Genomic DNA, 57,671 nt, shown 5'->3' with positions numbered 1-57,671 from the left:
CCAGTGTGCGGGCCCTGCTCTCGGATCTCCCCCCCGGCGGTGAGCCGCCGCACGCCCCCATCGCCCAGGAAGCCAGGTGAACCATGTGGACTTCTTCTCTCGTACTCGGATTGCTGCTGACCGCTTCGGCGAGCTCCCCCTTCACCCCGGCGGTCTCGGGCTCCGCGACCGTTCCCCTCGAGGAGCTGCTCCCGCTGTATGCGAAGCGCCCGGAGCAGGCGCCGCCCGCTCCGCCCACGGACGCGTTGGTGGTGAAGAGCCAGCTCAAGGGACGCCTCACCGCGGACGCCCTGCTGGTGGACGCCCACTTCGAGGTGGAGGTGCTCGCCAGCGAGCGCTGGACACAGGTGCGGCTGCTGCGGCTCGACGCGGACACGTACCTGACGTCGCTCCCCACGCTGGAGAACGCCACGGTGGGCGCGCTGGAGGACCAGCTCACCCTGGTGACGCGCGAGCCCGGCCGCTACAGCTTCGACGTCAGCCTCGCGTTGCGGCCCTCGAGCAGCGCTCCCGAGCGCCAGGTGCAGCTGCGCTTCGGCCCCCACGTCACCCCGGTGCCGCTGCGGCTGGAGGCGGATGCCACGGCCTTCACCGTGACCGAGCCTCCCGCCTCCGGAGGTGAGGACTCCGAGGTGTACCCGCGGCAGGGCGTGCTGCGGATCGGCTGGCGCACGGCCGTGGCGCCGAAGGTGGCCCGCCAGGTGGTGCGGCCGCCGCTGGAGCCGAGCATCCCCGAGGCCCACGCCTCCTGGGTGTCCACGTTGGAGGGCAAGGCATCGGTGCGCGTGCGCTACGCGCTGCGGTTGGATCGCGAGCAGGAGCTCGAGCTGGAGCTCCCCGAGGGCCACCGCCTCGAGCGGGTACTGCTCGATTCAGTGCCGCTGGTGCCCGCCGGGAAGGACGGCAAGCTGACACTGAAGGTGGCCCCGGCGCGGTTCGGGGAGACGGAGGCCTCGCTGGAGGTGGTGCTGGCGAGGGACCTGGGCGTCTTCCACCTGTCCGGCAGGCTGAAGCTGGCGCTGCCCCGGGTGTCCTGGCCGGTGGCCACGGTCCAGGCGCGGGCCCACTTCCCGGCCGTCTTCAACTACCGGCGCGAGGGCGGCAGCATGGAGCAGTACGAGGAGACGGAAGCGGGCGGCGGACTGGAGACGCAGACGCCACTGCCCGGCAAGGTGATCCACTTCCGCCAGTACCTGGTGGCGGCCTCCGCACCCACGCTGGAGCTGGGCTACTCGGTGGACATCTCCCAGAGCTACTTCCGGTGAGCTGCCGGCCCGCGAGCCTCCCGGGCGCGCGATTCACCAACTGGTCCAACAGTCGGACCAGTTGCTCGACCTCGCGCCCGGAGGGCTCCCTCCTGACGCTCAGCGCCGCGAGAAACGCACGAGGAGTCCGTCACGCGGGAGCGGGATCGGGAAGGGAATGAGGCTCAGGTCCTGCCCGGGAACGAGCTCCCACTGATAGCCGCGCAGCAGCAGTGCGGCGACCACGGCCATCTCCACCATGGCGAAGTGCTGCCCGACGCACACCCGCGGGCCACCGCCGAAGGGAATGTAGGCCCCCTGTGACTTCTGCTCGTTGCGCTCGGAGCCCATGCGATCCGGATCGAACCGCTCGGGGGACGTCCACGGGGCGCCCCGGTGCGTGCCGCGGATGCTCAGGGATATCTGCCATCCCTTGGGGATGCGATAGCCCCCGTAGGCCACGTCCTGCGTCGTCACCCGGAAGGCTCCCGCGACAGGGGGGATGACACGCATCACCTCCTGGATGACCTGGTGCAGGTAGGGCATGGCCCGGAGCGACTCCAGCGTCAGCGGCCCCTTCTCCGCCAGCTGCTGCTCCTGGCGGCACCGCTCCAGCACCTCCGGGTGGCGGGCCAGCATCATCATCAGGTTGGAGGTGGCCGTCACCGTGGTGTCATGGCCCGCGAAGAGCAGGAGCTCGAGCTCGTCGAGGACGGTGTCTCGAGGCAGCGGCTGGCCCTGCTCATCCCGGGCGGACAGGAGTGAGCCGAGGGTGTCGGGGGGCTGCTCGGCCAGCTTCTCGCGCTCGGCCACGAGCGGGGTGAGGTACTCGCGCATCTCCTTCTCGGCGGCGACTCCCCTGCCAAAGGTGGTGAAGGGGATGTCCACCGGCACGGCGGAGAAGAGGCCCGCCACCCATCGCTTGAACAGGCGGCTCATGTAGGCCGCGTCCACCCGGCTCTCGCCCACCAGGAGGACGATGGCCACCTCGAACACGAGCGCGCGCACGGCGTCCACGGCCTTGAACGGCTGCTTCGCCGAGAGCCACTGCTCGAGGTGCTGATGGACGAGAGCCTCGATGCGCGGCACGAAGTGGCGCATGGAGGCGTAGGTGAAGTGGGGGGCGAGCAGGCGGCGGCGCTCCAGGTGGGCGCTGCCATTGATCATCGCGACGGACTGCTTGCCCAGCAGCTTCCGGGCGCTCAGGTGCCAGCGATTGCGCAGGTACTTGTTCTCGCCGGCGAAGATCCACCGGTTGGCCTCGGGACCGACCAGGAAGACGATGGGCTCGCCCAGCACGTGGGAGCGGAAGACATCCCCATGGAGCCGGCGGCGCTCCTCGAGGAACTTCCCGCTGTCGCGGATGAAGGCGAGCGTCTCGCCCAGCAGCGGGAGACCCGAGCTGCCGGGCGGTAGCGGCAGTCGGGAGACATCCACTGAGGAGCCAGGCGGGTTCTCGGGAGAGGCCGGTATTTCCATGGTCTGGTCGTATGCCATGGGCGCCGCGCCGTGTTAAAGTCCCGACGCTTCCGGAGCCCTGACATCCACCCACACTCTCCCAGGGGAGAGGCGGCTCCACAGGGGGGTAGACATGACCGAGACGTACGATGCCCTGGTCATTGGCACCGGCTTTGGGGGTGCGGTGGCGGCCTGCCGGCTGGCGCAGGCGGGCCTGTCGGTGCGTGTACTGGAGCGTGGCCGACGCTATCCCAAGGGTGGCTTCCCGCGTGACTGGGACAATCCGCTCAACGGCTGGCTGTGGAGGCACAACCAGGGCCTGCTCGACGTGAAGCTGCTGTCGGGCATGAGCGTGGTGCAGTCGGCCGGCTATGGCGGTGGCTCGCTCATCTACGCCAACGTGCACCTGCGCCCGCCCGAGGAGACCTTCGCCAACGGCTGGCCCGCGGGCTACGGCCGGGCGATGTTGGATCCGTACTACGATCTGGTCGCGTACATGCTGGACGTGCAGCCCATCACCACGTCCGCGCGGGGGCTGCCCACCAAGACGAAGCGCATGCGCGAGGTGGCGCAGAAGCTCGGGCGCGAGGCGCAGTTCTTCCACCCGGACCTGGCCGTGCGCTTCACCCCCGCCGGCGAGTCCATGCCCAACAAGTTCGGCGTGGCGCAGGAGGGCTGCAACTACTGCGGCGAGTGCGACATCGGCTGCAACGTCCGGGCGAAGAACACGCTGGATCTCAACTACCTGGCCGTCGCCGAGCAGCGCGGTGCACAGGTGACCACCCAGGCCGAGGCCATCGACATCGAGCCGCTCTCGCCGGGATACCGCGTCACCTACAAGGACCACTCCGCGGACGGGGTGGAGCGCACGGTGGACGCGCGGCGCGTCTTCCTGTGCGCGGGCGCGGTGAACACCACGGAGCTGCTGCTGCGCTGCCGGGACGACTCGGGCACGTTGCACGAGCTCAGTGACACGCTGGGCTACCGCTACTCGGCCAATGGGGATCTGCTCGCCTTCGCCTTCGACACACGCGAGCCGTGGGATCCGGCGGTGGGGCCCACCATCACCACCAGCATCGTGGTGGACGAGGGCCAGGGGCCGAACAAGCAGTGGTTCCTCTTCCAGGAGGGTGGACACCCGGTGCAGGTCGCGGGGGCCCTCCAGATGCTCAACCCGGCGCAGGGCCTCGCGCGGATCCCCACGGACCTGATGCAACGGGAGCTGGTGAAGGTGTTCCGCCAGCGCGCGAAGGAGATGTCGTCCATCGACGGCGAGCGTGGGCGCTTCCAGTCGGTGTTCCTGGCCATGGGCCGGGACAAGTCGAACGGGAAGCTGGAGCTGGTGCCCCTCACGCGCGAGCTGCAGGCGAAGTGGGACGTGCCCTCCAACCTGCCGCTGTACCGCACGCAGGAGCAGCTCTGTCAGGACATCGCGAAGGCCCTCGGGGCGCGGATGGCCTACAACCCGCTGTGGGAGCGGCTCCACGTCCCCGTGTCCGTGCACAACCTGGGCGGCTGCGTCATGGCCGAGGACGAGGCCTACGGCGTCACGGACCCGAACGGTGAGGTGCACGGCTACCCCGGGCTGTACGTGCTGGACGGCGCCGCCCTGCCCTCCAGCACCGGCGTCAACCCCGCGTCCACCATCGCCGCCGTGGCCGAGCGCAACGTGGAGAAGGCCATCCGCGTCATCCTCGACCACCCGGACTGGAAGGCGCCGGAGCGGGCCCTCGCCACGCCCCGCGAGGATCTGATCGGCAAGGTGACCATCCCGGTGGGCGGCACGGTGGCTTCCACCAGCCCGGTGGTGGGCATGCGCTTCACCGAGCGGATGAGGGGCTTCCATTCACCGGGCCACACGCCCGCCGGGGACTACACGGGCGCGGAGAAGGCGGGACAGAGCGCCCACCGCGTGGCGGAGTTCACCGTCACCATCACCCTGGCCAACCTGGATCGCTTCCTGGCCGAGCCGGCCCACGGTGGCATCGCCCAGGGCGTCGTCCACGTCTCCGGCCTCACCCCGCCCGAGGGCGCCAGGGTGGAGAATGGTGTCTTCAACCTCTTCGTGGACACCGACAGCTTCTACGAGCGGCGGATGATCTACCTGCTGCCCTTCATCGGCCAGGACGGCCAGCCCTACCTGCTCGACGGGTACAAGGTCGTGAAGGACCAGGGCGACTTCGACGTGTGGGGGGCGACCGCTACGCTCTACACGGTGATCCGCCAGGGCAAGGACAAGGACGGGCCGGCGGTGTCCAGCGGCATCATCCGCCTCGACAAGAAGGACTTCGCCGAGCAACTCACCACCTTCGAGGTGCTCGGAACCACCTCGACGCAGGCGAAGGCGGAGGCGTACTGGCGCTTCGGCTCGATGTTCCTGGGCACGCTGTGGGACGTCTTCGTCCGCCCACGACTGGAAGATTAGGAGAGACACATGGCTGCGATGGCGAACCGGTATGACGTGGTGGTGGTGGGCTCCGGCTTTGGAGGCTCCATCTCCGCCTTGAGGCTGGCGCAGGCCGGCAAGTCGGTGGCGGTGCTCGAGCGCGGCCGGCGCTACAGCCCCGGGCAGTTCCCCCGGGACGTGACGCGCACGAACGAGCTGCTCTGGCGCCACGCCTCCCGCGAGAAGGCCCAGGGCCTCTATGATCTGCGTTTCCTCTCCGGCATTGGCACGGCGGCGGCCAGTGGCGTGGGCGGCGGGTCGCTCATCTACGCCAACATCCACGTGCGGCCGGACCCCGTCGTCTTCGAGGATCCACGCTGGCCCAGGAGCTATACCCGCGCCTCGCTGGAGCCCTACTACGACAAGGTGGCCAGCGAGCTGAAGCTGGCGCCGGTGCCCGAGTCCATCTCCCTGCGCAAGCGCAACGTGCTGCGGAGCGCGGCCCAGCGCATGGGCCGGGAGGTGTTCGATCCGCCCGAGGCCGTGGCATGGACGGAGTCGCCCGGTCCCGGCCGCAAGGCGTGTCAGCTCTGCGCGGAGTGCGAGTTCGGCTGCCAGTTCGGCTCCAAGCAGACGATGGATCAGACGTACCTGGCCCGGGCCGAGGCGCTCGGGGCCACGGTGTGGCCGCGCATGCAGGTGTCCCACGTGGAGCCCGCACCGGGCGGCGGCTACCGGGTGCACTTCCAGGACCTGGTCTCCGGGCAGAAGCGCTTCGTGGAGGGGGCCCGCGTGGTGCTGTCCGCCGGGACGCTGGGCACGGTGGAGATCCTCCTGCGCAGCCGCGACAAGGCGCGCACCCTGCCCAGGCTGAGCGCGCGGTTGGGCCATGGCTACTCGGGCAACGGTGACTTCCTGGCCTCGGTGTTCAACAGCCGCGAGGACCTGGAGCCCTGGGTGGGGCCGGACGTCTCCACGGTGATGCGTTTCTTCGACGCCGAGCCCTCCTTCACCATGGCGGCCCCCACCTTCAACAAGCCCGTCATGGAGGTGCTTGCGGGCCTCGGGCAGCCGAACATCATCCCGCTCCTCCAGGGCCTGGGCGCGCCGCTGTGGCCGCTGCTGGGGCCGGCGCTCGACCTGGCCTTCGCCAAGGGGCTGCTCAGCAAGCCGGCCCGCAACGCGGCGGATCCGGCGCGCATGACGAACCTCTTCGGCATCGGCCGGGACAACGCCAACGGGCGCATGGTCATGAAGGGCAACCGGCTGGACATCGAGTGGGACTACGCCGGGGAGAACAAGGCGCTCGTCGATCGGATGGAGAAGTCCATGCGGGAGTTGGCCGCCCAGTACGGCGGCACCTACGCGCCGCTCGTCACCTGGCAGCTCTTCAAGAAGCCCCTCACGGTGCACTCGCTGGGCGGGGCGCACCTGGCCGAGTCCCCCGAGCGCGGCGTGGTGTCCACCGAGGGCGAGGTGTTCCAGTACCCCGGCCTCTACGTGGCGGACGGCTCGGTCATTCCCAGCTCCATCGGCTTCCACCCGGTGATGACCATCAGCGCGGTGTCCGAGCGCATCGCCGAGGCCGCGGCGCGCGGCTTCTGACAACCCGGGCGGCCCGAGACAGGGCCGTCCCCGTGAACGAGGAGAGGGCCATGAGGCTCATGGACACGCTACCGGCCGCCGAGCGGCACGAGGTGCAAGCGGGAGACGGCGTCCCGCTGCGGCTCACCCGCTACCAGGGCGGCACGAAGGGCCCGGTGTTGCTGGTGCACGGGGCCGGGGTGTGGAGCGGCATGTTCAAGCTGCCCACCATCTCGGAGAACTTCGTGCAGTACCTGGCGCGCCATGGCTACGACACGTGGCTGCTGGACTGGCGCGCCAGCACGCAACTGCCGCTGCGCCAGTTCTCCCTGGACGAGGCGGCCGAGCACGACATGCCCGCCGCCGTGCGCAAGGTGCGCGAGGTGACGAAGGCGGACAGCGTGCAGGCGGTGGTGCACTGCGCCGGCTCGGTGACGTTCTTCATGTCGCTGGCGGCGGGGTACCTGCCGGACGTGCGCAACGTGGTGGCCTCGCAGGTGGCGCTGCACCACCGCGTGCCGCGCTCCACGTTGCTCAAGTCCCGGATGCGGCTGCCGGACATCCTGGACGTGGCGGTGAACTACATGTCCCCGGACGAGGGCACCCAGAACCCGAGGCTCCAGGCGGCCTTCGGCAAGATGGTGGACCTGGTGTACCGGGAGTGCGACAGCACGGTGTGCCACCGGCTCTCCTTCCTGTACGGGCGCCTGTACCGGCACGCACGGCTGAACACCCAGACGCACGAGCGGCTGCACGAGCAATTCGGCCGCTGCAACATGCAGACGTTCCGCCACCTGGCGCAGATGGCCCGGGCGGGACACGCGGTGCGCTACGACTACGGCAAGGAGGAGAACCTCCGGCGCTATGGCACCGTGAAGCCGCCCGACTACCTGGATCCCAAGCACCTCGAGCTCCCCATCACCTTCGTGGTGGGCGAGCACAACCAGACGTACCTGCCCACCGCCTCGGAGCTGACGTACGAGTGGCTGCGGGAGGCCCACGGGGCCGCGCTCTACGAGCGCAAGATGCTCCCGGGGTACGGGCACCTGGACACGTTCATGGGAAGCACCGCCTCGCGCGACACCTACCCGGTGATCCTCCAGGCGCTGGACGCCCGGGCCTGACTCAACCGGTGAGGGTGATGCGGCGTCGGCCCAGCACTCCGCCGTCCATCTCCACCACGTCCCCGGCCTTCAGGATGCGGGGGTTGGTGGCGTGGGTGCGCAGCGCGGCGGACAGCCTCGCGGTGGGGCCCGGCAGCAGCGCCGCCAGCTTGCGTTTCCACGCGGGCACCGTGAAGGCCACGCCCGAGGGCGTCCCGGTGAGCACGGCGTCGCCCTTCTCCAACAGCCCCGAGGGCACCGCGCGCGCGGCCAGCCGCAGCAGCTCGCGCGGCGAGGCGATGAGCTCCATCGTCCGGCCCCGCTGCCGTACCTCCCCATTCACCGTGAGGGTGAGCGTCACGTCCAGGCACGCCTCCGCCTGGGGCGCTTCCGGCACCCACAGGACGGGCCCGGGCACGAAGAAGCCCGGGAAGCTCTTGGCGGCGCCCCAGAAGGCCATCCGGTCCGGCCGGCCCTCGCCGAGCACCTGCACCGTGCGCGCCGTCACGTCATTGGCGAGGAAGTAGCCCACCGGCGGCGCGAAGTCCGGGCGCTCCAGCGCGTCCGCGCGCACGTCCTCCAGCAGCACCAGGCCCAGCTCCACCTCGTAGTCCAGCAGGGGCGGCAGCTCCGGGAAGCGCGAGGCCACCCGCGAGGACAGCTCCGCGTCCAGCCTCGCCACCGCCGCCAGCATCGCGTCGCGCGAGGGGCTCGTCACCGAGTCCCCCCGCACCAGCAACGACGCGGCGTCCTTGGCGAAGACGGCCGGGCCGCCCGCGTCGCTGCCCGTCTCGTTGATGTGGGCCGCGTAGGTGAGGCCGAGCGCATGCACCCGCTTGGGCGACAGCACCAGGGGCCGCGTGCGTCCGGCCGTACGGTCCGGGTCCAGCGCCGCCATCGAGGCCGGGACGGCGCGCGACGCCAGCGTCAGCATTACGTGCCCTCCGCCGCCTTGAGGGGCACCTCCTGGTCCGGCAGCACGGTGCCGTCCCACTCGATGTAGCGCACCCCGCCGATCCGCTCGTGCCCATGGAACTCCAGGGCACCCACGGCCGAGGTGAGCTTCCTCCCGTCCGGCTTCCAGTCCGCGTACGGGTGGGAGCGGGTGAAGAACTCCAGCTCGCAGTTGGCCACGTCGCTCTGGGCCACGTGCACGTCCCAACCCTCCGGATCCCTGTATGCGTAGCCCACCAGCGTCCGGGGATCGCACCACGCGCGCCCCTTCACGGACACGGTGGCCGAAGCCGCCTGGAAGAGCAGCTCACCGGGACGCGGCGCCTCCATCTTGGTGAACAGCAGACCGGGCACCTCATGGAAGGTGTGCTGCTCCTTCGAGGTACGCAGGTAGATGGGCGTGAGGCGCGGGCCCCGATCGCGCCGTTGACGGACCGTGAGGGCCTCCAGCCGGGCCTCCGGATCCTCGCGGAAGATCGGGCAGTACAGCCACGTCAGCTCCTCGATGCGCCGGTGGCCCCACAGGTGCTTCTGCATCCCCGGAGCTCCGCGCACCTCGAACTGCTTGCCGTCCACGGTGACGGTTCCGCTGAAGGTGAGGTCGTCCTGGGCGTGGTTGACGTGCGTGACCAGCGGCAGCATCCCCACGCCCCGCGGCGTACGCCGGACGGCCTCGCCGGACTCGGGGGTGTAGCGCAGATCCCACGCGATGGAGTGCCCGCCCGAGGCGACACTGCCATGGCACTTGCCCGGCGCCAGCTCCGCGTCCCCGATGCGGATGCCGAAGCGGCCCGGCGTCCCCGGATCGAAGGCGGAGAGGGGATGGATGGCCTTCACCGCCACCGCGGGCTCGTTGGGCGATCCACAGTCGAAGGCCGCGGCCCACAGCGTGGCCCGAGGCTCACCCGGAGCGCCCGGCGCCGGCGTGAACAGGGTGTAGCGCAACCACCAGGCGCGCTCGCCACCCGGATCGAGCACACACAGGAACCAGATCTCGAAGAACCCCGCCTGCTTCTTCCAGCGCGGCAGGTTGGCTTGCTCGCTCGTCGGCATACCGTCACCCCCCTATACGCGAACCTTCGCAGAGCCGACGTGACCCGGCAAGAAGCGCACGGGTTGCAGCACCGTCAGCGCTTCTCCTCCGGCCAGGAGATGCGGAAGGTTACGCCCTCATCATCAAAATGGCGCAGCACTGCGGTCGTCTCGAGGTCCCCCGCGCAGCGCCCCGTGCCCAGGACGATGCCGTGCTTGAAGTGGCGCAGCATGCCGCGCTCGTTCAACCACATGTCCACCTCGGTGGGCCCCACGTCGGTGATGATGACTTCCTGGTAGTTGTTGCCCGCGCGGAAGTTCTGCCGCACGCGCGCCAGCCGCTTCTTGCGGTTGAGCAGCCGGAGCACCCCGAAGAGGGCCCGGCCCAGCATCGTCTCGCTGAACCCCTCGATGTGCCGCTCGCCCAGCAGCCGCATGGCGTCCGCTTCCGGCTTGCCCGGGTGCAACGACCTCGCCGCCAGGCACAGGCACTGCTCCCACACCTCGACCGGGTAGGCCGGCAACAGCTTCTTGTCCAGGTCCAACCCCGCCTGCTTCAGCTGCTGCTTGAGGGAGGGCGTGATCTTCGGACCGATGGCCCGGACGAAAAGCCCCTCGACGGTCTGATCGAAAACGAGTCTCTCGTTCTTGAACATGGTGTTGCTTCCTTGCTGTGCCCAGACCCTTGGGTCAGGCCCCCTTGGCACGCAGGCACCCCACTTCTGGCGTCATGACCACAGCCTACCATGGGACCACCTCGGGCGGTGTGGGTCTAGCCCGAGGCAGGGCCCGTCCACAAGCGGGGAGCCGCCTCCACCACCGCGAAAGCCACCCCTCGTTGCTGTTGTAGCCCCGATGGCAACAGCTCCAGGCTGGCCCCGAAGGCCCGCAGCATCGACTGGGCGATCGTCAGGCCGAGCCCCGTGCCTCCCCGCTCGCGCGCCGTGGTGAAGAAGGCGTCGAAGACGCGGGCCCGGTTGGACTCGGAGATGCCCCCACCATCGTCGCGCACCACCACCCGTCCCCTCCCCTCCCCCGCCACGTCCGCCTCCAGCCGCACGTGCACCCCCTCGCCCCCATGCTGGGAGGCGTTGGTGATGAGCTGCCAGAGGATGTCCTCCAGCACCTCGGCGGGCAGGCCCAGGACGAGCCCCGCGGGTACCGCCCCCACCTCCACGGCCAGCCCCCGAGCCCGGCCCCGCTCCGCCAGGGCCTCCAGCAGCGGGCCCACCTCCGTCCGCGAGGGACGGGCCACCAGCGAGTCCGCCCGGGCCAGCTCCAACAACCGCTGCACCAGCCGGGTGAGCCGCCGGGCATCCGCGTCGATGTTGGCGAGGAAGCGCTCGCGCTGCTCGGGGGACATGGCGTCGGCGCTGTCGCGCAGCAGCTCCACCGCCCCCTGGATGGAGGCCAGCGGCGTCTTGAACTCGTGCGACACGTTGGCCGCGAAGGAGCGGATGTACTGGTTGCGATCCCTCAACGCCGTGGCCATGCCGGCCAGGGACTCGGAGAGCTCGGCGAGCTCCTCCACCACCGGGCGGGCCACCGGCTCGAAGCCCTCGGGCGCGCTGGCGGCGATGGCGCGCGTCTGCCGCACCAGGGCCCTCACCGGGCGGACCACCAGCGCCGCCGCGGCCAGCGACATCAACGCCACCACGCCCAGCAGCACCAGCCCGGTGGCCGTGAGGTTCCACCGGTCCGCGTAGAGGGCCTTGGCGAACGTCATGGGCGTACGGGAGAGCAGCACCGCGCCCCATACCCGCTCGCCCTCGAGCACCGGCAGCACCACCGTGACGCGCACCCCGGTGTCCCGGCTCAGGGAGGCGAGCGGTGCGTCCTCGGGATCGGCGAGCCGCTGGCGCAGGACGCTCCGGGGCTCGCCGCGGAGGGCCTGCTGGACTTCCTGACGCGCCAGCAGCGTGGTCCCCAGCCCCATGGAGCTGCTGGCCACCACCACGCCCTGGGCGTCCACCACGCGGATGCCGGCCAGCGTGGAGCGCCGCACCTGGGCGAGCAGCGGAGAGAGCTGCTCGCCCGCCTCGCGTGCGCGGGGCTCCGCGGGGATGGCGGAGACGGGGGGCTCCTCCACCGCGGGCAGTGCCTCGTCCGAGGCCCTGAGCGAGGGAAGGATGGGTCGCAGGTTCGAGTCCGCGGGCGAGGCGAAGGGCCAGGGAGAGAGCCGGGTCAGGCCATATGCCTCCGCCCCGATCTTCTCGCGCAGCAACTCGCCATACAGCGAGGAGACCACGACGCCCTGGGCGATGAGCTCGCTCTCCGTCTGACGGATGAGCTGGTTGTCGTAGACGCGGACGAACGCCAGGCCGAGCAGCGCGATGATCAGGGCCCCCAGCCCCACCGCGGCGAAGACCATCCACAGGCGCGGGCGGGCGCGCTGGCGGTCAGGGGAGCGCGAGCCGGTAGCCAAGGCCATGCACCGTCTGGATGACTTCGCCCCCGGCCGAGGCGAACTTCTGCCGGATGTGCCGCACGTGGCTGTCGATGGTGCGGTCACTCACCACCACGTCCTCGTAGACGCGCGTCATCAGCTCGTCGCGGGTGAAGGCCTTGCCGGGCGCGCGCAGGAGCGCGGCGAGCAGGTGGAACTCGGTGACGGTGAGCACCACCTCCTGGCCGTTCCAGTACGCGCGCCACAGGTCCAGGTCCATGCGCAGGGGCCCGCGCTGCAGCACCTGGGCGGGCGAGGGAGCGGGCGCGGAGGGCGTGGGGCTCGCGTTGGCACGGGCCCGCCGCAGCACGGCCTTGATGCGCGCCACCAGCTCGCGCGGGCTGAAGGGCTTGGCGAGGTAGTCATCCCCGCCCAGCTCCAATCCGAGGATCCGGTCCACCTCGTCGTCGCGCGAGGAGAGGAACACGATGGGGACCTCGTGGGTGCGGCGGACCTCGCGGCACATCTCCAGCCCATCCATCTCGGGCATCATGATGTCCAGGACGATGAGCGCGGGCACGGAGCGGCGCACCTGCTCCAGGCCGACGCGTCCATTGGAGGCCTGCTCGACGTGGAAGCCCGCCTGCGAGAGGGCGAAACCCACCACCTCGCGCAGGTGCGGATCATCATCGACCACCAGGATGGAAGGACGTTCGCTCACGGCACCCTGGAACCTATCACGGGCCGTGCCCCCCTCCATTCCCGGCAACAGTCTGATTAGATGCGCGCGAGACTTCCGGGTACGGCGTGCCGATGGCCGGCGCCCCTCCGGAGCAAGGGGGCATGTCGATGAACCACGAGCCGGTGAGGAACGAGTACCTGGATCAGGTCCGCGAGCAGCAGCAACGCCTCGAGGTGGACCTGAAGGCACGCAAGGCCGTGATGCCCATGGCCCAGGCCCAGATGGCCCCCAGGGCCGCCCGGGCCCTCGCCGCGCCCCCTCGCGAGATTCCGGGCAACGCCGTGGACGTGCGCATCACCGGCTTCTGGAGGTGGAAGACGGTCGTGGTTCCACCCAACGCCTACGTCGTGCACACCCGCCGGGGCCACGCCCAGCCCCTGCACATCGGCCTGGGCGTCTCCTTCCGCTTCAACCCGGGAACGGACTCGTTCCTCGTCGTACCGGGGGCCATGCAGACCATCCTCATCAACGCGCACAGCATCTGCCGCGAGCTGCAGGGGCTGCTGGTCCAGGGCTACGTGCAGTGGATCATCGAGGACTTCGCCACCGCGTACAAGAAGCTCGACTTCACGGACGCCGAGGACCCGATGCGGGTGGTGAACGTGCAGCTGCGCGAGCAGGCCGAGGCGGCCATCAAGGACAAGGTGGCCACCATGAGCATCGACGCGGTGCTCTCGGACAAGCAGCCGATCATCGAGGAGCTCACGGCGCGCCTGCGCCACGTGGCCGAGGGCGGCGGCGGTGGCGACAAGGGTCTGGGGCTGCGCATCGTCACGGTGCAGATCAAGGAGGCGGTGGTGAGCTCGGCGAGGCTCTGGGAGAGCCTGCAGAAGCCCTTCCGGGCCGAGCGCGAGCGCGTGGCGCGGCTGGCCACGCTGGAAACGGAGGAGGCCATCAACCACCGGGAACTGGAGGTGGAGCAGCAGCGCGAGCGGACGCGGCTGGAGACCGACGGCGAGCTGGCGATCCTTCGCGCACACAAGGAGGCGGAGGCATACGACCGCGATCAGACCGAGCGGCTGCGGCGCCAGCAGCGCGAGGAGGAGGACGCCCGGAAGCTGGCGGTCGAGCGGCAGCAATCCGCGCTCCAGACGGCCGAGCTGGAGAAGGCGCGCCTGGCGGTGGAGGCGGATCTGACGAAGCAGAAGCAGGAGGCCGAGGCCGCCCAGCGCAAGCGCGAGGCATTGGCGGCCATCGAGCTGCTCGACACGCAGCGGGCCGCGGCCAACCGGCAGAAGCGGGTGGAGCTGGAGCTGCTGGAGAACCGCCAGCGCATCCTCAACGGGCTCAGTTCGGCCAACCTCCAGGCGAGGATGGTGGAGCTGCTGCCGGCCATCGCCGAGAAGATGCCCAGGCCCCAGGAGCTGCGCTCCGTCACCATCGGAGGAGGCGCGGGAGCCCAGGAGGGCCAGGCACTGACCACCCTGGTGGCGCAGATGATGGCGCTGGTGGGAGCCATGCGACCCGAGGGCGAACCGGCTGCCCCCGAGCAGACAGAGCACCGGAAGAGCTGAGCCTCATGAGGTAGCTCCACGAAGGAGCACTCCTAAAAACCGTGCTGACACCGCGTCAATCTCCCCTCGCCCTCCGGGAGAGGGACGGGGTGAGGGTATCGGGAGAACCCGGGTTGAATCCCCTGCCCACGCAGTGGGCTACGGGTTGGAGGATTGGCCATGACAGGTCAAACCGAGCTGTTCCTCTGGCGCCGGACCGATTGGAAGGGCCGGCGCTGGGTGGAGGACATCTTCATCAACGCCTCCCCGTCCGGGTACGCGGCCATCATCAAGAGCCTGCGCCGGATGCGAGAGCATGGCCGGGAGGGGACGTGCCGCTTCGCCTCGAGGCCCGCCACCCGTGAGGACGTGGCCCGGATCTCCCACGAGACGGATCACCGGACCCTGAAGTCCACCAAGAAGAAGCCCTTCGCCGGTTTCGACGTCGCGGAGCGGCTCCGTGAGGCGGGAGCCCGCATGGAGTGGCTCGGGCCGCTCGTCATCCAGTGGAGCGCCGATGGGCTCGAGGACACCCTGCGCCTGAGCGGCCGGGAGGTGCAGCTCACCCTGGGCTCCGAGGGCCTCGAGGCGTTCATCAGCGAGTGCGAGGCCCAGAGCGCCGGATGGGGAAACGAGGGCTGCTTCGGCGCACGGCTGTCCTATGGTCTGGCTTTCGCCCCGGACTGGCTCGGCATCGAGTAGGCGTCACCGCGTCGCGTGCGCGAACACCTGCCGGGAGAGGTCCGCGATGAGCGAGCGGGCCACCTTCTCGTCGGGGATGCCGCTGGTGAGCACCACGAGGACATAGGGAGTCTTGCCAGACGGATAGACGATGGCGGCGTCGTGGAGGACGCCGGAGATCTGCCCCGTCTTGTGCGCCACGGGCGTACCCGGCGGCAGGCCCGCGGGGATCTCCAGGTTCAGCTCCTGGGCCAGGAGGATGGAGCGCATGGCCTGCGTGGAGGCAGGTGACGCCGCCTTCCCCTGCTCTATGGCGGTCATCAGCGTGGCGAGGTCCCGCGCCGTCGCGGTGTTGTTGAGGCCCTTCTGGTACGCCTTGCCATCCTCCACGCCGCGCAACACGGTCATCTGGCGGGCCCCGAGCGAGCGCAACATCTTCGTGACGCGCTTGGCGTCCACCAGGGCGATGACGGTGTTGGTGGCCAGGTTGCTCGAGCGGGTGATCATCCGCTCGACGAGCTCACGCGCTGGCACCGGCTTGCCGAGCCGCTCATAAAGGGAGGCATCCTCGTCGTCCTTGGCATCCAGGGCATACGGCGAGCCATCCACGATGGAGGCGAACTGGTTGGCGAGGGTCAGCTCCTGGCTCACGGAGAGCTTGTCGGCATCCACCTGGCGGAAGAACTCGATCATCACCGGCACCTTCATGGTGCTGGCCGCATGGAAGGAGCGATCGGCCTCCAGGTAGAGCGACTCCTTGGAGTTGCCGAGGTGTCGATAGGCGACGGCCACCGTGGCGCCCTTCACCTGGGCGATGCGCTCCTGGAGGGAGGCGCGGAGGGGGTCGGTGCCGGAGGGGGTCGCGGCGAGGAGGACGATGAGCGCGGTGGAAAGCATGGGTTCAGTTCGCCTCTCCATCAGGACTGGCGAGAACGACGACATAGCCGTCCAGGTCCTCGATCCAGATCTCCCGATGTTGCGGAGCGGGGTTGAGGCCTGACCGTGAGTCGACTGGGTGGACGCATCGAGACCTCGGAGGAGAGCACACGCGACGTGGCGTTCTCCGCCGACCGTAGCATACAAACGACTGAGAACCGGGCCTGGTCCAACGTGACGGCTCGCGCCCTACTTCGCGCTGACGCGTCAGCCCACCGGACTGACGCGCCAACGCACGGGCTGCCCTCCCTCGCCCGGAAAGCAAGACCCCCCTCGCGTCGAGGGCCCTCGGTTACGGGCAGGCACGTGCCTTGCTGGATACGGTGCGCTGTAGGGTCCCTCAACTCCTGATAGGACGCACCAGGCAATGCTCACCAAATTCCGTAACCCCCAACAAAAAGGCTTGGAAGTCGCGGTGGTACTCGCCATCGCCGCCGTTGTCATTTGGGGGGCGATGACTCTTTATCTCTCGACCTCCAACCAGCGCAGAATCACAGACACTCAAACCCTTGTCGTGTCCGCTGTCCAAAAGGTTTCTGACCTTTACGCAGGGAGGGATATCAGTGGCTTCAACGGTCAAATTGCCGTGGCCTTTGGCGTGCTACCTGAAAGCTATAAAGCCGATACTGAGAGCTACAACCTGCCCATAGCAAATGCCAAGATGACTTTTGGTGCGACAGCTTTCCATCCTGGCCCCAATTTCGGCATCATCACCACAGGTCCTCTCACCCCTGAATCCTGCATTGCACTTGGCAAGCTGAACCTTGGCGATGTCGTGAAATACGTCACCGTGGACAAGTATGTAGGCTTCACAGGAACAGATGCGACCGCTTTATCCAGACAGTCCATCAAGGATGCCAATGGCGATATTCCGATTGCCGCTATTTCCGCCGCTTGCGAAGACGGCTCTTATGTTCACTATTTTTTGACGAACTAGGGTAACCGGGGCGAGCCCCCCTTACGCGGACCCTCTGTCCGCGCGCTGGCGCAGCTCGCTCCACGCTTGATTGAGCTTGCGCGTTTCCTCCGCGGCCAGCGCCTGGAGCTTCGGCCCCAGCTGCGCCACCTTGTCCGGGTGGTACTGGGTGATGAGGGCCAGGTAGACCCGCTTCACCTCGGCCAGGGGCGTGCCCGGAGCCACGCCGAGCACCTCCCATGGGCTGCTGGGGGCGGGCCTCGCGGCGGCGGGCGGCTCGGACTCTTCGGACTCGGGCTCTTCGGGCTCGGGAGGTTCTTCCTCCACGAGCGGCCTGGCCCCGAGCTCCTCCGCGCACGCCGTGCACAGCAACAGCTCTCGGGCACCCGGGCTGGCACCCTTCTTCACTCCGGGCTGCACCGGGTGTGGCGGCTCCGGCAGCGAGTAGTCGCCGAAGCAGTCGCCACACACCATCCGCCGGCAGTGCTCGCAACGCGCGGCGCAGTCGACCTGATCGAGCGAGGCCGCGCACGAGAAGCACTCCTCGGGCAGCGGAGCCTCCTCGCCGCACGCGGTGCAGAAAGCCCAGGTGGGCTCGAGCTTCGCCTCGCACCCCACGCACACGGGCGCCCCCTCCTCGGTGGAGGGCCGCCAGCGCTGCGCCGTGGCGCACCAGGGGCAGTACGGCATCAGCCATGCCACCCTGCCCTCGCACCGACGGGAATGGCAGTCGAAGTCGAGTGCATAGCCCTCGGCGGAGTCCTGGGCTTCGTTCTCCTCCTCGAAGGACTCGCCGCAGGCCCAGCAGGCGTTGAAGGCCTCGTGCGAGGGAGCTCCACACGCGTCGCACCTGGGGTTGCCGTGCTCGGCCTCCCATTCCAGCTCCAGGCCGCAACTGGGGCAGCACCGCATCCACCGGATCGCCTGAGGGTGCGTGCAGGCCGCCTGCTCCGCCCGCCTGCGCCGGCCCGGAGGCTCGGGGAAGGACGGGGTCCCGCCTCGAGCCGAGAGCGCATCCCACAGGCAGCTGACACAGGCCTGCCTCCGCGAGCCCCGAGGCGTCTTCATGCCTTCGGGGCCCGCGTGCTGGAAGAGCACCTCCACGTCCGGCGAGCCCGAGCGCAGGCAGTGCTGGCACACCGCGTCACCACAGAGCCCGCAGCTGCCCGCGAGCCGCCGGCCACCGAGTCCCAGCAGGGCGGGCGTCAGGACCTCCAGGCAGCACGGGCACGAGGACATGGGCGCAGTATACGCCCGAGGCCAGGTGATGCCCGGAAACCGCTGCCCACGGGCGCCTGACGCGGAGCCCTTCACGGCCAGTGGATTTCCTGGCCTATCAACCTCAAAGACAGACATTCCGCCAGCCCGAGCCGCGGTGAGCGGAGGGCGGGAAGCGAAATGCTCCCCGCCGAGGAACTGGCGTGCAGGCCGTGGGGCACTTCCCCCACGGCCTTGGCGTGGCCCGGCTCAGGCCTTGAGGTCGTTCAGGCGCACCTCGCACGCCTTGCGCACCTCCTGCACGGTGGCGGGCGCGTCGAACCGGAAGAGGCCGCTCAGCTTGCGCTCCACGCGCGAGGCGCGGATCGCCGCCTTCACCGCGAGGAACACGGTGGTGGCCAGCACCAGCGGCGGCTCGCCGACCTCCTTCGAGGAGAAGATGCCCTCGGTGGCGTCCTCCGGGACGCCCGCCAGGTTGCGCGGGAAGAGGTACACGTTGAGCTCCAGCGGGATGCTGGTGGTCGCGGGCGGCTTGTAGCGCCAGGTGTTCAGGGAGTTGAGGCGGCCGGCTTCCTGGCCATCGGGCTCGAACGCCAGCTTCTCGGACAGCACGTAGCCGAGCCCCTGCACGAAGGCGCCTTCCACCTGGCCCACGTCGATGGCCGGGTTGAGGCTCCAGCCCATGTCGTAGACGAGGTCCGAGCTGAGCACCTTCACCTCTCCCGTCAGGATGTCCACCTCCACCACCGAGCACGCGGCCGAGTAGGTGAACCCCACGAACGAGTCGAACGCGCCGGGATAGGCATCCTTCTTGTCGACCAGGGGGTAGCCGGGCAGCACGGGTTGCTGCTCATACGGCTTGTAGGTGATCACCGGCACCGGCGTCTCACCGCCCCGGATGGGCGCGGTGAAGGTGGACACCAGACTCACCCGGTACTGGTAGGCCAGCGCCACCAGGAACTGCCAGATGCGCTTGGTCTGCCCGTTGACCGTCACCGTGGCCATCCACCCCTCTTGCCCGTGGTTCCAGAAGTCGATGCCCTGGCTCACGCACCAGTCGTTGCCCTGCTCCGTGCGCATCTCGTAGGCGAAGTCCCTCAGGCGCGCGGCGAGCTCCTGGCACGTGCGCTTGACCGCCTCGCCGTTGTAGGCCGTTCCGGTGGACGCTCCGGTGCTGGACGGGTTGGGGGTCACGAGCGTCTTGGGCGCCTCCACCTGGATGTACTCCAGCGGCACGTTCAGCACGTAGGCGGCGATCTGCCGGACCTGCGTGAGCAGGCCCTGCCCCATCTCCACGCCGCCCTGGTGGATGACGATGCTGCCGTCTCCCTGGAACACCGAGACGACCGCGGCGGCCTGCTCCAGCATCACCAGGTTGTAGCCCGAGCCGTACTTGACCGGCATCACCGCCAGCCCGCGCTTGCGCCAGCGGTTCTTCGCGTTGAACTCGTCGACCTCGCGGCGCTTCGTCGCGTAGTCGCACTTCTGCTTCAGGTAGGACCAGACCTCGCGGATGTAGCAGTACGAGAGCGCCTGGCCGAAGGGCGTCACGTCCCCGCGCTCGTAGAGGTTCTTCTCCCGCACGTCCTCGGGCAGCATGCCGATGGCGTAGGCCGCGTCATCCACGGCGTTCTCCAGCATCAGCTTGCCCTGGATGTCGCCGAACGCGCGGAACGCGGTGCTCGGCGCGGTGTTGGTGCGGCACACGTCGATCTGCGTCTCGAAGTTGGGGATTTGATAGGCATTGTCCGCGCGCGCCTGGATGCAGTTGGAGACGATGAACGAGCAGTCGTAGAAGGCGCCGCCGTCTCCCCACATCTTGTTGAGCAGGCCGCGGATGCGCCCCTTGTCCCTGGAGTCCACGTCGCCGCGATCGATGGCGATCTGGTACTGGGAGAAGTAGGCGTGGCGCTTGCCGATCATCGCCGTGTCCTGCTCACGCGAGAGGACCAGGCGCACCGGCCGTTTGATTTCATGCGCGGCGATGGCCGCCGCTCCCACCACGAAGCGGGTCTGCTCCGTCTTGCCGCCGTAGCCGCCACCCACCGGGGGGACCTGCACGTCGATGCTGTTGTAGCGAGCGCCCAGCGCCATGGCGGTGGTCTGGTGCATCTCCATGGGGCTCTGCGTGGAGGGCCGCACCATCATGCGCCGGCCATCCAGGGGCTCGGCGATGGCCGCCTGCGTCTCCATGTAGAAGTGCACCTGGCCGCCGCACGCCTGGGTGCTCTCGACGACCTGGCAGGGAATGCCGTCCAGCGTCGCCTGCCGGTTGACGATCGTCCGGTCCACCTGCTGCTCGGGCTTGTTCTTGGGGGTGACCCAGCCAAACCGGCTGCCATTGCGCGTCACCTTCCAGACGTGGGTGACGAAGGCGGCGGCTTGGGGCCAGTCCGGGTAGATGCTCCCCAGACGGATGGCGTCCTCCAGGCTCAAGATGGGCTGGGACCACCACGGAGGCAGGGGCCTGTCGTCTCCCTTCGGTGGCGGGACCGGGCCGTAGGCGACGCACGTGTCGGTGACGTACTGGGCGATGCGCTCGGCCAACTGCTCGGTGTCCGCGAGCACCAGCGCGAGGGACTGGCCCACGTAGTCGACCCGCCCCTCGGCGAAGATCGGCTGATCGGCGCCCATGCCCTGCTTGTTGATCTGCCCGTTCTTGAAGACCTCGCAGGTGATGAGGTCCACGAAGCCCTCGTAGCGGCTGGAGAGGTGCTCGCGCAGCTCGCTCGTCTCGCGCGCCTTGTCGCTGCCGGGGAGGACGAATTGGAAGCTGGCGAGCGCCCGCCGGCTCTGGACGAAGGAGGCATTGACGGTCCGCGGGGGGACCGGCAGCTCATGGGTGTAGTGCAGCTGCCCGGAGGACTGCTCCATCGCGGTGATCTTGATGTACGGCTGCGAGACGGGAGCCTTGTAGCTCTGGATCTCATACTCCTGGATGCCGTCGCTGACGGGCCAGTGGCCCCAGGTGATCTCGCCGGCCGAGCGGATGGCCGGGGGGACGGTGGCGCCACGCTCGTCCATCGCGTTGACCGCGGCCTTGTAGAAGAAGGCCGTGGCGAGCTGCACGCGGTACTCGTCCGTGAATCCCTCCGAGGGCAGGCCCTTCATGCGCGGGGCCTGGCGCGCGAGCTCGGCGCTCACCTCGGCGGCCAGGATCTTGGCCAGGGCCGGGAGGGTGGCCAGCGACAGCGGCTTGTCCCGCAGGGCCTTCTCCGTCTTCCGGGCGCGCCACGGATAGGGAGCGATGCCGCCGAAGACGAGCACCGCCACCTCCACCTCCATCGTCTTGGACAGGCCCAGGCGGCTGGTCGCGTTGAGGATGCTGTGCGCGTTCACGTCGCGCAGCGCCACCTTCTGGGCGAGCACCACCTCGTTGCGCTTGCCGAAAGGCAGGTGGTAGGCGAGCAGCACGAGGGAGTCGGCCAGCGCGGGCCTCGCTGCCACCCGCTCCACCAGCGCCTGGACGGTGGCGCGCTGGGGCTGGGCGTTCTCCCCCTGCTGCGTGTCCAGGAACTCGATCTCCGCGTCGATGGCGGCCAGGGCCGTGAAGGCATCCGAGGGGAACGGCTCACCGGTGCCCTCGGCGATGTGCTTGAGCACCAGCATCGAGTTGCCGCCCAGCGACGCGGCGTTGCGCACGATGCGGCCCGCGGTCCGCCGCGCCATGAAGCGGGTGGCGCCCAGCCGCGTCGTCTCCGAGTAGTCCGTCTCCCCATCCTTCCGGGCCTTCGCCTCGCCGCGCGAGAGCATCGTGCTCTCCAGGACGCGGATGAGCTCGCTGTAGTTGATGCCCGCCCCGACGCGCAGCCCGGTGTCCGTCACCCTGGGCGCCACGTTGAGCTCCGGGATGAACCGGACGTCCAGGAAGAGCTCCGTCTCCAGGTACTCCTCCTTGTAGATGCCGTAGGAGGTATTGGAGTGGACGAGGCGGACCTTCTCGCGCTGGTTCTCGCGCATGAGGCGGGCCAGCTCGGACAGGCTCGCCGGGGTCAACCAACGGCGCGAGGTGCCATCCAGCGAGACGCCACTGGCGGGCGCCCGGGCCTCGGGGGGAAACGGAATCACCACGTTCGGCGTCGGCAGCTGCGACTGGACGGCATCATCTCCCAGACACTTCATCCGGTTCGCTTCGTCCTCCTGGGTCCAGTTGGAGGCGAAGGTCTTCATGCCGGTGAGGATGGAGCGGTAGCCCGTGCACCGGCAGATGTTGCCGTCGAAGATGTCCTCGATCTCCCGCTTGGTGGCCTTGGGGTTGTTCACGATGAACTCGGACATGTTCATCACGAAGCCCACGGTGCAGTAGCCGCACTGCGTGCCGTTGTTGATGGCCAGGCGGTGGGCCACGGGGTTGATACCCTCGTGCGAGAACTCCGAGGGATGATCCGGCACCTCCTCGCGCAGCTTCGCCGTCAGGGCGGCCTTGGGCCGGGCCTTGTTGACCTTCCGGATCACCTCGAGGCGCTTGGCGTTGGCCGCCTCCTGGGCGTTCACCAGCGCGGGCGGAGGCGGGAGCGCCGTCTGCGGCACCACGGCGGCCCGGAAGTAGGTGGCGGAGTGGCTCAGGTTCTCGGGGTTGGGACGCCGCGCGGCACCGGTGCCCTCCACCGTCGTCACCACCAGGCCCTCCAGCGCCAGCACCGGACGCAGGCACGAGTTGATGGCGCGATGCTCGGCGCGGTTCTTCTTCTCGTTCCAGTTCGAGAGGATGACGGTGCAGCCGCCGCATCCGCCCTGGCCGCAAGGCTTCTTCGGGCCCGCCAGGCCCACTTCCGGAGAACGGAGGTAGTCGATCAACAGAAGATCCGGCGATGGATCCTCGAGCGTGACCGCCCTGCCATTGAGGAAGAACGACACCTGCTTCGTCATGAAGCCGCCTTTGGTGAACGAGAGGGGGGCGAGGCTAGTTCTCTGCTTCTGACGGAGCAAATTGATTGAGCTTGCGCGTTTCCTCCGCGGCCAGCGCCTGGAGCTTCGGCCCCAGCTGCGCCACCTTGTCCGGATGGTATGGGGGTCCCAGCAGCGGGGCGGGCCGACGGTCCGGCCATGGTAGATTGCCGGACCATGTCCAGCGGAAAGACAGTTTCGGATCGCCCCATCGGACTCCCCATCCGCACGCTCTTCATCGAAGTCGTGGGTGGCCCGGATCAAGGCGCGTCCCACACCGCGGGCGACGAGACGGTGACGGTGGGGACGGCGGAGAGCAACGAGCTGCGCCTGACGGACCCCACCGTGTCCCGGTACCACCTGGAGCTGTCCCGCAAGGGAGACCGGGTGGCGATAACGGACCTGGGCTCGACCAATGGCACGGGGGTGGGAACCGCCCTCCTCGAGCGGGGGACTGTCGCCCCGGGGACGATCGTCACGCTCGGGCGGACGTCGCTGCGGGTGGGGGATGGGCCCACGCGGACGCTGTCCCTCCATGACTCCGGGGCCCTGGGGCCACTGCGAGGCCAGAGCGCGCCGATGCGGCGGCTGATGGCGCAGATCCTCCGCGCGGCCCAGACGGACGCCTCGGTGCTGCTCCAGGGGGAGTCCGGCACGGGCAAGGAGCTCATCGCTCGCGCCCTCCACGATCAGAGCCCGCGGGCCCACAAGCCCTTCGTGACGCTGGACTGTGGCGTCATCTCCCCCGGCCTGGTCGCCAGCGAGCTGTTCGGCCATGAGCGCGGCGCCTTCACGGGAGCGGACCGGCGCCACCTCGGCGTCTTCGAGCGGGCCCAGGGCGGCACGCTCTTCCTGGACGAGATCGGCGAGCTGTCCCCGACACTCCAGACGGCGCTGCTGGGAGTGCTGGAGCGCCGGCGCTTCCGGAGGCTCGGGGGCACGGAGGAGCTGTCCGTGGACGTGCGCGTGGTGAGCGCCACCCACCGGGATCTCCGCGCCGAGGTCAACGCGAACACCTTCCGCCTGGACCTCTACTACCGGCTCGCCGTGGTGAGGCTCGAGGTGCCCCCGCTGCACCAACGGGAGGAGGACATCCCCCTGCTGGTGGAGCACTTCCTGAACGAGGCGGGCTACGCCGGACCGGTGGCGGCGCTGGTACCACCGCCGCTGATGGCCACCCTCCAGACGCACCGCTGGCCGGGCAACGTCCGAGAGCTGCGCAACTACGTGGAGGCCATCCTCGCGATGGGAGAGCCTCCCTCCCTGGAGCAGACCGCCGGGGGGCCCGGCGCGGCGCACCCGCCCCCGGCTCCCTCCGTCGTGCTGCCGCTGGAGCACAGCTACCGCGAGGCCCGCCAGAAGGTGCTCGGGGACTTCGAGGTCCAGTTCCTCAAGGCGCTGATGGAGCGGGCGGGGAGCAACGTCTCACTGGCCGCGCGGCTGGCGCAGATGGACCGGAGCTACCTCATTGATCTGCTCCACCGGCACCAGCTTCGCTGAGGCTCAGGGCCTCCAGTGCAGATCCCCCGAGGCGCAGACACGGATGCCCTGGGCGCACTGCTCGGTGAGGGTGTCGAAGCCCAGGTACACATCCCCCTCGATGGCGTTGAGCTCCACGGGACAGCTATAGGCACACCCGACCAGCTCCTCCTCACGCAACGCCGGCACGGTGCCGCCGCTGGCCAGAAGCGCTTCGCAGGGCTCGAGGGTGGCGGTGACACGGACGATGATGAACTCACCTGGCGCCTCGCTGGAGACAGGGGCGCCCGAGAGGTCGCGCAGCGCCTCGTGGATCTCCGCGCGCGCCTCGGGGCGCTCCAGGCTGGCGATGTCCGGCAACGGGGCGGGGATGCAGACGCGGTGCTCCGGTATCACCGAGCACGGATGGTCCGCGCACCAGCGGATGAGCTGCCCCGAGCGGCACCCTGGCAGCCCTCCCAGCCGGATGAAGTCGACGACGAGCGAGGAGGGCACCTGCCCTCCCCCCGCGGGGACCGCCCGCGAGAGCAGGTAGGAGCCATCGTCTTCCCGGCACAGGAAGCCGTCGAGCCCCTCGCCCTCGTCGCCGAACGTGAGTCGCACCTGCCGCACCTCTTCACAACCGGTGAGCAGCACCAGGGCCAGGAGCCCTTCGAGGAGCAGCCGCTTCAAAACCTCACCTCCGTTCGCACGGGCCGCTGCCAGAGCAGGGCCGCGGTGGTCGCACCGGCGACGGCCGCGGCCACACCCACGGCGAGCCAGAACTCCCTGCGCCGATAGAGCGCGGGCGCTGGCTCGACGAGGCGGCCCTGGAAGAGCAGATCCCTCAGGGCGCCCTCCACCGTCTCGGGGAGCAGCTTCGTCCGCGCCTGGCGCTCCGTCCGAGCGGCCACGCGCCCATCGATCGCCAGCGCCCCGCGCAGCCGGTAGCCCTCGCGCTCGGCCTCGGCGGTGAGCAGCACGAGCCGGGGCGCTCGCAGCGCGTTGGAGAGCAGGCGCAGCGAGCCAGCGGAGTCCAGGTCCGCGGAGAGCGCGCCGTAGCGCGCCGCCCACTGGCTGGCGGCGAGCTCGGGCGAAGCTGGGAGCGTGGTGAAGGCCACCGCCAACTCGGTCCCCTTGGCCGAGATGACCTGGACCGCGCGCTGTCGTCCCTCCGCGTCGACGCGAACCACGTGCCGGCCCTCCAGTGCATCGAGTGAGCACGGAGCCACGCAAACGCCGAACCGGCCATCCAGCGAGACCTGCGCGGGTCCGAAGTCGGAGGTGACGCGCAGCGTGGTGCGCGCCCGGGCCGCGCCGGCCTCGGCGCCCTTGACGAGGACGCGGCCCACCTCGGGGGGCAGCACGCCGATGTCCGCTGGGATCTCCAGCCCGAGGACGCCCAGCTCCGAGGCCACCTGGAGCGCCGCCTCTTCACGTCTCGAGCCCACCTGGCATGCGACCTGCCAGAGCAGCAGCCGGGCGACGAGCTGCCGATGGCCCTGGCTCAGGGCCTTGGGGAGGACGCCCTCGTCGCCGAGCACCTGGAGGCAGTCAGCGAACTCGGCGTCGATGTAGTGCCGCCGCGCCTCTTGCAGGTGCCGCTCGAACTCCAGGAGCTGGGAATCATCCCCGCGCCGGGCGGTGAACGAGAGAGGCTCGGCGAGCCGTACCGTCACGGGCAAGCCGGTGGGCCCGCCGAGGAGCCAATCCTGGAGGGAGGTGCGCGCCTCCGGGGCTCCCACGACGAACAGGGTGATCGCGGGACGGGACGGTGTGGGCTCGGCGGCGAGTGAGGCGTTGCCCCAGAGGGCCAGGAGCAGGGAGAGCGCGAAGGCGCGCTGGCGGGCAGACGGCGCGAGGCGTCTGGGGCGAATTGGATGGAGACTCACCTCCAGGGGGTATAGTGCAGGCCGGGCCTCGCGCAACAGGTACCTCTCAGGGGTGGTGTGGAAGCGTGGAGTGGGGTGGACGCTATCGACTGATCCGGCAGCTCGCGTGCGGCGGGATGGGAGAGGTGTGGGAGGCGAGCGCGGCGGGGACCGAGGGGTTCGCGCGGCGCGTGGCCATCAAGCGGCTGCTCCCCGGGCATGAGCAGGAGCCCTCGCGGGCACGGATGTTCGTGGACGAGGCACGGATCGCCAGCCAGCTGCACCACGCCAACATCGTCTCCATTCTCGACTATGGCGTGGAGGAAGGGACGCCCTATCAGGTGCTCGAGTACGTGGACGGAGTGGACGCCGAGCGTCTGCGACAGCGCGGGCTCGAGGCGGGAGAGCTCTTCCCGGTGGAGCTGGCGCTCCACGTGTGCGCCGAGGTGGCCCATGCGCTGCGGTACGCCCATGAGGCGAGGGATGCGGCGGGGCAGCCACTGGGGATCGTGCATCGGGACGTGAGCCCGTCGAACATCCTGGTCTCGTGGACGGGGGATGTGAAGCTGGCGGACTTTGGCATCGCGCTGGCCAGAGACAGGCAGGAGCGCACGCAGGCGGGGTTGACGAAGGGCAAGCCGGCCTACATGTCACCGGAGCAGGTGACGCGCGGGGAGTTGGATGGGCGATCGGATCTGTTCTCGCTGGGGTGCGTGCTGCACGCGCTGGTGGCGGGGAGCAGCCCGTTGGCGGGCGAGGATCCGATGGCGGATCTGCTGGCGGGCAAGGAGCTGGAGCTGGCGGGGGAGCTCCCCGAGGACGTACGAGCGCTCATCGCGCGAGCGGTCCGGAGGACAAGGCACCAGCGGTTCCAGAGCGCCGCGGAGTTCGCGGAGGCCACGAGCAAGGTGCTCGTGGCCCGAAGCGCTCGCTCGGGGCGTGTGCTGCTGAGCGAGTGGATGGCTCGGGTGCGCGCGAAGGAGGAGGGCCGCGCCCGTGCCGTGTCGGGGTGGGCGGGCTCGTTCCTGGAGGTGGAGCAGCTTCTGGGGGGAGTGGTGGCGCGGGACCCCGAGACCGGGATGGGCGTCACATCTCCGGGCGCGCCGACCGGGCCACTCCCGCCCCCCGCGGAGCACCGGGTGACACCGCGGCGGCCTCCGCGCTGGCGGTGGGCATGGCTCGCCCTGCTCATGCTGGGAGGTGCCGGAGCCCTGAGCCCCTGGCGGCTCGCGCGGCGGGAGGACGAGCCGTCCCAGGCCGCACCGGTCCCGGTGTCTCGTGAGGTCACGAGGCCGCTTACCCCGGAGAAGTCGCGGGAGGCCGCGGCCGGGAGTCCACCGCCCGCCCCGGTGGAGGCGTCCGCGGCACGTGTCGCTCCGCGAGAACAAGCGAGCCCCTCGAAGCGGGCGCCTCGTGCCAACCCGCGTCCGGCCCGTCAAGGCTCGGGAGCGCTGGCGGTGGGAGGGGAAGGCGCGTTGCGTGCGAAGGTCATCATCGACGGCGAGCGAAAAGGACACGCTCCCCTGCTCATCGAGCTTCCCCTGGGCGAGCATGTCCTGGAGCTCGAGACACCCGAAGGTCTCCGGATCGGCCCGGAGCGGATCCAGCTCACCGAGTTCCACACGCCCGTTGCTCCGCTGCGCTGGGTGGTGCCAGCCGACGCTCCCCTCCCAGCCCGGAGATGACCCAGGGGTGGCCGCGGAGCCGTCGTCCCTGGGAGGCGCTCCAACCCCGTGCGTCGGCGCGGCTCGGGTTGTGGTGCATGATGTTCTGTTCGCCCGTGTCGCTCAGGAGGTCGGTCGTGCCGTCGGTCTCGACGGAATGGTAGAGGCCGAGGAAATGCCCCAGCTCGTGCGCGAGGACGCGGGCATAGGCGTCGAGTGGCCAGGGAGTCGGGCCCGCGGCGAATGAGTCGCAGCGCAGGCCGGGCATGAAGACCGCCGACGCAGGACCGGCGCCTCCCCCCACGCGAGGGGTGAAGCCGTTGACCGGCGTTGGCGGCCCGAAGAAGGGATCGTCGTACTGGAGGCACCCGGCGAAGACGACGTCGACCGTGGCGTCCAGCGCGGGCGGCGCGCGCTCGAGCAGGGCCTCGAGCTCGGCGAGCCCGGTCGTCCAGAAGCGCGTCTCCGAAGGCACGTCCGGGAGCTCCGCGACCGCGTCCAGCGTCACCTCCAGACCCGCTTCCTGGAGCTCGTCGTTCAAGCGCTCCAGCAGCTCGCGCTGCCGCTCGGGTTGCCCGAGGAGCATGGAGTGCTGGGACACCAGGAAGCGCAGCGAGAGGCGTCCGCGCTCCGGAAGACGCTCGCGCGGCAGCCAGGCCAGTTGGAGCCGCTGCCCACCCCCGGTCTCGACGGGGGTGAGCGTCTCGCAGTCCATGAGCCCGAAACGCACGGCAAGGCCCTCGCTGGGCGTGAAGCCCTCGCCGCTGGGGAGGACGATCAACGCCTCGTCCCGTGCGAGGGAGGTGCGCACCGCGCAATCGGTGCAGTAGGGGCCCGCTTCTCGCCCGGTCACCCAGGCCCGGCCCGCGGCGTCCTCGAGAGAGGCGAGCGCGAAGCAGGTGTCCGGCTCGCTCTTCACCCACAGCGCGACGGACTCCCCATCGAACGGCGGGATGGAGAGCGCCGGCGTGAGCCCGCCCGCCCCGAAGGCAACGGGCTCCGCCGTGAGCAAGGGCCCTCCCCCACCGCACGCCACGAGCCCCACGAAGGCGGCGCACGTGGCGAAGGCTCGCCTCCTCGAGGACGTCATCGCATGAACTCGCGCAGCTCCCTGGGAGTCACGAACGCTCCGATGCGCTGTTGGAGGTGGACGTTCGGCTCCTGAGGGAAGTGGGCGGCCAGGACGCGGCGAGCCTCGAGCTGACCGCGGGCGCGGCCTACCCAATCGATCACCGCCGCGCGCTCCTCCGGGCTCGAGGCGCTGGCGAGCCTCCTTCCAGCCAGGGCCAGCTCATCCCGCGTCAGCTCGAGCTCCGTTCCGGGAGCCATCTTGCTCAGGCTCCGGAGGATGGCGGTGCTCACCCTCGCGCTCGACTCGCTCTCGAGCTGGGAGACGAGGAGCGGCCGGGCGACCTCGGGCGAGAGGTGGCCGAGCGCCTCGGCCGCGCGCCCCCGCAGGGCGGGCTGTCCCGTCCGCAGCCGCTCGTCGAGCTCGGCACCGAACGCGTCGTCGCCGCTGTTGCCGATGGCATCCAGGACGGCGAGCTCCTCGTTGCTGCCGGTGGCGCGCTCCAACTCGCCCCGCAGCGCCGTATGCAGCTCGGCGCGCAGCGGATCGCCGGGGCGGGTGCGTCTCGCCATGCTCCCCAGCCCGAGCAGGCTCACGTTCGCGACCATGGGCGAATCCGACGCCCGTACCTGGGTGAGCAACAGGTCCGCCGCTCGCCGCGATGGTTCGCCGTGGTCGGCCAACGCCGACGCCGCCCGGCTGCGGTCGAGCGCCGAGAGGTCCCCGCTGACCAGCGCGTCCGCGAGCACCTGCCGGGACTGCTCGGTGCCCGCCAGCTCGAGGGCCAGGAACAGAGCGGAGTGCGCCACCTCGTCGATGGCCCCGCGCCGCAGATCGGCCAGCAGCAGTGCGCTCTCCCGCGGGTGTGCGCGAAGCCACCCCGCCAGGAAGCGCGCGGCGGGGAACACGGCGCTCTTCCCGCCCTCGAGGAAGAAGGCGAGGAAGCGGGCGCGTGCCGCGTCGGGGTCGAGCGAGGCGAGCGCCGGGTCCACGGGCGGCGGCGACTGGGGGTCTGCCTGGAACACCTCCGCGAAGTCCGCCTCCCCGGGCGACACCGAGTCGCTCACGGAGACGAAGCGCGCGTCCTCGCGCACCAGGCGGAAGCGGAGCGCGAGGCCCTGCGGGGCCTCTCCAGGAAGGTGGAAGCGAACCGTCTCCTGGCCCTCCATGCGCCGCACCCAGCCGCCGCGCTCGGAGTCGAGGTCCGCCTCGGCCCGCGCGCCGAGCACCTGTACACGCAACCCCAGGCGCCGGGCGGTGTCGTCGAGGTGGTAGCGTGGCTTGGTGCGGACGATGCGGGTCGTGCCCCGAGAGGAAGTGTCACGACGGTACTCCGCGGTGTACGCGCCCACCGCGTCGCGCTGCTCGGCCTCCCAGTGCGTCGAGTCGTCGCGCGGCAGCACGAGCTCGAAGCCCTGGAGGAGCGTGGTCACGAGGCGGCGGCTCGCACCGCTCCAGCGCGGGGAGAAGCCGATGCCAGCGAAGCGGCACGTCGTATCCATCCGCACGTAGAAGGGGCTGTCCTCGAGCTCCGCGGCGCTCACCCGCTCTCCGGAGAGCGCCTGCTCGAGGACCACGGAGCTCAATGCGGCTCGCAGGAGCGCGGGGTGGCCCTGGCGCGCCTCCTCGACGACGACCCAGCTCAAGAGGCCTCGGAAATGGTCTTCCGGCCGCGGGGAAGGGGCGGCGTCGAGCGTGGCGCTGGACTCGAGGGCGAAGGCCGCGGTCTCCTGGCGCTCGAAGCGGCACCCGGGGGCGCCCGGATGGGGCGTCCCGGGCTCTCCACGCGTCACGGACGACGGCGCCCCCGCCGTCATGTCATCCCACGGCCAGGCCACGAGCCCCAGTGCGGCGAGCCCCAACCCGGCCACCATGCCGATCATCCGCCTGCTCACTGGAGGACCTCGGAGACGTCCATCGAGCGGTCGAGCAGCGTCCGGGTGAAGCGCTTGGAGCCGAAGCTGAAGAGGTTCACGCGGAGCGTGCGGCTGAAGCGGCGAATCCCGACCCGGCCCACGATCGCGACGTCTCCGCTGATGAGCTGCATGCCGAGCGTCCAGTTGGCGTTGCCGAGCACCATCAGGCCCCCGTCCTCGCGCTGGCCAAAGGCGAGCGAGGCCTCGAGCGGGAAGTCGGTGTTGACGAGCTTGAGGTCGGCCACCACGGCGGCCTTGACGATGCGGAGGTTGATGCCGCCCTCGACCGAGGCGGTGAAGTTGAACCCGGGGGTGATCGTGCGCGAGATCGCCCCGCACCGGCCGAGCGCGTCCGCGCTCTGGAGCAACGACGCGCACCGTGCGGTGTCCGTCGAGATCGAGAGGCTGTCGTTCGTCGTCAAGCCCACCTCACCGCCGAGGCTGATCTGGAAGCCGACGCGGACGGGACCGAAGCCGAAGCCGAGGTTCGGAAAATCGAAAGACTTCGCCGTCGAGAACTCCTCCTCGTGCTGGAGGATGGACTTGCTCTCGGAGACGCTGTGGATGCGCTGGTTGAACGCGTCGACGGTGATCTCATAGCCCGTCTCCGCGGCCTCCACGCCGAGCGTGGCTTGCCCGACCGCACGCGCGATGGTGACCGAGTATGGACGTCCGAGCTTGCCCTCGAGCTCGACCTCGCCCTCGATGCGGCTGGAGGCACCGGCACGATCGAGCCGGTTCCGGGTCAACATCCGCACCGCGACGCTCATGCGGTCCGAGCTCCCGAGCTGGCGGGTGAACTCCTCGTCGAATCCAATCGACGTCGCGGCGGAGGAGTCCGGGGTCTCCCGTACCAGCACGATGGGGAGGGTGCGACAGTCGCTCGTGTTCGCCTCTCCCGCGTTGCCCTCCTGCGCGAAGTCGGCCGTGAAGCAACCCCTCAGCGAGAACTGGCTGACCTCGGCCCACGCGCCATTCTCTTCCAGGGCGGCGCGGGTCTCCCCCTCGGCGAAGAGCTCATGGGCGAACGTGTTCGAGGTGCCAGGGAGGAGCCGCTCGATGACGATCTCGTCGACGCGGCCGTTCTCCCGGTTCGGATCCCCCACGGTGAGCGGAAGCCAGCCGCTCTCCGCGCTGGCGGGCGCGAGCTCGTACCGGAGCAGGGCGCGGCCGGGCATGGCCGTGAGGGTCCCAAGCTCCGAGGGGTCGAGGCCGAACTGGAGGTCCTCGGTGATGCCTGGAGCGCTCGCCTCGAGCTCCGGCGGCACGGCCTCGGGAGCCAACCCCGAGATGTAGGGGTCACGGCCGTTGACGACGAGCGTCGACTCCACGACCAGGCTGGGCTTGAGGTCCTCCTCCGTGGCGGACGGGTCGGCGTACGGGAGGATGGCCACCGATGAGGCGGGATCCATGTTCTCGTAGCGAATGTCGATGAGTTTTCCGCTCCCGTCGGCCGGAGTGGGCTGGATGTCGACGGGGTAGACACAGCCCCGGTTGACGTCCGGCGACGCCGGATCGACGGCGCTCCGGCACGCCTGGTTGGGCTCCGCGCCGCGAGCCGCTTCGGTGAAGGAGACCGCCGGGTAGTCGATGCCGGTTCCCGGTTCGTCGCCGTCGAAGGCGACGCGCAGGTTCACGGTCTTGCCGATCAGCGCTCCACACAACGAGGTCGGCCAGATGAAGCCGTTGAAGATCTGCTCCTGACCATTGCCCACCAGCGTGAGGTCGAGGGCGCTGGAGGCGCACTCGATTGGCTCCTCGGGGTTGGTGGGGGTGGCCTCGACGAAGCTGAAGCTGACGGCGACGTTGCGGGTCGCGGGCGCGGCCGGGTCGAGGCTCGTCGCCGTGATGCCGAACTCGATGGGCACGCGGTTGTTCACGAAGACAGGCTGGCTCAGGTCGTAGCGCGGTTTGAGATAGGTCAACCGAACCTTGGTGAGGCACACGCCGTTGGCGGCGCTATCGGGGCACACGGGGGGAGGCGGAAGCTCTTCCGGCGTGCCGCCACAAGCGCTCGCGGCGAAGACGAGGAGCGTACCGATGGCGCGAGACCCCAGCCAGGAGCCGCGACCCATGCCGGACAACAAGGACTCCACAAAGCTCTTCATGATGGACCTCGGAGAGGGTGCTGCGTTGGTCGGTCCGAGGCATAGGCAACCGACGTGCCAGCGCGCCGAGCCGTGCGGTTTCAGAGGCGAACGTGCGGGGTGTCATTGGAGGTTGGCCCCCACAGGTGTCGGCGGCTCCCTACAGGCTCCAGCCCACACTCCTACATGGCCACGGCGTGAGCCGACTCCAGACAAGGCCGTGCCGATACCGGCACGGAGCTTGCCGGTGCACGGGCAGTGGTGGACTTCTCCGCTTTAGCCTCCGAGCACCGTCGCGACGGCCCGGTACTCCGGCCGCAGCATCCGCTCGGCTTCCGTTCCGGCCACGACCACCGGGAGCATCGCGCCCTCCAGCCCCGCCTCGGCCGAGAGCTTCACGGCGATGGGCGCCATCACCTTCGCCTCGATGAGCCGCTTCAAGGGCCGGGCGCCCAATTTCGGATCGTACCCGTGACGCGCCAGCCAGGCCCGCGCGTCCGGCTCCACCACCAACCGCAGCCTGCGCCGCAGCAGTCCCGCCCGGGAGGCCGCCTTCTCCAGCTCCAGGTCGACAATCCGCAGCACGTCCGCCTCCGACAGCCGGCGGAACGGGATGACGTGGTCGATGCGGTTGAACAGCTCCGGCCGGAACGCGTGCCGGATGGCGCGCATGAAATCCTCCGAGCCGCGCTCGGCCCCGAAACCCGTGGGTTCCGACTGCTCGACGCCGAGGTTGCTCGTCATGCACACCACCGTCATCCGGAAGTCCACCAGCCGCCCGAGGCTGTCCGTGAGCCTCCCCTCCCCCAGGATGCCGAGCAGCAGATCGAATACCTCGGGGTGCGCCTTCTCGAGCTCATCGAAGAGCACCAGCGACATCGGCTGTTGCCTCACTCGCTCGGCGAGGCTGGTGATGCCGGGGCCCACCTCCATCAACCGCTGGGCCGAACCGGGCTGCATGTACTCGGACATGTCGAGCCGGATCATCCGGTCCTCGCTGCCGAAGAGCGTGCGCGCGAGCTGCTTGGACAGCTCCGTCTTCCCCACGCCCGTGGGCCCGGCGAAGAGCAGCGTGCCCACCGGCTTCTCCGGATCGTTCAGCCCCGCCTTGAAGCGCGCCAGGACGCCCGCCGCCTGCTCGCAGGCGCGCTCCTGGCCGATGACCCCCTGCTTCAACTGCCCCGCCAGCGTGGCCTGCTCGGCGGGGATCTCGTCACTGATGAGCTGGAGCGGCAGTCCCGTGTAGCGCGCATAGGCCTCGGAGGCGTCGCGCGGATAGAGCGTCCGGGCCTTGCCCGGCTCGCCCTGCTGCTCCAGCCAGTCGAGGAAGCGGAAGGCCTTGCCCGGAAACAGGCTGTCGCGCTGGAACGTCTCCAGATGCCCGACGAGCTGCCTCAAACCCAGGGCATGGATGCTCACCCGGCTGCGCTTCGCCGCCTGGTAGCGCAGCATCAACTCCGGCACCTGCGAGGCCGGCGGTGGCTCGATGCGGATGATGCGGAAGGGCCGCAGCGACTCCGGGAAACGCCGCTGGCAGCGCTCCAGCTCGGCCTCGGTGCACTCGGCGATGAGGGAGATCTCCCCGCTCATCGCCGCGGGCAGCAGCAGATCGCCAATGGACGAGCCGTCCGGCTGGGGCGCGAGGATCGACGTGAGCCGATCCACGTAGAGGTAGTCGTTCTCGTACGAGAGCGCGTCGACGATCTTCAGACAGCGCTCCTGCCACATGCCCAGGTACACCATGCCGGCGACGATGCGCTCGGCGCTGGTGCGCCAGATCCTCGGCAGGCTCGCGTTCTTGTCCTCGCGCCGCTGCTCGGCGATCACCCGCGCGAGCTTCAGCACCTGGCTCGTCTTGCCGGCACCCGGGCCCCCCACGAGCAGCAATGACTGAGGGGGCTGACGCCGCGCGTGAGCGAGCCAGGAACGCATCGAATCGGCGTCATACACCAGTGCCGGCTGCCTCCCGCCCAGGGCGCGCGAGGTCAACTCCTCACTGATCTGCTCGAGCACCTCCGGCGGACGCTCCTCGCTCGGGCCACGCCGGTTGTCCCGCTGCAGCCAGCCGAGCTCCCAGCTGCTCACGTACTCCGCGCCCTCGTGGCGGAAGTCGTACAGCCCCTTGGGCTTCTCCCCGAGCAGCACGGTGGTGAGCGCGTTCTGCAACACCTCGCGCGCGATGGAGAGCTCCTCGAGCACGAACGACCAGCCGAAGCGCGGCACCCGGATGCGCCAGGCACCGCTCTCCAGCTTCCCGTAGACATACGTCAGCTTCAGGGGGATCAGCGCCTTGGCGATCACCGGCCGCTTCTTGTGCAGGGTCTGCGGATGGATCTCCACGGTGATCGTCCGGGCCTCCAGGTTCTCCTCCCAGAGGAACCGCTCGAGCCCGGCGGGGTTCTCGAGCAGCATCAACCGGATGCGGGTCTCGAGCAGCGCGTAGATCTCCGCCTCGCTCTTTCCGTAGGCCGAGGGGGGAGACTCATCGAAGAAGCTGTCCCAGACCGGCAGGAGCTGCCCGGTGAGCCGGCCATCGTGGTGGGTGGTGAAGTAGACGCGAAGGCTCTTGTCGCTCATGGGGTCACCCGCTCGCTCATCCGCAGCCGCCACAGGGCCGGCAGGGCCTCCGCGGGAGTCCTCACCCGGTGGCTGCCGCTGTGGGTCAGCAGGTAGTCATCCAGCTCCAGCACCGACACCGTCCCCGGACGGGCGGGCGGCTCGAAGCGGTAGGCGCGGACGACGGGAGCCGCCGCCTCGGGATCCTCCGGGAGCGGACGCACGCCCTCCTGGCGCGCCTTGTGGAAGGCCTGGAGCTTCATGGCATGCAACGCGAGCAGCTCCGCGGGCGCCGGCGCGTTCGCCTCGTGGACGCGGACCTTGACGATCTCCGGGAGCCGGCCCGAGGACTGCCAGACATGCAGCCCGGCCTCGCCCTCGAAGAACGGCCGCACGCCCGGGCCCACCAGCTTGATCGCGGCATGCACGGGCTCCTGTGCGGACAGGTGCAGGAACTCCCGGAGCTGCCGGGCCCCGCCGGACACCACGGCCCCTCCGGGCAGGTGCGCGGCGAAGGACTCGAGCTCCCCACGCGAGTGCGCATAGGCCGAGCAGAGCCATCTCGTGAGCAGCGAGCCGGTGGACGCGCCCTGGCGCCACTGGCCGAGCGGGAGCAGCTCCAACATGACCACGTGCTGATCCGCGCTGGAAATCCCCCGGAGGATGCGTTGCAGGAAGTAGACCTCCGACAGCGCATCGAGCATCTGCTCCCGGGAGACGGCCTTCACCGGCTCGAGCGCGCGCCGGGAGAAGAGCCGGATGCGCGTCCCCTGCGACCAGCGGTCGACACCCACCCGCTCCACGCCGAAACGCTCGGCCTCGATCATCTCCCGCTCCGCCTCCTCGGGAGCGCGGGCGAGCAACTCCAGTTGCGTCGCGAAGGCCTCCAGGTACATGCGCATCGCATCGAGCGTGAAGAGCGACTCGGCGTGCTCGTGCTCTCCCGCCCGCAGGCGCTCCAGGTGGAAGCGGACCTGGTCGGACAGCGCACCGAGTGCCTCGCTCTCACGCATCTCCTGCACCACCTCGCGCTGCTCGAGCATCTTCTCGCGCAGCCGTGCGATGGGGAGCGACAGGAGCGGCTCCAGCTCGAAGCCCTGGGCCAGCGGCTCCCGGGGAACGAGCGCATCGGCCTGCACCTCGAAGCGGCCTTCCCGGGTGTAGAGCTGAAACAACCGCAGGAGGGCCTGGGGTCCCCGGATGATGGCCTCGGAGAGGACCTGCCCGACCTTTTCCTCCAGGTAGCGCTTCAACGGCCGCGCGCCCAGGTGCGGATCGAAGGACTCCTCGACGATGCGCCGCTTCACCGCCTCGTCGGCGGCCACGAAGATGTTGCGGGAAACGAGCCCGTGCCGTGACAGCAGCCGCGCCAGCTCCTTTTCCACCACCTTCTCACCCACGTCCCGCGACAGTGGCGAGAAGTGCACGATGCGATCGATGCGGTTGAAGAGCTCGGGCGGGAAGAACTCGCGCACGGCCCGGTCGGCATCCAGCTCCAGGGCGCGAGCGTCCGGTGCCCCGAGCCCCACCGCCGGCTTGCGCCGGGCCCCGAGGTTGCTCGTCATCACGATGACGGTATGGGTGAAGTCCGCCGTCTCGCCCGAGGCGTCCGTCAGCCGGCCCTCGTCGAACGTCTGGAGCAGCAGGTTGAGCAGCGAGGGATGCGCCTTCTCGATCTCATCGAGCAACACGAGCGAGAAGGGCTGCTCGCGGATGAGGCGCGTCAACCGGCCCTCGGGTTGCCAGGCGTCGCCCGTGAGCCGCGCGACGGCATCCGGCGTCTGGAACTCGCCCATGTCGAGCCGCACCAGCCGCGATGCATCGCCATACAGGTAGCCGGCCAGCGCGCGGGCGAGCTCGGTCTTCCCCGTACCCGTGGGGCCGGTGAACAGAAAGACGCCATAAGGCCGCTGGGGATCCGTGAGCCCCGCATGGATGCGCGCGACGAGATCGCAGGCCACCCGCACCGCCTCCGGCTGTCCCATCACCTTGCGCGACAGGGCCTCGTGGACCTCCTCCTGCACCAGCCGCTCCTGGGGGCGGAGGAGGAAGTCCGGCAGGCCCGTCCTGCGTGAGAGGTGCGCGAACAGCTCGCCGACGCCGAGCTCCCGGCCCGGGCTCCCCTGGTCCGTGGCCAGCTCGCGCAGCAGATCGAGCGCCTTGCCCGGAAGCGCGGACCCGGAGAAGAGCGTACCGGACTGCTCCAGCAGCACCGGGAAGAGCGGAGGGGACCAGGCGATGCGGTGCTTGGACTCCAGCTCGCGCGCCTCGTGCAACAGCATCCGGAGCGTCTCGTCGGCGCGGGTGGAGCGCACGTGCACCTGGGTGAAGAGCGCGGCGAAGGACGGGGCGTCCGTCTCCAGCCGCTGGAGCTGCTCGGGCGTCACCGTGCCGGCCAGAGTGATCTCCCCTCGGGAGAGCGCGCCCTGGAAGAAGAGCGCGAGGTTGGTGTCACTCTCCCGCGAGCGGCCGATGCGGCCGAAGGCATGCAGATCCTCGACGAAGAGGATGCGGCGCCCTCCCCTCGTGTCCTCGAGCACCTTGAGGCAACGCTGCTCCCAGTCGCCCACGTAGCTCATGCCGGCGATGATCCGCTTGCCGGCGATCGACCAGACCTCGGTCACCTTGTCCAGGTTGCGGTGGGTCTGGAAGCCCTCGGCCTCGAGCTGCTCGGCCACGAAGCGCTTGAGCAGGGTCCGCTTGCCGCAACCGGGAGGACCGACGAGCAGCACCGGCGTGCGCCGCTCGCCTCCGAGCAGGAGCTGGAGTTGCTCGCGGTAGGGGCTGCGCGGCATGCCGGCGTCGAGCGTGCCCTCCGCGGCCTGGAGCGTGAGGTGGGTCCCCAGCTTGTGCAGCACCTGGGTGCCGCCGCCCGACTTCTTCTGCTTCTTCTTGCCACCACTCCGTTCCCGCCGGTCCTCGTCCTCCAGGTCGTCCCAGGGCCCCTTCTTCTTGCCGAGCGCGTCGAGCAGCGACTTCGGCTGGGCCACGAACGCGAGCGCCTTGAGGGTGTCCTTCCGGTTGGAGCGCAGCTCCTCATGCTCGTGCGGCTCCAGCGCGGCCCAGGCGCGGGTGAAGAAGACCTTCGCCTGCTCCTCGAGACTGGCGCCGGTATCGACCGGGAACCACTCGTGCTGGCGCGCGGGGTGGTAGGCGATGGTCATGAGCTCGTCACGCGTGCGCCAGCGCGGCTCGAGGATGAGGGGGAAGAGGCCGGACAGCCGTGGCGTCTCGGTTCCGGTGCGCACGCGCTTGAAGTCCAGCTCGAGCTGCACCCGCTCCAGGCGGATGCCTCGGGGGAGCTGGAAGTACGACAGCTCCTGGACGGGCAGCTCGCCGATGACGCTCCGGAGCTCCTCCACGAGCTTCTGCTGGAGCTTGACGGTGCTCCGGCCCTCGCGGCCGCGGGTATGCGGGCCGAGCGCGAGCGTGGTCCACCGGTAACCACCGGAGGCATCGCGGCTCTGGTACACGCCGATGGTGAGGTTCATCGAGCCGCCCCCCTCATCACGTCGAGCGCGAAGGAGAAGCCACTCTCGGGCTCGAAGTTGCCGGAGCTTTCGAGAAGGAGGATGTGTTCGAGCAGGATCCGTTCGAGCGCCTGGAAGTGCTCCCCGGGATCCAGCTGAAGCTTGCGTGCGCCCTCGCACAGCAGGAGCTCACCGCCGGGGACGTACTCACGAATGGTCGGCATCAGCCGCAGCTCCTTGATGGCCCGTTGTGCCGGAGGGGCGATGGCGGGCAGATCGAGCTCCTTCTGGAACAACTGGGTGGACATGGCCACGGGCCTGACCTCGACCTGGACCAGCTCGTCCTTCTCCGTGGGAGGGTAACGATGAATCCCGGCCTCGAGCGCCAGGAAGACCCCCGCGTTCGTGCCGCTGACCGAAACCAGCACCTCCCGGAAGCCACGCGAGGGCGCGGCGAGCTCCTTCCGGAGCTGCTCCGCGCTCAATGACTTGTCATCCCATTTGCGCCTGCGCTCGCTGCTCTTGTGGGTGACCGAGACACGGCCCTCGACCGTCCAGCCGCGCCGGGGCGAATCCTCGATCAGCGGCAGGAGCCAGCGTTCGAGCCCACGCGTCTCCCCCGCCTCCTGGATGATCAACGTGAGCTGATCCCGCCGGGGCTGGAGCGCGAGCAACACGGACGGCATGAGCTGGCGGATGGCCTTCATCTGCTCGTGGGCCTCGTCCACGAAGGGCGCGGCATCCTGCTGCTCGAAGAGCGCCATCAGCGCCAGCTCCTCGGCGGCCAGGAGTGAGGCGCGCAACCGCCGGGCCTCGCTCCAGAGCGCCTCGAGCCGGCTGTGCTCGTGCTGGAGCTGTCCCAACGAGGAGGCCTCGGGCCCTCGCATCTTCTTCTGATCGCCCTGGGCGAGCTGGGCCACCAGGAAGTGGATCCGCTCCCCGACGTTCTCCACGGCATCCATCCGGAAGAGCGTGTCGATGACCCGCCGCTGCGCCTGCATGTCGCGCACGAGGTCGAGCTGGTTGCGCGCCGTCTTCGGGCTGCCCTTGGACAGCTCCACCGCGATCCCACCGGGACGGGAGGCGATCACCACGCGTCCGCCCTGGGCCTCGGGCCCGGCCTCGGAGAGCGCGCGGGCGATGGGGACGACGAGCTGCTGGTCCAGGTGCCTGCGCATGGCCCGGGCCCCATAGGCCTCCTGGTAGCCGGACATGGCGAGCGAGGTGGTGATCTCGGGAGGCACGAGGAGCGAGACCCCGCGCTGCGTCAACCCGCGCCGTTGCCGCAACCGCTCCACGCCGAACCGGGCCACCTCCGCCGCCTGCTCCGGAGTGAGCGGATGGAAGGGAATGAGCTGGTCGATACGGTTGACGAACTCGGGGCGGAAGTGCCGGTGCACCTCGCGCAGGTAGTACGAGGCGTCATCCACCGAGGTGGCACCGATGCCCAGTGGGGAACGGCGGTGCGCCACCCCGAGGTTGCTCGTCATGATGATGATGGCGTTGTGGAACCACGCCGTCTGTCCCCGGGCATCGGTGAGCCGCCCTTCCCCGCACACCTGCAGGAGCAGATCGAAGACGGCCGGATGGGCCTTCTCGATTTCATCGAGCAGCAGCACGCAGAAGGGCTGCTGGCGGACACGGCGCGTGAGCAGCCCCTCGCCCTGACTGTTGCCCCGGATGAGCCGCTCGGCGGCCCAGCCGTCCATGAACTCGCTCATGTCGAAGCGGAACATCCGCTCCGGCGAGCCGAAGAGGAACGTGGCGAGCAGCCGCGCCAGCTCGGTCTTCCCGACGCCGGTGGGGCCCACGAAGAGGAAGGTGGCCAGTGGCTTGCCCTGGGGCTGTAGCCCCGCCTTCACCATGCACAGCGTCTCCACGACACGGCGCACCGCCGTCTCCTGGCCGACGAGCTGGCGGCGGAAGTGCGCCTCGACCTCGCCCGCGAGCAGCGCGCGATCCTCGCGCAACAGGAACTCGGGGACGCCGGTCTTGAGGCTGAAGAGCGAGTACACGCGCTCGCGGGTGAGCAGGGGCACCTCGCCGGTTCCCGAGCGCTCCTGTTGCAGGCCCGCGCGCATCTCCTCGTACAACCGCACCGCCTTGCCGGGCAGCGCACGGCTCGGCAGGTAACGCTCGGCCAGGTCCACGAGCGGATCCACCGCGTCGTCGGCCAGCGAGGACCGGGAGGGCTCCGCCTTCCGTTGCCAGACCGTCCGGGTCCGGAGCGCCTCGCGGGTCCGCCGAGTCCCCAGCGGCTCCACGCGCACGCGCCCGAGTACCGCGAAGAGGCCCGGGTGCCGGGTCTCGAGCAGATCCAGCGACTCCGGGGTGAGCTCGCCGAGGAACCGTACCCGGCCCTCCTCCAGGAAGGGCTTCATCGCGCCGGGGATGTCGATGTGCTCCGAGGACTGCTGCGCGAGCAGCTCGCCGAGGTTCTCGAAGTACAGGACCGCGTCGAGCTCCTGCGCCGCGCGCATCACGCGCAGCACGCGCTCCTGCCACTGGCCGAAGCCGGACATGCCGGCGATCAACCGCGAGCCGCTCGTGGCGTACACCCGCCGCTCGCGGCCGGCCTTGCACTCGGCACGGAGCCACGAGAGGAGCAGCTCCGTCTTGCCCACCAGCTCCGGGCCCACGAGCAGCACGCCCTGCCGCTTCTCGCCGCCGAGCAGCCCGGACAGCAGCGCGAGCTCGGTGTCCCGGGCGATGAGCGGCGGCCCATGCCGGGCCTCGTCGCGATCATGCAGCGGCGTGGAGACGGAGAGGAGCACCTGGTGCGCCTGCTCCCGCTTGAGCTTCTCCTCCAGCTTCTTCTTCGCCTGCCGGGCCTTGTCGCTCGCGTCCTGACGCCGGAGCGCGAGCTGGACGGTTTCGAGCGTCACGGACTTCGGAGGCAGCAGCCGCAGGTACTCATGGGCGGCCGGCTCCCGCGCCGCGAGCAACCGCTCCACGTCCGCGCGCACCGTCTCCCGGACGTCCTGGTTCCTGCCCACGTAGACCGTGTGATCGATCGCCGGGACGAAGACCCAGGTCTCCTCCGGGAGCGGCACGACGATGGTGGCCAGCTCGACGGTGACGGGTTTGACGAGGCGTTTGGGGAGATCGGCGCGGGGCGCCAGGATCTCCAGCATCTCGAGCCGCACCTGTTCGGGGAAGGAGAAGCGGGCCAGCTCCTCGGGCTCCACCTTGGACAGGTGCTCCTCGAGGAACAGGCGCTGCTCGCCCAGACAGGCCTCGAGGGTGGGCGCGTGGCTCGTCAGGGTGGGCGCGGCCACGGGGAACACCTGGTGGTCCCCGTTCCAGAGCTGCTGGCAGACGAGCGGCGTGGAGAACTCGAGGGTCCCGGGGACGGCATCGGAAGGTGCCATGGGCCCGGCATCCTATGCCGCCCGCCCCTTCAAGGGGATGGGGTGAGTCAACCCTGATGAGGTACGCTGGTGGGCAGGAGGGGTCACGCACCATGTCGCACGTCAACCCGAGCAACTTCCAGTCCGCACTCGATCGCCGCTTTCGCGATGAGCTGCTCGCCAGCGAGGACGTCCAGCTGGCGTTGCGGGAAGTGGGCGCGATGCCCGGTGGGTTCGGCGCCGTCACGAGGCAGAGGCATTTGCTGTCGAACGCCTTCAAGCTGACGCACCCGGTAGCGCCGCGGGTCCTGGATGCACTGGCCGCCTGCAAGGAGGTCCTGGGCTACGAAGGACCCGTGGACGTGTTCGTCAACCCCGAGCCCATGATCCGGGCCGCGGCCGTCCACGCCCCGCCAGACACGCCCGCCATCGTCCTGTCCTCGCGGCTCCTGGAGGCGTTCCAGGAGGCCGAGCTGCGCTTCATCCTCGGGCACGAGCTCGGACACCTCGCCTTCGAGCACTTCACCCTCCCCCTGCCGGCCACGGCCATCGCCTGGGACGAGGAGTCCGGAAGGTGCGTCTCCCCCGCCTCGGCCCTGGGGTTGTACCGGTGGAACCGGGCGGCCGAGGCCAGCGCCGACCGGGCGGGATTGCTGTGCGCCCGGGAGCTGGAAGCCTCCGCGAGCGTCCTGCTCGCACGGGTGAGTGGATGGACCTCCGGCTCGGTGAAGTCCGAGTTGCAGGCGGCGGCGCGCCATGTGGACGCGCTGCTGTCGGATCCCTCGGCCCGCGAGCGGCGCGGCGAGGACGAGGAGTCACTCGGTGGTTTCCGCTCCCATGCCTTCAGCCCGTGGCGGGTGCGTGCGCTCGTGGCGTTCTCCAAGACGAGGATCTTCCTGAAGAACGCGGGCCAGTATGCGAGCGAGGAAGGACTGTCGGACGAGGAGGCCGACACCCTGTTGGCGTGGGAGCTGCGGGAGCTGGATCCTTCCTATCTGGAGAAGTCCGAGCATCCCGATCTGCTGCAACTGGCCCTGAGGACGGGAAGGCTCCTGCCCGTGCTGGAGCAGCTGTACCTGGAAAGGGCGGCCCTGCCCGAGCGGGCCCGGCTGGTGCAGCATCTCACGCTGCGGAAGGCCCCGAACGGCGAGGTGGACAACCTGGACTACCTGGAGCTGAAGAAGGTGGCCGGAGCGCTGGCGGTGCCCTCGTGGCTCGTGGACGAGGCCCTGCGCGGCGCCAGCAACCCCTTGGATTGAGGCAGCCCCATCCCGCCCGGGGCCACGACGCACGTGAGGTGCTCGTCGCGCCCCGCGGGATGCAAGGATTTAGACCTCAATCAATGACAATCAAGCAAAATTAATTGCAAGTCTTTGCTTGTCTTTAAAATGACAATTAATTGTTGTCTTTTATTGAATAGGCAAACACAATCAAAACGCCAGACACGACAGCGACATATGTTTGTCAATTCAATATATATATGTCTGTCTATTGCTCATCCATACAAAGGCCGCTAATGTAGGCATGATGTGTTCGAACTCCTTGCCGCCACGATGTCGTGAGATGTAGGCATGATGGGTTCTATTTGGAGCACGGACTGGGTGTGCAGAGAACTAGGCTCGGGCCATGAACGGCATGGCAGCACCCGAGAAGCTCCTCCAGCCGGGTTGCCCCTGGTGGGACATGAGGGTCACTTGGGGCGAGCCGAACGTGAAGTGGTGTGAGGCCACGCTGTGCGCCTGGGTGAACGAGCCCGCGAACGCCTGGTCCAACCTCGCCTACCTGGCCGTGGCGTTGGGGTGTGCGTGGAGGTGGCGGGTCACCAGCAGCCGCGCCATGGGACACTTCGCCTGGACGACGTTGCTCGTGGGGGCGCTCTCCTTCGCCTTCCACGCGACGAACAACTTCGCCACCCAGCTCCTGGACTTCGTGGGGATGTACGTGCTCGCCTTCCTGCTGGTGGCGTTGAACCTACATCGCCTCGGCTGGTTGCCCCGCGAGCGGGTAGGCGCGGTCCACACCGGGCTGACGGTGGGGTGCACCCTGCTCGTGCCGGTGATGCGGCTCGCGGGGGTCCCCTACCAGCTCGTGGTGCTGGGGGCGGTGCTGGTGATCGTGGGAACCGAGGTGCGCCTGTCCCGGCGGAAGGAGCCGCGCGAGTCGTACCGGGATTTCTGGCTGGCGGTGGGACTGATGGCCGCGGCGGCGGCGTGCTCGGTGGCGGACGTGACGCGGGTGTGGTGCGACCCGGACAATCACTGGATGCAGGGACACGCGGCCTGGCACGTCCTGAGTGCGCTCGCGCTGCTGTTCACCGCGCGGCACCACGCCGGGCTGGAAGCTCAGGCGGTAGCGCCCTCATAGGTGATGCGCAGACCCTGGTGGGTCACCGTGAGGAGTGGACGGCCAAACCAACCGCAGTGCTTGCAGACACCGTGGGGACCTGTGCGCTCGGACGCGCACTCTTGACATCGGCTCGCGGTCCAGGCGTGGGTAGGAGCGCATGGATGAGTCTCCACCCTCCCCGCTGCCCTTCCCGACGAGCCTCTGTCACCGCTGCGCCGCGCCACCGAGGTACGTGAGGACGAAGACGTCCACGTTCATCCTCTGCCCATTGCTGCCGCAGAAGTACGCGCCTCAGCCCGTGCTCCGGTGTCCCCTCTTCCGGCCCAGGTCCCCGGAGCCGGAAGCGAAGTAGGGGCACCCGGTGTGCTTCAGCCCAGGTGCTGCAGCTCGCGCGAGAGCTGGGTCTCCAGGTCCCGGATGTTGCGGTACACGAGGCAGCGGTAGGCCGCGACGTCGAACTTGAGCTCCTTGAGGTCCCGGACGAGCAGGATCGTGGGCCGTCCCTTGCCCCAGGCGTAACCGACCTCCAGGTAGACGTTGGGGTTGGCCATGGACAGGTCCGCGATGACGACCTTCGCGGTGTCGATGCGCTCCTTGATGCGCTGGATGATGGCGCCCTCGAACACGGCCTGATCCACGCGCTCGCACAGGAGCCCCGCGGCCTTCACCGGGCCCAGGATGCCGTAGTGGTAGACGTCCTCCATCTCGGTGGCGAAGGGCATGGCGACGAAGGCGTGGGGCTTGGCCAGCGACTGCGCCCCGGCCGTGGCCATGGGCGGCGCCTGGACGTGCTGGCTCGTGCGCTTGACGCGGAAGCCCCAACCGCTCGTCAGGGGCTCCACCCCCGGGCTCTTCCCGAGCCCCCGCTCCAGCGCCGTGCGCAGCCGCTCCGCGCGCTTCTGCTGTAGCTCCACCACGGTGATGCGCTCCAGACCCTGTGGCCCGGCGCCCCGCATGAAGGCCTCGACGAGGCCTCCGACGAGCGCGAGCGCCGCCTCGTCCTCGTCCAGGCCGTAGTTGGGGCCGTGCACCGTGCAGGCGATGTGACGGATGTCCGGGCGCGACTCGAGCGCCTTGAGCGCCCGGGCCGCGAACTGGCGGATCTCGTGGTAGCCGAACTTCCCCAGCTTCACGGTGCCGAGGAAGAGGGCCAGGGGCGCGCCGATGGCACCCCGCGTCTCGATGAAGACATGGTCCCCGATGGGCACCGAGAAGCTCGCCATCGGAATGCCCACCTGGACGAGCCGCGAGGCCACGGCCTGATCCGCGCCGTAGAAGCTCTGGGCGTGCTTGAGCAGCACCACGTCCGCGCGTGTGTCGGTGATGTTTCCGGCTTCCAGGACGAGATCGATGGCGGCGCTCATCGAGCGGGACTGTGGCACGGAGGGGTCGGGCCCGCCAATGGGACCTCCGCGGCGAGGCCGCGCGGAGGAAAGTCAAAAGTGGGTAGGATGTCCGAGGGGGGTACCCTCGCCTGAGCCATCCGTTCCACATCGTCTGTGATCCCAACCCGTTTTGTTACGGGTCCATCTCCGTGCTGCGGGCCCTCGCCCACCATCTGCCAGAGGCCCGGCTCACCGTGCTGGCGACCGGACCGGTTCTGGAACAATGCGATTCCGCCACCTTCGCCCAGGTCCTTCCCTGTGACGTCAAGGATTCAGAGTCCGTGCGCGGGTACACTCCAGTGCTGGCATCCGCGGACCTGTACCTGTCCATCTCCAACAACGCCAACATCGATCTGGCACTGGCGTTGGGACTGCCGCTGGTCTTCGTCGACATCCTGTTCTGGATGAAGCGGCGGGTGACGCCCGCCATGCGCCAGGCCCGCAGCTACATCATCGAGAACTTCCCCGGCGTGGCCGGGACGCTGAGCCGGTATGGCCACGAGATAGCCCGGCCACGAGTCGTGGGGCCGTTGATCTCGCCCCAACCTTCGCTGAAGACACGCCGCTCCACGTCCCATCTCCTGGTGAACTACGGCGGAGCCCACTCCCCGGACATCGTCCCGGGGAAGAACACCTGCTACCCCTCCTCCATGACGCGGCTGGTGCGGGAGCTTCTTCCCGAGGTGGGATGGTCCGAGGAGTCGGTGACCATCGCCGCGGGAGCACGAGCCGTCGAGCGCATCCGGAAAGACGGCGCGGAGGGTCTCCTCCGGGTGGAGACGCTGCCACAGGAGCGCTACCTGGAGCTCCTGGCCGCCTCGCGGCAGTTCCTGACCGCTCCGGGACTGAACGCCCCCTTCGAGGCCTTCGCCCTGGGCGTGCCAACCAGCTTTCTTCCTCCCCAGAACCTCACCCAGGTCTGCCAGCTCCCCGTCTATCAAGAGCACGGACTGGCGCCTCGGGGATTGAACCTCCTCGAGCTGTACCCGGAGTACCCTATCGATCCACAGGCGCCGGAGGCGGATGGAACGGCCCGCGTCCTGGATCTGCTCGCCCGATTCGACACCGATCCACGCGCCAGGGAGACGGTGAGAATGTGTGTGGCCACCCAGCTCCGCCGCAGTCCCCTGGAGCTGGAGCGGCAGCTCATGGCCCAGCAGGACTTCCTGCGAGTCCTCGGGCCTCCTGGCGGAGAAGAAGCCGCCGCGGAGATCCGCCATGTTCTCCAGGCATCCCGGCGCTCTCGCCAGGAAGGAACGCCATGAGGGATTGCTCGATCTCCGTCATCATCCCGACCCGGGATCGCCCAGCCCTCCTGCGGCGAGCCCTCGCCAGTGTGACGGCACAGACCCGCTGCCCCGACGAGGTGATTGTCGTCGATGACGGAGACCTGCCCATGGAGCAACCACCCGGCCCCGGGGTGCGACTGGTGCGCCAGGAAGTACCCCATGGAGCGGCCCTCGCTCGCAATCTGGGGGCCTCCGCCGCGAGTGGAAGCCTGTTGGCGTTTCTCGATGACGATGACTCCTGGGACCCGGTCTACCTGGAGGAGGCCGAACAGCTCGCGCTCACCCGGGGACTCGAGCTGGTGTTGACGGCATTCCTCAAGGTGCGGCACCGGGAAGGAACGCAGGAGATGATTCCAGAGAAGGTACCTCCCGCCGTCCTCCAGCCCGAGGACTTCCTGGTGCGCAATCCCGGCATCCGGGGCTCCAACCTGTTCATCTCCCGGGAGGTCTTCCTCCGGGCCGGTGGATTCGACCCGGCCCTCCCCTCCTTCCATGACATGGATCTCGGCTTCCGCCTGGCCCGCCTCCCGGGCCTGAGATACGGGCGCAACGTCCAAGCCCGGGTGCACTTTCACGTCCACCCGGGCCTCCGTCTGTCCACCCCCGGTTCTTCCACCAACGTAGCCGGTCTGCGGGCCTTCCTGGCCAAGCACGCGGACACCATGGGGCCCGAGCGGATCTCCGCCTTCCGGGAGCGGGCACGTCAACTCTTCGGGGTGGAGCCATGAAGCGTCTGACCTGGCTGGTGGGTCCTCCCGCGGCGGGAAAGAGCACCTGGGCGGCGAGTCACAAGAGCCAACCCGAGCCTCCCCGAATCCTGGAGCTCGCGGAGATGCTCCACCCCCTCGTCGATCCCGCGAAGCCGCGCAAGGGGATGATGCGGGCCAAGGGTTTGTTGATGCGCGCCATCCGCCAGGTGGAACTGGAGCCCTCCAATGATGGACTCCCCCCATTGGTCGTCATCGCGGCCCTGCTGGGAGAGGAGGAACTGTTCCCGCTCTCTCCCGGCGAAGAGGTTCTCCTGCTGCTCCCGCCACGCGAACGGTGGGAGCGACAATTCCTGGGCCGCTCGCAGTCCCCCGCGCCCGGTGGCCGACGGATGGGACTGGAAGAAGCCATCGGGTGGTACGAGCGATACCTCCGCTGGGAGGAGATGGGATTGCCCTTCACACGCGTGACGGACCCATGGCGTCCGGGGTGAGCCGTCACCCGGTGTGCCACCATGCCTCGTCGCGCGCGGTGTACCAGTCCAGGGTCCGCTGGAGGCCTTCCGAGAAGGAGAACTCCGGCCGCCAGCCCAGATCGCTAGCCGCCGCCGCCGTGTCGGCATGACTGTGCAGCATGTCTCCTGGACGCCGGGGCTCGAAACGTGGAGGACGCTCACAGCCCAGTGCCGCGGCGATGGCCTCGAAGACGGAACGGACGGAGATCCGGCCACCCGCGGCCACGTTGAACACGCGGCCATGACAAGCCTCCCCCGCGGCGAGCGCGCGCAGGTTCGCCGTCACGACGTTTCCCACATAGGTGAAGTCTCGCGTCTGCTCCCCATCTCCATAGATGACGGCCTCGCCACCCCGCAGACAGGCCTCGACGAACCTGGGCACCACGGCCGCGTAAGCGGACTGGGGCCGCTGGCGCGGACCAAACACGTTGAAATAACGCATGCCGATCGTCGGCAGGCCGAAGCCGTGGGTCCAGGCCTGGGCGAGTTGCTCCAGGGCCGCCTTCGTGGCCCCATAGGGACTGCATGCGGCGACTGGCTGGTCCTCGCGCTTGGGCAGCCTCGGGTCCGCCCCGTACACGGAGCTGCTGCTCGCGTAGATCACACGCGACACCCCGGCGGCCCGCGCGGCCTCCAGGACGTTGAGGGAGCCCATCACGTTGACATCCAGGGTCGGACGCGGCTCGGCCAGCGAGCGGGGCACGGAGTTGCGGGCGGCCAGGTGCATCACCGCCTGGGCATGACGGACCCCCCGAGCGCAAAGCCCGGCATCCAGGATGGAGCCGACGAAGACCTCCAGGTGGGGCTCCCGCTCCGGGAGGTTGGCCAGCCGCCCCATCGACAGGTCGTCGATGACGGCCACCTCATGGCCCTCGCTCAGCAGCGCATCCACCACGTGGGAACCGATGAAGCCGGCCCCCCCCGTCACGAGCACACGCATGGGTCTCATCCGGCGACGACCAGCGGATGCCCGGGCGTGACGAACTCCCGAGGCAGTTGAAACAGGCCCGACTCACGTGTGAGGGGCCCCGGGACACAGGTGAGCGCACACGACGCGCCCACTCGCTCGACACGGCGCGCGACCGCCAGATCGAAGGCGCCATCAGGGTACGCGAACGGCACGGCACGGCCACCCGACAGCCGGGCCACCCATGCCACCGAGGCGGAGAGCTCCGTTGACACCTCCTCCTCGCTCATCTTCGTCAGGTGCCGGTGTCTCATCCCATGCCCTCCGAGCCGGTGACCGGACATCCGCAGCGTTTCCAGCTCACGCTCCGATGGATAGAGCATTCGAGGCAGCGCGCCAGGCACCTCGATGAGCAACACCTCGGCCAGGCGCGCCAACACCTCGCGAACCTTTCCGCGCGCGCCCCCCACCACGAACTGCTTCAAGCTCCCGGTGATGAGCGCGGTCTTGCCCTCATCGGTCTCGAGAGAGCCCCCGGCCACGGTCCCATCCGGGAGCCGGAGCTCGAATCGTGAACGCCTCGCATGGTCCAGGAGCCAGTAGAACACGTCGACCGGATGGGCCTCCGAGGCCTCCTGGAGGAACGCCGGGCAGATGAAGAAGGTCGCGGATGCCCGGTGCTCGGAGAGCCGGAGAGCGACATACTCGACCCACTCGCGGTACCCGTCATCGAAGGTGAGGACCAGACCTGGAGGAGGCGGCTCGCCCCGGGAGAGGGCCTCGACCACCTCGTCCAGGGAGCGGAACGGACCCGCCTCCAGTAGCCGATCAAACTCCTCCGGAGTCAGAGCCGTGCCGCGCAGGCGGTAGCACGAGGGCCGGCCGAATGCCATCGGCCGATCCGGCATCACCCGGTGCAGCATGAGCACGCGGGTCAACGCCGGTGCCCCACCGCGAAGCCCGGGTTCCGGGCAGGTGCCCCCCTCAACAATTCCTCCACCCGGGCAATCGCCTCCTCGGCGGTCCAGGCCTTGGCGATGGGAATCTCGCCGCGATGGTCGAGGGACTGCCCACCCAGGCGGCTGCTCCATCCCGCTCCCGTGTCGAGCGCCACGACGGGGATCCGGTGCTGCCAGGCGAGCGCGATCTCGGACAACGTGCCCGCCCCGCCACCCAGGGCGACGAGCGCGTCGGACATGGCCACGAGCACGACGTTCCTCGCGAAGTTCATCCCCGTGGGCACGACGATGTCCACCCAGGGGTTGGCCGTGCTGGCATCCAACGTGGGCAAGACCCCGATCGTGTCGCCATCCGCCGCGCGGGCAGAGCTCTTGGCGCCACGCGCTGCGGCCTCCATGACGCCCTCGAGGCCGCCGGTGAGCACACGATGGCCACGATCGACGAGCAGCCTACCCACCTCTTCCGCGAGCCGCAGGGTGTTCTCGTCCGCCGATGCGCTCCCCACGACTGCGATCTGTTTCCGGCGCGGGCTCATCCAGTCTCCCCCAGGGGGAGAATGCTATAGATTTTCGAGTGCCGCTCGCCATCCGTGAGTTCGACCCGTGCGAGCAGACGCCCCTCGGGGAGCGCCAACAACAGGATGGAGGTCTCGGTCCCCTCGGGTTCCCGGTCCGCCCAGCGATGGCGGGGCATACGGCCCCGCCGTACCTCCGTGAGACCCACCGCCAGCAGACGGCCATCGCTCCACAGCCCACGGCACCAGCCTGCATGGCCCGTTTCGAAAACCCGCAGCCGCGTCCCGGCCTCTCCCATCACCCGGCCGTCCCGCAGCGGTACCGCGCGCACCAGCCCGTCGATGCTCGTGGTCCAGAACGCATCGGCCGCGATGAGACCATCGTGAGGATGGGCCTCCGGGAGCGTCAGGACCGTGTCGAAGGTGCGGAGATCCCGCACCGTGCCGTCATACAGGCAGGTCACCAGCGTCTGGCTCGGGGTGACGCAGACATGATTGGGATGGAGATGATCCGGAACCTTCAACCGGGCGAACGGCGCGCCGATCCGGTTCCCACCGAGATCATGGTAGCCATCCTCGTCCCGCTGCCGCGGCCACGGCACTGGCTCCGCACCATCCCAACCGCTGTCGAGGACCTCGGACCAGCCAGAAGGATCTCCGCCCGCCATCCGCCGGTGGTTCGCCCAGGCGGGGAGCAACGCGTGCGAGCCGATGAAGCGTCCACCCAGCTCGTGGATGTCGACCGCGCCAAGGCCCGTGTTGGCGATGTACAGACGCCCTTGCGAGACCGCCACATGGTGGAGGTCGTTGAAGCTCGGCTGGTGCAATACCCCCGAGACCACGGCCCGAGATATGTCGATCCGGACCACGGCGCAGTGCGCGGCGACGTACAGGTGCTCCCCCATCCGGCAGCCACCCGAGAAGCCCTTGCGAGGCACGTGGAGATGCACGGGCGGACTCCAGCGCAGGAACGGCTCCGCCCGCTCCCGCTCCAGGTCGACATGCCAGACGACGCCTTCCCCGGAGGCATCGAAGTATCCCCCCGTGACCAGGAAGCTCAACCCCATGCGGACCTCCAGTCTGGCAGGGACGAGACCACGTGCCGGGCGAAGTCCGCGAGCCGCTCGGGGAGCGCCGGGTCCTCGAGCGCGTCCACCGCACGGGCCAGCGTCTCCAGCCGGGTCAGTGCATCGAGGCAGGCCCGGGCGCTCACCGCATCACCCTCCTCCCGCCACCACCAGGCCTCCGGGTGGGCCAGCACGCCACGGGCCTCAGCGATCACCTGACGCACCCCTTCCTGGCCACGGGCGAGCAAGCCCCGCCGCGCCGCCACCTCACGCTCGGCGTCAGCGGTCTCCATGGCGGCTTCGCGCTCCAACAGCCGTGCGAGCACCACGCCCCGCTCCTGGCCCTCCACGAAGCCACGAAGCGCGAGAGGATCCGGCTGTTGCTCCGCGAGCGGAGAGCTGCCATCCCCGTCCCTCCGGCCGTGCATCAAATCCAGGTCCGCCTGGACGAGGCGGATCAATGGCTCGCGAGCGATGAGGTGCGCCCAGAGCGTGTCGGCGCGGCGGGTCACGACACCGTCCACACCGCGCAGCACGGGATAGGGCGCCGCCACGAGGGCATCCAGATCGAAGAACAGTGCGTTGCCTCCCCGATGGCGGCTCGGGACGAGGTGGCCCACGGGGCCATGCGTCAGCGGCCGGGTGACCTGCTGCCCGTGGGGGACCCGGGTGAACGCCGCGCAGAGGGTCCGGAAGGCCTCGCGGACCGTCCAGGGCGCGCGCCCCGGAGGAGTCCAGGAGAAGACCGCCTGGAGGTGCGCCGACGAGCCCCGGGCATGGTCGTAGTAGTAGTCGGGTAGCTCGCGAGGAGAACCCCGGGGAGTCCAGGGCGCCTCGGGGGACAGGTCCGCCAGCATGCGGAGGTTGCCGGCCAGATCCCGCGTCTGCACATGGAAGGTCGCGTAACCCGGGATGGGCGGATCGCCCGTGCAGGTACCGAGCACGATGGAGACCTCGGGATGATGCAGCCAGAGCGACTCGGCCCGGGAGAAGAGATCTCCCACCGGCTCGACTTGGAAGCCCTCGGGTGTCTCGCGCAGCCGTTGCACGGACAGATCATCGTCCAGCATCCACACGGCCACCGGGCCTCCACCCTTGCCGGGGAATGGCAGGCCGAGGGCACCCGTCCGGAGGTGCTCGTGCAGGAGGCAGGCCTGGAGGGTGCGAGAGGCGCCGATGGGCAGCGGTACGGAGGATGGGGTGGGAAGCAGTCCACAGCGCTGGAAGGGAGCGAGGCGGCCGAGCTCGTTCCGCGCCTCCACGCGCGTCACCCAGAGCCCTCGTTGCCAGGCCTCCGCCAGGACAGCCTCGAGTGCACTTCCGCTCTGGCCGGTCCGCCCGTTATCGAGCAGCAGGACCCCCACCGAGTCGCCCGGGCGCCGGTCCCGCTCGAGGGTATCGGCGACGGAGCGCAGCAGCGCCCCCACGCCATCGGTTCGATCCGTGACGGCCAGCGAGAGGATGAAACGAAGGGGCGCGCGAGGAGGCACGACCTCTCCGAGAAGGTCCGGCATACGTCTTCGGAGCACCTGGAGGGCCCGGGCGATCAGATCCTCGGGAAGCCCGAAGGTGGAGTGCAGCAGCTCGGCCATCGCCGCCCAGCCCACCACCGGACGCGTGGTCGTGAGCCCCCCCGCGACACGCTGATAGAGGGCACCCCGAACCGAGACCCACGCCCACTCGGACCTCCGGGCGGCCTGGATCGATCCGAGCCCCGGCCCGGTGGGCCCGGACTCCTCGGGAGCCACATCGACGGCGAAGCGCCCCTCTGGAAGGCGGACGGCCCCCACGGCCTCCTCCGTGAGCCACGCGTCGAAGCCCAGAGCGCGCAGCAGCGCGACGAAGGGAGGCGTCAATTGGAGACGGGTTCCCCCAAGGCCAGCGATGTTGCCCACCACGGAGGCTTCGATGGAGGGAACGCCTGACTCACGCCCTTCATTGGCCAACAACCCGAGGTTGTGGAACGGCAGCGCGAGGAGGTGGGCCTTCCGCAAACGAGACAGCCCCTGGAGATCGACCGAGACCGCTGGATGACCGAGCCGTGCGAGGTACGCGCAGACGGTTGCATCGTCGAGCCGGGGCAGGGCCGTCATGACATGCCTCGTGCCATTTGATCGACCCAGTGGAATGCCACCTGGAGCTCCTCGGCATGAAGCGGGAAGGTCCACAAGGGAACCGACTCGTTGGATGCGTGGATGCGGGAGAAGGAGTCGTTGATGCCGAGCGCGAGGTAACGCGCTCCCACGGGCAGGTTCCGGTTGAACGGACACCCGCCCTCGACCGCGCCCTTGTTCAGACCACGGACCTCGAGTCGGCTGCCAATTCCCCAACATCCGGCGAGCTCACGAAGGTCCTCGAGCAAGCGCCCCATGGCCACGTCCGGAGGCGCGCTGCACCCTGGCTCCGGAGCAATCCGACGCGCGATGAGCCGAAGCGTTCCATCCTCGTGGTCGTGGTAGCCGGTCTCCTCCAACCAGAGATCGGCCTCCAGCTCTGGAAACCGGCCCTCGAACACCCGGGAAGCCGCCGCCGAGCCTGTCTCCTCCTCGCCCTGGATGAACCAAGTGAGCGCCGGGGTCCGCGCGAGCCCGGCCAGCGCGACGAGCCGGGCCGCGAGTGGCCCCTTGTTGTCGGCGACTCCCAACGCGAACCAGCGCCCATCGGCTTCCGTCAACACCCTGGGCGGGCTCATCCAGCCGTGTCCTCCAGTGGGCGCGGAGGCCACGTCATAGTGGCCGTACATCACCACATGCCCGCTCATGTCACGGGCCGGGCGGTGCGCTTCGATCACGGGTGGAGCACCCTCAAGGGGCCGATGAAGCCGGCACGCGAAGCCGAGCGCCTCCAGACGCGCGCACAACCAACTGGCGCATGCAAAGTGGCCCGTCCCTCCGGGGCTCGTATCGAAGGCGATCAGTGCATCCAGGGTCTCGCGCGTGCCCGGCAAGGGAACCGCGTGTCTCATCGAGATGGAGCTCATGGGGAAGAATCCGGCGCTTGGATGGAAGCGACCTCGACCGCGCCTCCCGGCTCCACCGTGACGCGCACGGGCAGGAAGTGCTCGATGAGCCACGCGTGCGTGGTGAGGTGATCCGTCACCCGCGCCGCCGTGTAGCGCGTCGTCCCCGGAGAGGAGGCGCCCAGCTTCCCCGCCGCCAGCAGCGCCGCGGGCAGGAGGATTTGATCTCCGAGGTGCTCGTCCAATGCGCCCCCGCTCTCCATGAAGCGCGCCACCTCTTCCGCCGCCTCGCGCCCCACGTCCTCCGCCGGAAGCCCCCGCTTTCCCAGGGCCGTGAAGCCGGCGATGGTGTTCTCGAATTGCGCCAGGATGAACGTCACCGTGCCCACCGAGTGCGTCACCGGCAGCGGCCGGTTCTCCGCGTGGCTGTAGATGCCCCGCTCGCGCAGGGCCGCCACCGCCGCCTTGGACTGCCGCTCCGCGATGCCGAAGGGCAATCCGCCCACGAACGAGCCCACCGCGATGTCTCGCAGCGTCCCGCGGGAGGGCAGCTCCACCCGGCCCGGTGGATCCCGCACCGGCTCCACCTCGGCGATGAACTCTCCCGCCCCCTGTGGGTAGAAGCCCGCGTGCACCAGCCGCAGCGCGGCGTTCAGCCCGTAGGCCTTCACCACCGGCAGCCACACGCCCACGACGTAGTGGTAGCTGGGGCTGTGCGGCAGGTGCGTTCCCCCGCGCAGGGTGAGCGAGCCGCCCCCCGCCAGCGCCAGCGGGTAGAAGAGGCACTGGAAGAGCAGCGGCGTGCTGCCCGCCGTCCCCACCTCCAACACGTAGTCGCCCGGGCGCACCGGCCCCGGCTCGAAGCGCAGCTCAGAGGCCCCCACCGCCGCGCCCTCGCTCCGTCCCCCGCTGATGGCTTCCGCGCCCCGCACGCAGGCGAGGTGCTGCGGCCTCAACCCCGGCGGCTGGCGGTTGGCCCTCACGTTCCTCATGTGGAAGGGCCTCCCGGTGATGAGCGACAGCGAGAGCGCCGAGCGGAGGATCTGTCCTCCCCCCTCTCCCTCGCTTCCGTCGAGATCCACCGGTGCGTCGTGGCGGTCGGTGCCTGCCATACCCCTTCCCCCTCCGAGAAAGTCCACTCAGCCTAGCAGAAGGCTTTCGGGTACTGTCCGCCCGCCTTGGCCCTCGCCATCTTCCTGTTCACCTACGTCTTCATCGCCGGTATCCGCCTCCCCTTCCCCAGGCTGGATCGCCCCGGAGGCGCGCTCGTGGGCGCCGTCCTCATGGTGGTGGCCGGTGTCGTCGCCCCCTCCGAGGTCTTCAACTACAGCTCCGATCCCTCCCGGCACGCCGTGGACATGGACACCCTCGTGCTCCTGCTGGGGATGATGCTGATGGCGGACTACCTCTCGCAGGCGGCCTTCTTCCGCGCGGCCGGTGCCTGGGCGCTGAAGAAGGCCCACACGCCCCGGCTGCTGCTCGTGGCCGTGGCCTGCACCAGCGCCTTCCTCTCCGCCTTCCTCGTCAACGACACCCTCTGTCTGATGCTCACCCCGCTGGTGCTCGTGGTCGTCGAGGACGCGCGCCTGCCCCCCATCCCGTACCTGCTCGCCGTCTGCATGGCCTCCAACTCGGGCTCGGTGGCCACCTTCACCGGCAACCCCCAGAACATGCTCATCCAGGGCGCCTCCGGGCTGCCCTATGCGCAATTCGTGGCCTACATGGCGCTGCCGGCCGTGCTCTCCACCGGCGTGGTCATCGCCGGGCTCCTCTTCGTCTTCCGCGAGCAGCTCTCCCACGAGCGCTTCGACACGCACCCGCCTCCGCCTCCCGTGGATCGGCCGCTGCTCGGGCTCGCGCTCGCCACGCTCGTGGGCGTGGTCGCCGCCTTCTTCATCGGCCTGCCCATGAGCTGGAGCGCCCTGGCCGGCGCCGCGGTGGTGATGACGCTCTCCCGCCGCGCCCCTCCCCGCCAGGCCATCGAGCGCGTGGACTACGTCCTGCTGCTCTTCTTCGCCTGCCTCTTCGTGGTCGTCTACGGCGTCAACAAGGCCGGCTGGGCGGATGACATCTACCGCGTCTTCTCGCCCTTCATGTCCGGGCCGCCCTGGCGCGAGACGCTCGGCTTCGCCGGGTTGACGCTCGTGGCCTCCAACCTCTTCAGCAACGTGCCCTTCGTCATGCTGGCGCGCGCCTGGGTGCCCACCCTGCATGATCCCGTGCTGGGCTGGCATGTGCTGGCGCTCGGCTCCACGCTGGCTGGAAATCTCACCCTCGTGGGCAGCGTGGCCAACCTCATCGTCTTCGAGGCCGCTCGCGGCAAGGCCGAGCTCAGCTTCCTTGGTTACCTGCGCGTGGGCCTCCCCATCACGCTCGTCAGCTTCGTGCTGGGGCTCGCGGTGCTCCTCGCGGAGCACGCGATCTTCTGAGCAAGATGCGCTGTCACGCGGCCATTTTCCCCCTCTCCCCTCGGGAGAGGGACGGGGTGAGGGTTTCGGGTGCACCCGGGTTGAACCCACTGTCCACACTGTGAGCCACGGGTTGGAGAACCGGGACAGGCA

Annotated in this window: 41 protein-coding genes (1 of these 41 running past the window's edge); 16 read left to right on the top strand and 25 right to left on the bottom strand. The window is 69.5% G+C overall.

Translation table 11 applies throughout. From position 1 onward, the window contains the following. Together Q664_RS27590 and Q664_RS62280 are read left to right on the top strand one after the other, a co-directional pair. Positions 1-80 carry the end of a hypothetical protein gene (locus tag Q664_RS27590; protein ID WP_043402220.1) on the top strand. Its footprint begins 1,234 nt before the window's first position, so 80 of the gene's 1,314 nt are visible here — the last part of the coding sequence; the start codon falls outside the window, past its left edge; it ends in the stop codon at positions 78-80. A 3-nt stretch (positions 81-83) separates the two neighbouring features. Beyond that, positions 84-1,265, top strand: a complete 1,182-nt coding sequence (locus Q664_RS62280) for a hypothetical protein (protein ID WP_043402215.1) — start codon at positions 84-86, stop codon at positions 1,263-1,265. 99 nt (positions 1,266-1,364) lie between these two features. On the opposite strand, the gene Q664_RS27580 is transcribed toward Q664_RS62280, so the two are convergent. After that, positions 1,365-2,681 carry a cytochrome P450 gene (locus Q664_RS27580; protein ID WP_043402260.1) on the bottom strand — a complete coding sequence of 439 codons (1,317 nt, stop codon included), beginning with the start codon at positions 2,679-2,681 and terminating at the stop codon, positions 1,365-1,367. Positions 2,682-2,835: 154 nt separating this feature from the next. Between Q664_RS27580 and Q664_RS27575 the strand changes: the two genes are divergently transcribed. From Q664_RS27575 to Q664_RS27565, 3 genes are read left to right on the top strand one after another with little or no spacing between them, the layout of a single operon-like run. Further along, positions 2,836-5,127 carry a GMC oxidoreductase gene (locus Q664_RS27575; protein ID WP_043402213.1) on the top strand — a complete coding sequence of 764 codons (2,292 nt, stop codon included), beginning with the start codon at positions 2,836-2,838 and terminating at the stop codon, positions 5,125-5,127. 9 nt (positions 5,128-5,136) lie between these two features. Beyond that, entirely contained in the window at positions 5,137-6,693 is a 1,557-nt protein-coding gene (locus Q664_RS27570; protein ID WP_043402212.1) for a GMC family oxidoreductase N-terminal domain-containing protein, read from the top strand. A gap of 50 nt (positions 6,694-6,743) precedes the next feature. After that, a complete protein-coding gene (locus tag Q664_RS27565) occupies positions 6,744-7,796 on the top strand; it encodes an alpha/beta fold hydrolase (protein ID WP_235216897.1) in 1,053 nt (350 codons plus the stop codon). A gap of 1 nt (position 7,797) precedes the next feature. Here the strand turns inward: Q664_RS27565 and Q664_RS27560 are convergent, their stop codons facing one another. The 5 genes from Q664_RS27560 to Q664_RS27540 form a co-directional block, all read right to left on the bottom strand. Beyond that, positions 7,798-8,709 carry a fumarylacetoacetate hydrolase family protein gene (locus Q664_RS27560; protein WP_043402210.1) on the bottom strand — a complete coding sequence of 304 codons (912 nt, stop codon included), beginning with the start codon at positions 8,707-8,709 and terminating at the stop codon, positions 7,798-7,800. Continuing rightward, positions 8,709-9,782 carry a hypothetical protein gene (locus tag Q664_RS27555; RefSeq protein ID WP_043402207.1) on the bottom strand — a complete coding sequence of 358 codons (1,074 nt, stop codon included), beginning with the start codon at positions 9,780-9,782 and terminating at the stop codon, positions 8,709-8,711. The genes Q664_RS27560 and Q664_RS27555 overlap by 1 nt, the downstream gene beginning before the upstream one ends. 74 nt (positions 9,783-9,856) lie before the next feature. After that, a complete protein-coding gene (locus tag Q664_RS27550) occupies positions 9,857-10,417 on the bottom strand; it encodes a DUF2378 family protein (RefSeq protein ID WP_043402204.1) in 561 nt (186 codons plus the stop codon). Between the two features lie 116 nt (positions 10,418-10,533). Beyond that, entirely contained in the window at positions 10,534-12,192 is a 1,659-nt protein-coding gene (locus tag Q664_RS27545) for a sensor histidine kinase (protein WP_063934766.1), read from the bottom strand. Then, positions 12,161-12,868: a response regulator transcription factor gene (locus Q664_RS27540; protein WP_043402252.1), complete on the bottom strand. Its 708-nt coding sequence runs from the start codon at positions 12,866-12,868 to the stop codon at positions 12,161-12,163. Before Q664_RS27540 ends, Q664_RS27545 begins: the two co-directional genes overlap by 32 nt. Before the next feature lie 122 nt (positions 12,869-12,990). On the opposite strand from Q664_RS27540, the gene Q664_RS27535 reads away from it, so the two are divergent. Beyond that, positions 12,991-14,403 (top strand): SPFH domain-containing protein, encoded by a 1,413-nt coding sequence (locus Q664_RS27535; RefSeq protein ID WP_075207528.1) that lies wholly within the window; start codon positions 12,991-12,993, stop codon positions 14,401-14,403. 159 nt (positions 14,404-14,562) lie between these two features. Beyond that, positions 14,563-15,084, top strand: a complete 522-nt coding sequence (locus tag Q664_RS27530; RefSeq protein WP_043402202.1) for a hypothetical protein — start codon at positions 14,563-14,565, stop codon at positions 15,082-15,084. Positions 15,085-15,087: 3 nt separating this feature from the next. On the opposite strand, the gene Q664_RS27525 is transcribed toward Q664_RS27530, so the two are convergent. Beyond that, positions 15,088-15,960: a serine hydrolase gene (locus Q664_RS27525; protein WP_043402200.1), complete on the bottom strand. Its 873-nt coding sequence runs from the start codon at positions 15,958-15,960 to the stop codon at positions 15,088-15,090. Positions 15,961-16,366: 406 nt separating this feature from the next. On the opposite strand from Q664_RS27525, the gene Q664_RS58095 reads away from it, so the two are divergent. Next, entirely contained in the window at positions 16,367-16,936 is a 570-nt protein-coding gene (locus Q664_RS58095; protein ID WP_152622373.1) for a hypothetical protein, read from the top strand. Between the two features lie 21 nt (positions 16,937-16,957). Here the strand turns inward: Q664_RS58095 and Q664_RS27520 are convergent, their stop codons facing one another. Both Q664_RS27520 and Q664_RS27515 read right to left on the bottom strand, forming a co-directional pair. Then, the gene (locus Q664_RS27520) at positions 16,958-18,154 is read right to left on the bottom strand and encodes a J domain-containing protein (protein ID WP_043402248.1); all 1,197 of its coding nucleotides are present in this window, start codon (positions 18,152-18,154) and stop codon (positions 16,958-16,960) included. A 228-nt stretch (positions 18,155-18,382) separates the two neighbouring features. After that, the gene (locus Q664_RS27515) at positions 18,383-23,002 is read right to left on the bottom strand and encodes a molybdopterin cofactor-binding domain-containing protein (protein WP_043402246.1); all 4,620 of its coding nucleotides are present in this window, start codon (positions 23,000-23,002) and stop codon (positions 18,383-18,385) included. A gap of 195 nt (positions 23,003-23,197) precedes the next feature. Here Q664_RS27515 and Q664_RS27510 point away from each other — a divergent pair, with 195 nt between their 5' ends. Beyond that, on the top strand, positions 23,198-24,520 hold the full coding sequence (locus tag Q664_RS27510) for a sigma 54-interacting transcriptional regulator (protein WP_052518734.1): 1,323 nt from the start codon (positions 23,198-23,200) through the stop codon (positions 24,518-24,520). A gap of 3 nt (positions 24,521-24,523) precedes the next feature. Here the strand turns inward: Q664_RS27510 and Q664_RS27505 are convergent, their stop codons facing one another. Then, complete coding sequence (locus Q664_RS27505; RefSeq protein WP_043402196.1) at positions 24,524-25,171, bottom strand: hypothetical protein; 648 nt, start codon at positions 25,169-25,171, stop codon at positions 24,524-24,526. Next, positions 25,168-26,370 carry a PEGA domain-containing protein gene (locus tag Q664_RS27500; RefSeq protein WP_043402193.1) on the bottom strand — a complete coding sequence of 401 codons (1,203 nt, stop codon included), beginning with the start codon at positions 26,368-26,370 and terminating at the stop codon, positions 25,168-25,170. Before Q664_RS27500 ends, Q664_RS27505 begins: the two co-directional genes overlap by 4 nt. A 65-nt stretch (positions 26,371-26,435) precedes the next feature. Between Q664_RS27500 and Q664_RS27495 the strand changes: the two genes are divergently transcribed. Beyond that, complete coding sequence (locus Q664_RS27495; RefSeq protein WP_075207527.1) at positions 26,436-28,034, top strand: serine/threonine-protein kinase; 1,599 nt, start codon at positions 26,436-26,438, stop codon at positions 28,032-28,034. Here Q664_RS27495 and Q664_RS27490 read toward each other — a convergent pair. The 6 genes from Q664_RS27490 to Q664_RS27465 all read right to left on the bottom strand — a co-directional run bounded on the left by Q664_RS27490 (position 27,958) and on the right by Q664_RS27465 (position 42,482). Then, the gene (locus Q664_RS27490) at positions 27,958-29,103 is read right to left on the bottom strand and encodes a M43 family zinc metalloprotease (protein WP_043402187.1); all 1,146 of its coding nucleotides are present in this window, start codon (positions 29,101-29,103) and stop codon (positions 27,958-27,960) included. The two genes, Q664_RS27495 and Q664_RS27490, sit on opposite strands and share 77 nt — an antisense overlap. After that, positions 29,100-30,977, bottom strand: coding sequence for a hypothetical protein (locus Q664_RS27485; protein WP_152622371.1), 1,878 nt, complete (start codon positions 30,975-30,977; stop codon positions 29,100-29,102). Before Q664_RS27485 ends, Q664_RS27490 begins: the two co-directional genes overlap by 4 nt. Then, entirely contained in the window at positions 30,974-33,106 is a 2,133-nt protein-coding gene (locus tag Q664_RS27480; RefSeq protein WP_043402179.1) for a hypothetical protein, read from the bottom strand. Before Q664_RS27480 ends, Q664_RS27485 begins: the two co-directional genes overlap by 4 nt. Positions 33,107-33,361: 255 nt before the next feature. After that, positions 33,362-35,662 (bottom strand): AAA family ATPase, encoded by a 2,301-nt coding sequence (locus tag Q664_RS27475; protein ID WP_052518737.1) that lies wholly within the window; start codon positions 35,660-35,662, stop codon positions 33,362-33,364. After that, entirely contained in the window at positions 35,659-39,132 is a 3,474-nt protein-coding gene (locus Q664_RS27470) for an AAA family ATPase (protein WP_043402176.1), read from the bottom strand. The genes Q664_RS27475 and Q664_RS27470 overlap by 4 nt, the downstream gene beginning before the upstream one ends. Beyond that, the gene (locus Q664_RS27465) at positions 39,129-42,482 is read right to left on the bottom strand and encodes an AAA family ATPase (protein WP_043402173.1); all 3,354 of its coding nucleotides are present in this window, start codon (positions 42,480-42,482) and stop codon (positions 39,129-39,131) included. Before Q664_RS27465 ends, Q664_RS27470 begins: the two co-directional genes overlap by 4 nt. 92 nt (positions 42,483-42,574) lie before the next feature. On the opposite strand from Q664_RS27465, the gene Q664_RS27460 reads away from it, so the two are divergent. Together Q664_RS27460 and Q664_RS27455 are read left to right on the top strand one after the other, a co-directional pair. Beyond that, a complete protein-coding gene (locus tag Q664_RS27460; RefSeq protein ID WP_043402169.1) occupies positions 42,575-43,720 on the top strand; it encodes a M48 family metallopeptidase in 1,146 nt (381 codons plus the stop codon). Positions 43,721-44,144: 424 nt separating this feature from the next. Then, positions 44,145-44,825 carry a ceramidase domain-containing protein gene (locus Q664_RS27455; protein WP_160174516.1) on the top strand — a complete coding sequence of 227 codons (681 nt, stop codon included), beginning with the start codon at positions 44,145-44,147 and terminating at the stop codon, positions 44,823-44,825. A gap of 350 nt (positions 44,826-45,175) precedes the next feature. Here the strand turns inward: Q664_RS27455 and Q664_RS27450 are convergent, their stop codons facing one another. After that, positions 45,176-46,171, bottom strand: a complete 996-nt coding sequence (locus tag Q664_RS27450) for a TIR domain-containing protein (protein WP_043402242.1) — start codon at positions 46,169-46,171, stop codon at positions 45,176-45,178. Between the two features lie 302 nt (positions 46,172-46,473). On the opposite strand from Q664_RS27450, the gene Q664_RS59370 reads away from it, so the two are divergent. From Q664_RS59370 to Q664_RS27435, 3 genes are read left to right on the top strand one after another with little or no spacing between them, the layout of a single operon-like run. Then, the gene (locus Q664_RS59370) at positions 46,474-47,457 is read left to right on the top strand and encodes a hypothetical protein (protein ID WP_160174515.1); all 984 of its coding nucleotides are present in this window, start codon (positions 46,474-46,476) and stop codon (positions 47,455-47,457) included. After that, on the top strand, positions 47,454-48,209 hold the full coding sequence (locus tag Q664_RS59365) for a glycosyltransferase family 2 protein (RefSeq protein ID WP_052518733.1): 756 nt from the start codon (positions 47,454-47,456) through the stop codon (positions 48,207-48,209). The genes Q664_RS59370 and Q664_RS59365 overlap by 4 nt, the downstream gene beginning before the upstream one ends. Further along, a complete protein-coding gene (locus Q664_RS27435; protein WP_043402161.1) occupies positions 48,206-48,682 on the top strand; it encodes a hypothetical protein in 477 nt (158 codons plus the stop codon). The genes Q664_RS59365 and Q664_RS27435 overlap by 4 nt, the downstream gene beginning before the upstream one ends. 4 nt (positions 48,683-48,686) lie before the next feature. On the opposite strand, the gene Q664_RS27430 is transcribed toward Q664_RS27435, so the two are convergent. The 7 genes from Q664_RS27430 to rtcA form a co-directional block, all read right to left on the bottom strand. Beyond that, positions 48,687-49,652: an NAD-dependent epimerase/dehydratase family protein gene (locus Q664_RS27430; RefSeq protein ID WP_084610404.1), complete on the bottom strand. Its 966-nt coding sequence runs from the start codon at positions 49,650-49,652 to the stop codon at positions 48,687-48,689. Continuing rightward, positions 49,649-50,539 carry a polysaccharide deacetylase family protein gene (locus Q664_RS27425; protein WP_235216898.1) on the bottom strand — a complete coding sequence of 297 codons (891 nt, stop codon included), beginning with the start codon at positions 50,537-50,539 and terminating at the stop codon, positions 49,649-49,651. Before Q664_RS27425 ends, Q664_RS27430 begins: the two co-directional genes overlap by 4 nt. Before the next feature lie 5 nt (positions 50,540-50,544). Beyond that, positions 50,545-51,105, bottom strand: a complete 561-nt coding sequence (locus tag Q664_RS27420) for a TIGR00725 family protein (protein ID WP_052518732.1) — start codon at positions 51,103-51,105, stop codon at positions 50,545-50,547. Further along, positions 51,102-52,151 carry a hypothetical protein gene (locus tag Q664_RS27415; RefSeq protein WP_043402154.1) on the bottom strand — a complete coding sequence of 350 codons (1,050 nt, stop codon included), beginning with the start codon at positions 52,149-52,151 and terminating at the stop codon, positions 51,102-51,104. The genes Q664_RS27420 and Q664_RS27415 overlap by 4 nt, the downstream gene beginning before the upstream one ends. Continuing rightward, positions 52,142-54,244, bottom strand: a complete 2,103-nt coding sequence (locus Q664_RS52705) for an arylamine N-acetyltransferase family protein (protein ID WP_052518731.1) — start codon at positions 54,242-54,244, stop codon at positions 52,142-52,144. The genes Q664_RS27415 and Q664_RS52705 overlap by 10 nt, the downstream gene beginning before the upstream one ends. Continuing rightward, positions 54,241-54,912 (bottom strand): M20/M25/M40 family metallo-hydrolase, encoded by a 672-nt coding sequence (locus Q664_RS27405; protein WP_160174514.1) that lies wholly within the window; start codon positions 54,910-54,912, stop codon positions 54,241-54,243. The genes Q664_RS52705 and Q664_RS27405 overlap by 4 nt, the downstream gene beginning before the upstream one ends. A gap of 215 nt (positions 54,913-55,127) precedes the next feature. After that, positions 55,128-56,222 (bottom strand): RNA 3'-terminal phosphate cyclase, encoded by a 1,095-nt coding sequence (gene rtcA, locus Q664_RS27400; RefSeq protein WP_043402146.1) that lies wholly within the window; start codon positions 56,220-56,222, stop codon positions 55,128-55,130. A gap of 66 nt (positions 56,223-56,288) precedes the next feature. Between rtcA and Q664_RS27395 the strand changes: the two genes are divergently transcribed. After that, positions 56,289-57,539: an ArsB/NhaD family transporter gene (locus Q664_RS27395; RefSeq protein WP_043402143.1), complete on the top strand. Its 1,251-nt coding sequence runs from the start codon at positions 56,289-56,291 to the stop codon at positions 57,537-57,539. Positions 57,540-57,671: the final 132 nt, after the last annotated feature.

This window comes from Archangium violaceum Cb vi76 (assembly GCF_000733295.1).
In the GTDB taxonomy this organism is placed as follows: Bacteria; Myxococcota; Myxococcia; order Myxococcales; family Myxococcaceae; genus Archangium; species Archangium violaceum.
This window is presented reverse-complemented; position numbering and strand designations above follow the sequence as displayed.

What these genes read in the sequence shown, in the direction of transcription:
- Q664_RS62280 (WP_043402215.1), top strand. Translation starts at nt 84, where the DNA reads ATGTGGACTTCTTCTCTCGTACTCGGATTGCTGCTGACCGCTTCGGCG.
- Q664_RS27575 (WP_043402213.1), top strand. Translation starts at nt 2,836, where the DNA reads ATGACCGAGACGTACGATGCCCTGGTCATTGGCACCGGCTTTGGGGGT.
- Q664_RS27570 (WP_043402212.1), top strand. Translation starts at nt 5,137, where the DNA reads ATGGCTGCGATGGCGAACCGGTATGACGTGGTGGTGGTGGGCTCCGGC.
- Q664_RS27565 (WP_235216897.1), top strand. Translation starts at nt 6,744, where the DNA reads ATGAGGCTCATGGACACGCTACCGGCCGCCGAGCGGCACGAGGTGCAA.
- Q664_RS27560 (WP_043402210.1), bottom strand. Translation starts at nt 8,709, where the DNA reads ATGCTGACGCTGGCGTCGCGCGCCGTCCCGGCCTCGATGGCGGCGCTG.
- Q664_RS27555 (WP_043402207.1), bottom strand. Translation starts at nt 9,782, where the DNA reads ATGCCGACGAGCGAGCAAGCCAACCTGCCGCGCTGGAAGAAGCAGGCG.
- Q664_RS27550 (WP_043402204.1), bottom strand. Translation starts at nt 10,417, where the DNA reads ATGTTCAAGAACGAGAGACTCGTTTTCGATCAGACCGTCGAGGGGCTT.
- Q664_RS27545 (WP_063934766.1), bottom strand. Translation starts at nt 12,192, where the DNA reads ATGGCCTTGGCTACCGGCTCGCGCTCCCCTGACCGCCAGCGCGCCCGC.
- Q664_RS27535 (WP_075207528.1), top strand. Translation starts at nt 12,991, where the DNA reads ATGTCGATGAACCACGAGCCGGTGAGGAACGAGTACCTGGATCAGGTC.
- Q664_RS27530 (WP_043402202.1), top strand. Translation starts at nt 14,563, where the DNA reads ATGACAGGTCAAACCGAGCTGTTCCTCTGGCGCCGGACCGATTGGAAG.
- Q664_RS27525 (WP_043402200.1), bottom strand. Translation starts at nt 15,960, where the DNA reads ATGCTTTCCACCGCGCTCATCGTCCTCCTCGCCGCGACCCCCTCCGGC.
- Q664_RS58095 (WP_152622373.1), top strand. Translation starts at nt 16,367, where the DNA reads ATGCTCACCAAATTCCGTAACCCCCAACAAAAAGGCTTGGAAGTCGCG.
- Q664_RS27520 (WP_043402248.1), bottom strand. Translation starts at nt 18,154, where the DNA reads ATGTCCTCGTGCCCGTGCTGCCTGGAGGTCCTGACGCCCGCCCTGCTG.
- Q664_RS27515 (WP_043402246.1), bottom strand. Translation starts at nt 23,002, where the DNA reads ATGACGAAGCAGGTGTCGTTCTTCCTCAATGGCAGGGCGGTCACGCTC.
- Q664_RS27510 (WP_052518734.1), top strand. Translation starts at nt 23,198, where the DNA reads ATGTCCAGCGGAAAGACAGTTTCGGATCGCCCCATCGGACTCCCCATC.
- Q664_RS27490 (WP_043402187.1), bottom strand. Translation starts at nt 29,103, where the DNA reads ATGACGTCCTCGAGGAGGCGAGCCTTCGCCACGTGCGCCGCCTTCGTG.
- Q664_RS27480 (WP_043402179.1), bottom strand. Translation starts at nt 33,106, where the DNA reads ATGAAGAGCTTTGTGGAGTCCTTGTTGTCCGGCATGGGTCGCGGCTCC.
- Q664_RS27475 (WP_052518737.1), bottom strand. Translation starts at nt 35,662, where the DNA reads ATGAGCGACAAGAGCCTTCGCGTCTACTTCACCACCCACCACGATGGC.
- Q664_RS27470 (WP_043402176.1), bottom strand. Translation starts at nt 39,132, where the DNA reads ATGAACCTCACCATCGGCGTGTACCAGAGCCGCGATGCCTCCGGTGGT.
- Q664_RS27465 (WP_043402173.1), bottom strand. Translation starts at nt 42,482, where the DNA reads ATGGCACCTTCCGATGCCGTCCCCGGGACCCTCGAGTTCTCCACGCCG.
- Q664_RS27460 (WP_043402169.1), top strand. Translation starts at nt 42,575, where the DNA reads ATGTCGCACGTCAACCCGAGCAACTTCCAGTCCGCACTCGATCGCCGC.
- Q664_RS27455 (WP_160174516.1), top strand. Translation starts at nt 44,145, where the DNA reads ATGAGGGTCACTTGGGGCGAGCCGAACGTGAAGTGGTGTGAGGCCACG.
- Q664_RS27450 (WP_043402242.1), bottom strand. Translation starts at nt 46,171, where the DNA reads ATGAGCGCCGCCATCGATCTCGTCCTGGAAGCCGGAAACATCACCGAC.
- Q664_RS59365 (WP_052518733.1), top strand. Translation starts at nt 47,454, where the DNA reads ATGAGGGATTGCTCGATCTCCGTCATCATCCCGACCCGGGATCGCCCA.
- Q664_RS27435 (WP_043402161.1), top strand. Translation starts at nt 48,206, where the DNA reads ATGAAGCGTCTGACCTGGCTGGTGGGTCCTCCCGCGGCGGGAAAGAGC.
- Q664_RS27430 (WP_084610404.1), bottom strand. Translation starts at nt 49,652, where the DNA reads ATGAGACCCATGCGTGTGCTCGTGACGGGGGGGGCCGGCTTCATCGGT.
- Q664_RS27420 (WP_052518732.1), bottom strand. Translation starts at nt 51,105, where the DNA reads ATGAGCCCGCGCCGGAAACAGATCGCAGTCGTGGGGAGCGCATCGGCG.
- Q664_RS27415 (WP_043402154.1), bottom strand. Translation starts at nt 52,151, where the DNA reads ATGGGGTTGAGCTTCCTGGTCACGGGGGGATACTTCGATGCCTCCGGG.
- Q664_RS52705 (WP_052518731.1), bottom strand. Translation starts at nt 54,244, where the DNA reads ATGACGGCCCTGCCCCGGCTCGACGATGCAACCGTCTGCGCGTACCTC.
- Q664_RS27405 (WP_160174514.1), bottom strand. Translation starts at nt 54,912, where the DNA reads ATGAGCGGGCATGTGGTGATGTACGGCCACTATGACGTGGCCTCCGCG.
- rtcA (WP_043402146.1), bottom strand. Translation starts at nt 56,222, where the DNA reads ATGGCAGGCACCGACCGCCACGACGCACCGGTGGATCTCGACGGAAGC.